The following is a 55,546-nucleotide window of genomic DNA, read 5'->3' on the forward strand; positions in this document are numbered from 1 at the left end:
ATGTGTGGAACGGGGGGATGCCCACGCTCTATCTACTCGATGCAGAAGGTGAGGTTAAACATAGCTTTCGCTCGCGTCATATGGCGTTAGGCATTCTCGAGCAGCAAACTTTGGATGCAAATTGTGAAGTGATTCGTGTGCAATCAGGGTGTTGTTTAGTCGGTTATAGTGATGGTGTCACCGAGCAAACCGGTGCGCGCGGAGAACCCTTTGGGGACACACGCTTACTGCAAACATTAAGGCATCCACCGGCTCTAGACTTGCTCGGTGATCCTGAGGGGCCGGCTGAAATCCTGACAGAGGGTGTCCTCTATACCCTGCAACAGCACGCCAGTAGCCGCCAGTTTGATGATGATGTGTCGCTCTTTGTTCTCGAGTTTGCGGCCTTGTTACCACGCCTTTTGTCCTATCATGATGCGTCCGGCTTTGCCGACTTAAAGCATTTGGCACCTTTTCGCTGGTCGATGACGCTCTCCGGCCAACAAATCCAGCAACAAGAGCTAGCGGCGCAGTCGATCCAGTTGCTGCGCAGTATGGGTTTTTCCGAACATCAGTGTCAGCGTGTGTTTACCCTCTTAAGTGAGTTGATCAACAATGCCATTGATCATGGCATTCTTAAGCTGTCTTCATGCAACAAAGTTGATCAAGAAGGTTTTATGGATTTTTACCTGAAGCGAGAAGAGGCTCTGTGCCAATTGGCACCACAGGACCAGCTCACGCTGATTCTTGATTGGCAGCAGGGAGCGAAACCGACGCTCCAGGTGGAGGTGATCGACAGTGGCCAGGGGTTTGAGAATCTTCCATCACCTGTGACTGAGTCGCAGCACTGTGCCGGTCGGGGTTTAATGTTGGTGCGACAACTCTCACAATCCTTTACCTTGCTTCAAGGAGGAAGGCATGCCTGCGCCATCCTCCAATAAGCTGGGATTTGTTGATCCTCATCTGGCCTCTAACCATTATTATGATCGTCATTTTGCCACTGAAGCCGTCAAGGTTTTGCCGGGCGAGTATTTTGCGACTGAAGAGGAAACCATGATCGTGACGGTGCTGGGTTCCTGTGTTTCGGTCTGTCTGCGGGATCGTTTGACCGGTGTGGGTGGCATGAACCATTTTCTGTTACCCCATGATCGCTCAGGCGAAACCGGCCCTTTAGCGGCTTCAGGGCGTTATGGTCTGTATGCGATGGAATTGCTGGTCAACCACCTGTTAAAACTCGGCGCAAATCGGCAGCGTTTAGAAGCCAAGGTGTTTGGTGGAGGACAGGTGCTCAAGACCTTGCAGTTTAGTCAGGTCGGTGAGCGCAACGTGGCGTTCGTTTTTGAGCATCTGCGTAAAGAGTCGATTCCTGTTGTCGCGAAAGATGTGCTCGATCTTTATCCTCGAAAAGTGTATTTTTTCCCGCAAACCGGTCGAGTGCTCCTGAAGAAGATACGCTCCATGCACAACTCGACCATCATTGATCGTGAGAAGGCTTATCTGCAGCAGGTGGAAACTCGACCTGTGGCCGGAGCCGTCGATCTCTTCTAACCGACCCGTTTGCCATTTGGAGAAGAGTGGCCGATGCGGTATCAAGGAGCTTTCCATGTCCGATTCGAGTCAGACACCCTCCCTTGTAGGTTGGCGTGAGTGGATAGCGCTTCCTGATTTAGGGGTCGCTGCCCTGAAATGTAAAGTGGATACCGGAGCACGAACTTCGGCATTACATGCCTTTTCGGTAAAAGAGTTTAAGCGTGCAGGTCAGCGCTGGGTAAAATTTGGCTTACATCCCCATCAAGGATCCGATGAGGAGGTGTGGTGTGAAGCTTTAGTCAAGGATGTGCGTCAGGTCAGGGATTCCGGTGGGCATACCACTCGACGTTATTTTATAGAAACTCATGTGGTGATAGGCAAAATGCAGTACCTGATCGAACTCTCGTTAACGCGTCGAGATAATATGCGCTTTCGTATGCTGTTAGGGCGTGAGGCGTTAAAGGGTCGGTTTTATGTCGATCCGGCACGTTCTTATCTGATGGGAAAGGATCTGGCACCATGAAAATTGCCATCTTATCACGCAATAGCAAGCTGTATTCGACCCGTCGTTTGGTCGAAGCTGCCCAAGCGCGTGGGCATGAGGTCCGAGTGATTGATGCGTTACGTTGTTATATGAATATCACTTCGCATAATCCGCAGATCCATTATCGCGGTGAGGTGTTAGAGGGTTACGATGCGGTGATTCCCCGTATCGGCGCTTCCGTGACTTTTTATGGCACAGCGGTGCTGCGCCAATTTGAAATGATGAGCGTCTATCCGTTGAATGAGTCGGTGGCGATCACCCGTGCACGCGATAAACTGCGCAGCCTGCAACTCCTGTCGCGTAAAGGGATAGGTTTGCCCGTGACCGGCTTTGCCCACTCTCCAGATGATATCGATGACCTCTTGGATACGGTGGGCGGCGCACCTGTGGTGATTAAATTGCTGGAAGGTACCCAGGGAATCGGAGTGGTCTTGGCCGAAACCAAACAAGCGGCGGAAAGTGTGATTCAAGCCTTTATGGGGTTGAAACAGCAGATCCTAGTTCAAGAGTTTATCAAAGAGGCACGTGGAGCGGATATCCGTGCTTTTGTCATCGGCGGTAAAGTGGTGGCGGCGATGAAGCGCCAAGCGAAGGAGGGTGAATTTCGCTCCAATTTGCACCGTGGCGGTACCGCGACACTCTGCCGGATTACGCCTGAAGAGCGGGCCACGGCGTTGCGCGCGGCGAAAGTGATGGGATTAAATGTATGTGGAGTGGATCTGCTGCGCTCTAATCATGGTCCAGTCGTGATGGAGGTGAACTCATCGCCTGGATTAGAGGGCATTGAAGCGGCCTCAGGCAAGGATATTGCTGGTATGATCATCGACTTTATTGAACGCAACGCCAAGCCGAATCGGACACAAACCCGTGGGAGTGGTTAAGCGTCGAGCCAGGCAACGCCAGCGCGGACTTAAAGTCCGTGCTGACTGAAGGTTTGCATGACGTAGTGCACACGCTCTTCGGCGCTACGATGCGGTTTGCGGATCTTCTCGATATGGCGCAGTCGAGGTAACAAACCACGTCCATTGGCGACCTGAATGGAGAGTCCAGGGCGAGCATTGAGTTCTAACAACTGCGCCCCACGTGAACGATCTAAGACAATATCGGTTCCGATATAACCCAGATTACTCATCTCATAACAGCGTGACGCCAGCAGCAACATCGCTTCCCAGTCCGGGATGGAAAGATCTTTCAAAGGTTTTTTAGTGTCGGGATGCAACTCAATGGGGGTTGAAAACTGCACCGCTTTTAAACTCTGGCCTGTCGCGATATCTAAGCCCACCCCAACCGCCCCTTGATGCAGGTTTGCTTTACCGTCCGAGGCATGGGTGGCTAAACGTAACATCGCCATCACCGGATAACCGCGAAAAACGATGATGCGTATATCGGGAACCCCTTCGTGAGAGTAGCCCTTAAAGGTGTTATCAAATTCGATCAGGTCTTCAATAATGGCAACATCCGGGACGCCTCGTAATGAGTAGAGGCCCGCGAGGGTGTTGGTGAGATGACGCTTGATATCCTCTAGGCTGATCTCAGCTCCCGAGGCTTTCACAAACTTATCGCCATTGCGTCCGATGATGACGAGGATGCCTTTACCACCTGAACCTCGCGAAGGCTTAATCGCGAAGCCCTCCAGTGCTAATAAACGATCCTCAACATGGCTGATCTCATGTTGGGCACGTACCACAAAGCGTAGCTGTGGCGTGGCGACACCAAACTCCTCGGCTAGGAGTTTGGTTTTTAACTTATCATCCACCAATGGATAAAAGCGGCGCAGGTTGTAGCGGCCAATGAAGTCGACATTGCGGCAGTTCATGCCGAGGATGCCGGCTTTATGCAGTTGCCAGGGCAGTGCCCACTTCATTTCTGATTCTCCAACAGAGCACGGAAACGACGCAATTCAGAGAATTTGTAGCCGGTATACTGTCCCATCAACATGATCAGCGCCAGGATGACCAGGTTCAACTCCGGGAAGTTAAACGTCAGGTGTCCAGAGATCGGTAGTTGCATCAACAGATAAGCGAGTACGGCCACCAAGAGGCTGCCGCCCCCCTGTGTTAGGACCTCGCGTGGGCCTTCTTCTTCCCAGAGAATCGACATACGTTCGATCGTCCAAGCGATGATGATCATCGGGAAGAAGGTGATGGTCATACCGGTACTGAAGCCGAGCTGATAACCGACCAAGCTCAGGAAAGAGACTAAGAACACGACCAGGATGACCAGGGTTGCGATACGCGAGACCAAGAGGAGGTTAAGTCGGGAGAGGTAGGTACGGATTACCAATCCCATGGCCACAATCGAAACAAAGCTGATCAACCCCAAACCCAGTGAGGTTTGTAAGAACGCCAAAGCGATCAAAATCGGCATAAAAGTTCCAGAGGTTTTTAAGCCAATAATAATGCGCATAAACACCACCACCATTGCCCCCAAAGGTAGCAAGAAGAGGAGCTTAAACATACTTTGCTCTTCGATGGGCAGAGTATGTACCCCTAACCAAGCAAAACCCTGACCGGCAAACTGTGTTTGCGCCAATTCCAGGGAGGGAAGGGTTTGTTCAATCATGGAGAAGCTCACCCGTGAGCGGCTGCCCCCCATCACATCCAACAGAGAATCGCCGCCACGCTGCCAAAGCAGCAGGTTTTCAGGTAGGCCCTGTTCCCCCGTTTCCGGATTAAAGACCAACCAGCGATCATCAACAAAAATTTCGATCATCGGGGTGGTGGCTTGACGCCGCCGCGCATCTTCCAGATATAAACCGATGGCAATACGGGCAGGGATACCCGCTTGATTTAAGAGTTTTTCTAAAGCGGCCACACGGCTGGAAGCACTCAAGAGGAGCGCTGTATTCTGGCCAGGTTCTGGGTTTTGGATGAGGCGAATCAGTTCGCGTGTCAGGCTTTCGGGAGTACTGGACTTACTTTGCGCGAGTTCTAAAACATAGGTAGCCGCTGTGGCTTCTGGTTCATCCCAGAATACCTCTTTAACGCGTGGACGACGTTCAACGCGGCTGATAGGTTTGTCGGGATCGGTAATAAATTGCGCTTTATAATAGAGTGTTTGTGCACCCGTCGCCGTGTTTTTTGACCACTCTCCCCGGCGTTGGCCATCGTTTTCGATAATCGAAAAACCATAGCCTGGTGAGGCTGCTTGTTCATTCAGAAGAGTAAAGCCAGGCGGGTTATCGGGCAGATCTAAACTGGCTAGGACGGCTGTGCCGCTGGCATTAAAGTCGACACGTGCTTCGATCAGCCAAACCTGTTTCTGCTCACCCGGGAGCCAGGGTATGCCCAGCTGTAAGTGGCGGGTTAAGGCACTGCCGAGGCCGACTAAGATCAACAATGCAATGATGGTGTAAAAAGGCGCACGAGAGATCATGGGTTAGCCTTGTTGCTAAAAATCAGAAATTAAGAACGATTATCCCGGGAGTTTGGCAGTTGAGGCGGTGCAATATTTTGTTTACCGACATCGACCACCATCATATCTTTCAGAATATTGCGCCCAATCAAAACGGGGAAATCCAGATGACTACGATCTGTCAGCGTAAATTCAGCCGATTGGCTGACATTACCCAAAGTGAAACGCAGTTCAACCACTGGGCGGCGTTCGTAATCTTCACTGATCGATTGACTGATACGGACGACCCGCACAACCGGACGCTCAACGTTGGTATCATCCCCAGTAGCTGGGTGAACAAAATCAAAACGTACCCAGCGGCGTCCATCGCGTTCAAAAAATTGGATGTTACGTGCATCTAGGGAAGAGGTGGTGGCGCCAGTATCGATACGTGCGGGCAAAGTCGCATCCAGGCCGGAGAGATGGACCTGTTCAATCTCACCGACCAGTTGTTTCTCCAATCCACCTAGAACCAGCGTACCGCTTTCGCCTTGAGGCGGGCAGACGAGTTTAGGTTCAGGTTTACATTCAGGGGGCTTAACACGTTCAAAAATCGTTTCTTGCAAGCGTGTGACCACACTTTCCTGTGCCTCTAAGATGGAGCTGAGGCTCTGGCTTTGCTGGGCTTGAATGCCCTGCAAATGCTCATTTTGCGTCTGAATGCGGTGATCAATCCCTTCCAGCACACCCTCTTCCACATACAGGTGTCCGGGAGCACAGGCGCTGAGGAGGCCGGCACAGGCTAGAACCGAAAGAGAACGCCAATAAAACATCTGTAAACCCCTGATTATCCGCAAGGTATAAATGGCGCTATCTTACGCGAATCCGGGGGCTTCTTGCCAGTGGAGTCCCCCGGATTTAAAGACTTAGATCTGCATACACAGATATTTCATCTCTAAGTATTCTTCTAGGCCGTGACGTGACCCTTCACGCCCCAGTCCAGACGATTTAATGCCGCCAAACGGAGCGACCTCTGTTGAGATCAATCCAGTGTTGATGCCAACCATGCCATATTCCAGTGCTTCGGCAACACGCCACACACGGCTTAGATCCCGCGCATAAAAATAGGCGGCTAAACCATATTCGGTAGCATTGGCCAAAGCAATGACCTCTTCTTCCTGCTCAAAACGGAACAGCGGGGCGAGAGGGCCAAAGGTTTCTTCACGCGCAAAGCGCATCGCGGCATGGGCTTCACTGATGACGGTAGGCTCAAAGAAAAGCCCACCTAAGGCATGGCGCTGACCCCCACAAAGCAGTTTGCCCCCCTTACTCAGGGCATCCTCCAGATGGGCTTCTACTTTGGCCAAGGCGGCGGTATTAATCAGAGGCCCTACTTGGGTGCCAGGCTCAGTTCCCGGGCCTACCTGCAGTTTTTGTACAGCAGCACTAAAGCGTTCGGCAAACGCATCATAAATCCCCGATTGCACATAGATACGATTGGCGCACACACAGGTTTGACCGGCATTGCGGTATTTGGAGAGAAGGGCGCCGGCCACAGCGGCATCCAGATCGGCATCGTCAAAAACAATAAAGGGTGCGTTGCCGCCCAGTTCTAAAGAGAGCTTTTTTAAGCTGGGTGCGCAGGCTTGCATGAGATGAATGCCGACAGATGTTGAGCCGGTAAATGAGAGTTTACGCACACTTGGGCTGCTGCAAAGAACCTCACCCACCTCTCGGCTCTTTTCGGCATCGGCCGTGACGATGTTCAACACTCCGGCTGGAATACCGGCTTCTTCAGCCAGTGCCGCGAGAGCCAGTGCCGAGAAGGGGGTTTGCGGAGCCGGTTTGAGCACTAGAGTACAACCGGCGGCTAGGGCAGGTGCAACTTTGCGTGTGATCATGGCAAGGGGAAAGTTCCAAGGCGTGATCGCCGCGACGACCCCAACCGCTTGGCGAATCACAACCAAGCGTTTGTCGGCTTGGTGTCCGGGCAGTGTTTCGCCATATACGCGTTTGGCTTCCTCTGCGAACCATTCCACAAAGGCCGCACCATAATTGACTTCACCCTCTGCTTCAGCCAGCGGTTTGCCCTGCTCGGCGGTCATAATCTGAGCCAAATCTGCCTGGTGTTGCAGAATTAACTGATGCCAGCGTTTTAAATAAGTGGCACGTTGTGCCGCCGTCAGATTACGCCAGCTCGGTAAAGCGGCTTCGGCGGCAGCGATGGCGCGTGCTGTTTCGTCCGCACCCATATTCGGAACTGAGCCGAGTTGGGCGGCATTGGCAGGGTTGTAAATGGGCGTAGAGGCACCGGAGTCGGCTTGGCACCACTGGCCTTGAATCCAGGCATCTTGGCGAAAAAGTGAAGCTTGCTTGAGTTGCATCATTCATCCCTTCTGTCTGCTGATAGCTGTCAGGCTAGTATATCTGCGATAATAGTCACTTACGTTGATGCAAGCCTACTCCAAGCAGGAGTGGGCTGCCACTTAAGGCAGCCAATCTGACGTATGCCCCAATACCGATAATAGATGGAGATAACAATGATTATTCAGGTGAATACCGACAGCAGTATCGAAAATGATGAAGGCTTAACCTCTCATGTAAAAGCGGCTGTTGAGAAAACCCTGGGCCGCTTCAGCGAGAAAGTGACGCGTGTTGAAGTGCATCTGCACGATGAAAACGCTCACAAACCCGGTGAGCATGATAAACGCTGTGTTCTGGAAGTGCGTGTAGCCGGTTTGCAGCCGCTCGCAGTGACTGAACATGCGGACAGCACAGGCAAAGCGGTTGCGGGTGCTTGTGAGAAAATGAAGAGTGCTCTGGACTCGGCTTTGGGTCGTTTGGCGAACCACTAAGTTTTTATTAGCCAGATGAACAGACAAACGGGGCCTAAGGCCCCGTTTGTGTTTGGATCGCGATCTAAGCCCTTTTAATATTCGGATATTTAAGCCTCTTCAACTCCCTTAGAGCCAGAAAGCGATGATCAAGGCATAGCTGATCAAGGTGACGACCAAGACGCCGCCCAGGTTGAGAGCAAAACCGGCTTTAATCATCGACTGAATTTTCATATGCCCCGTGGCAAACACAATCGCGTTCGGTGGTGTGGCGACCGGCATCATAAACGCACAGCTGGCCGCTATAGCCGCTGGAACAGTGAAGAGCAGAGGGGACATATCCTGTGCAACCGCTAAAGCGCCTAAAAGTGGCAAGAAAGCGGCGGCGGTTGCCGTATTGCTGGTCACTTCCGTTAGGAAAATAATCACCAGTACCACAATCCCGATCACCAACAGCAAAGGCAATGTACCAAAGACACTCAAGCCGGAGGCGATCCACTCAGCCAGACCTGAACTGGTAATCACACCGGCCAAGGCCAAACCACCCCCAAATAGCAGCAGAACGCCCCAGGGAATCGCGTCGGCTTTTTCCCAAGACATCAAAAATACGCGTTTTTTGATATCAACAGGAATCAAGAAGAGCGCAATCGCTGCAGCGATGGCAATACCGGTATCGGTTAACCAAGGCATCGCATCATTAAATAGTGGGCGGAAAATCCAGGCCAGTGCCGTCAGAACGAAGACGATAGCTACCAGTTTTTCACCACGGGACATGGTGCCCATCTTATCCAGTTCGGCTCTCAGCATCTCATTGCTGTTACCTTTGATATTGAAGTTTTTGCGGCTGAGCCACCACCAGGTAAACAGCATCATCACTAAGGTGACGGGTAAGCCGATGACCATCCACTCGCCGAACCCGAGCTGCATACCGTGGTTGTCCGCCAGATAGCCGGCCAGCAGTGCATTCGGGGGGGTCCCAATGAGCGTCGCGATCCCGCCGACACTGGCAGCGTAGGCGATGGCTAACAATAAGGCGGTCGCAAACCTTTCCAGCTCACCTTCATCATCGGACTCCATCAGGCTGATCACCGAAAGACCGATAGGGAGCATCATGATTGCGGTTGCAGTATTACTCACCCACATACTGATAAACCCCGTCGCCAGCATAAAACCGGCAATTTGCTTGGCTGGCTTATCACCCACCGCGAGAAGTGTAAGCAGAGCGATGCGACGATGAAGATTCCAACGTTGCATAGCCAGACCGAGCAAAAATCCCCCCAAGAATAAGAAAATAATCGGGTTGGCATAGGGAGCCGTGGCTTGGCCCAGCGTCCCGACGCCCAAGGCAGGCACCAGCAGAATGGGTAAAAGTGAGGTGATTGGAATGGGTATGGCTTCAGTTGACCACCAGGTGGCCATGAGTAGGGTTAAGCCGACAACGGCCCAAGCTGTTTCTGACATGCCCTCAGGGGGTGGCAGAATAAAGGTGAGCAGTAAGAAAAACGGCCCAAGAAAAAAGCCAATCCAAGCGGCCACAGACATGCTGTGGCGTGCTTCTTCGGTGTGGTGCGGTTGAGCGTGGCTCATACAACCTCCCCATTTAGAGTGTTACTAAAGTCTAAAGGGGGTGCTTTTTACAGGGATTAGACCTAAGTGTAATTTATACTTTAGTCTGAATTGGTCAGACCAAATAGCCAAATCCCTGATGAGATCGCTGCTTTAGCTTCCCAAAAGTTTTTCGACTGCAGCCTTAAATTCTGCAGAATCGGGTCGCGTTGTGCTTGGGAAACTGGCGATCACACGCCCTTCAGCATCAATTAAATACTTATAAAAATTCCAGCGTGGTGCAGAGCTTTGACGCGCGAGCTCCTGAAAAATAGGATGCGCTGAACGGCCTCGCACATCGATATGGGTGTACATGTCAAACGTCACACCAAAATTCTGAAAGCAGATGCGAGCCGTATCGGCTTCATCTTTAGATTCCTGCTTAAAACTGTTGGACGGAAAGCCGGCCATTTTTAAACCGCGATCCTTATAGGTCTGATGAGTTTTTTCCAGGGCTTCAAACTGCCCAGTAAACCCGCAATGACTGGCGGTGTTCACAAATAATACCGGGTGCCCAGCATAACGCTCTCTGAGATTGACGATTTCATTAGAGTGAAGACGTTTAAGCTCATGATCAAAAAGTGCCTGGGTGTTGGGAGTCATTTCTTTTGCCCAGCTTGAATTAATCAGTAACAACTGCGTAGACAACAATATTAACAAGGAGCGGACTCTACGTTTGAATGAAAGCATAGCAACACCTGCGCGTTAGAGGATGGAATGAGTATAGTACGCTTTCAGTTGAGAGATGGATCCCGAGTGCGTGCCTGTAAGAGTTCGGCCAGGCGACGAATACCTGGGCCGGGATGATTAGGTTGGCTGATCACCAAATATAAGGGCACCCAGCGCTCGGCCCCTGTGGCTAGGGGCAGGGGTTTGAGTAAACCCTGACTCAGCGCTTCTTGAATATGTGTGTGTGGATACCACGCAAACCCCAGACCTCGGCAGGCGGCTTCGATAGAGGTGCGCGCGCTGCTCAGTGTCCAGCGTTGATCCGCGCCTAACCAGCCGGCATCCAAGCGTCGTGTGCCTGAATCCTTGACGACTAATTGACGGTGCTGGCGCAGATCTCGGGTATCCAAAGGAGTGGGTAACTGATGCAAAGGATGTTCTGGATGTGCCACGGCAATAAAACGTACGGTACAAAGAGGATCCCCAACAAATCCAGGGGGAACCCGACCACTGATCACCAGATCCGCTTCGTGCTTGAGCAAGGCTTCATCTGTGCCACTGAGAACCGTTTCACTCAGTGTGATGCGTATTTGGGGTTGCTCTAAAGCAAAAGTGGCCAGCGCATCGAGCATCCACTGGGCTGGAAAAAGACTGTCCATTGCGATACGAATTTCGGCTTCCCAGCCGGCCGCGAATCCTTGTGCGAGCGTTTCAATTTGATCGGCTTGTTGTAGCAATTGCCGTGCTTGCCGTAGCAGGGCTTCACCTGCATCAGTGAGTACAGAGCGTCGTCCTTCGATACGAAAGACTTTCAGGTCTAGTTCCTGTTCCAACCGCTGAATGGAATAGGTAATGGCGGATTGGCTTTTGCGCAGAGTTTCAGCCGCTTGGGCATAACCACCCTGATCCACGATGGCGATAAACGCCTGCCATTGCTCAAGAGAGATACGCATTTTACATCAACTTTTTCGATCATTATGAGTGGTTTTTCTCTATTCATTATTAGTTTGGTTGATTTGATAATGCAATCCATGCCAAATAATTTTCCATCAGATGAGGAATCGATATGTCTAAGAAATCACTTTTAGTCGTTCAGAGCAGCATTTTAGCGGATAACGGCCAGTCCAATGTTTTGGCTCAGGCGTTGATCCAGCGTTGGCAAGAAACTCATGTTGATAGCGAAGTTAAGGTGCGTGATCTGGGCGCTGAACCGGTTGCGCATTTTGATGCGGCGACGCTGGCGGCACTCATGTCTGCCGAGGAAGAGCGTACGCCTGAACAGGCGGCCGTTTTGGCGCAGTCTTCACAATTGATTGCTGAGTTGCAGCGCGCCGATCACTTGGTGATCGCGGCACCTATGTACAACTTCGCGGTGCCCTCGCAACTGAAAGCTTGGATCGATCGTGTGGTGGCGAACGGTATCACCTTTAAATACACCGATCAGGGGCCCGTCGGGCTGTTGCAGAATAAACCTGTCACCCTGTTGGCGACTCGTGGTGGTATGTATAAAGACGCTGGTCAGGATTTCCAGATCCCTTGGTTAAAGCAGGTGTTGGCGTTTATCGGTCTGACTCAAGTTGAGGTGGTCTATGCTGAGGGCTTGAATATGGCGCAGCAGCGTGAAGCTTCTTTGGCTGCCGCTCAGGCTCAGATTGCCGCCTTAGACTTGTAATGAGTATTTAAGATAAATACGAGGAGGCTCTATGTCTGAACGCCCAGTTCGCCGAATGATTCCGGCCATCGATAGCCAGGATGGAGCAGGCGTGAAGCTCAAGCGTAGCTTGGGTCAGCGCCAATCCTTACGTATCGATCCTTTTTTAATGCTGGATCATTTTTCATCGGATGATCCAGATGATTATATTGCCGGTTTTCCACCCCACCCACACCGTGGCTTTGAAACCGTGACCTACATGCTCGATGGTCAGATGCTGCATCGTGATCATTTAGGGAATGAAGGTTTGTTGCGCAGTGGCGGGGTGCAGTGGATGACCGCCGGTCGAGGTGTGATCCATGAGGAGCGTCCACAGCAGGAAGCGGGGCTCATGCGTGGCTTCCAACTCTGGGTGAACCTGCCGGCACAAGAGAAGATGAAACCCGCAGCCTATCAAAATCTGGAACCGGAAAGTATTCCCGAATATCGAGATGAGCAGGTGAGTTTACGCTTGGTGGCCGGGCAATTGTCCTGGCAGGGGCAGACTCTCACCGGGCCGATCACGGGGATCTCTACCGCACCTCTGTTTGTAGATATTCAGCTTCAACCTCATGCACACTGTGTGATCCCCGTTGCTGAGGATCTGGCGGCATTCACTTATGTGTTTGAAGGCAGTCTGTTCATCGAACACACTGCCTTGCCCCAGCATGCTGCTGTCGAGTTGGGTGCGGGGGATAGGTTAGTCTTAAGCGCGGGTGCAGAGGGCGGGCGTTGCTTGCTTTTAGCGGCACGCCCGATCGGTGAGCCGATCGTACAGTATGGTCCTTTTGTGATGAATACGCTGGAAGAGATCGATCAGGCTTTGCAAGACTATCGTGCTGGGGTGCTCACCGACCCAGCTTGAAGATATTTGACTTCCTGCATCCAATGATCGAGGGTGCGTAGAAGCAGTGGCAGCTCCAAGGGTTTCTTCAGGTGTCCCTGAAAACCCTTGCGTAGCCACTGTACCGCTTCGTCATCGTCCAGTGCGCTCAAAGCAATCATCGCCGTCCCAGGTTGCAGGTGTTGACGCAACTGCTGTTGTAAGTCTGAAATCTCTATGCCAGGCAGGTTAAGATCCACCAAGATGAGGTGGGGTTGATAAGTGGCCGCCAACTCCAAGGCTTCTTCAACGCTGGGTGTAGAGTAGAGTTTTACATCCTGATTGCGTTCAAGTAATAAACGCACCAGTTGGCGATTGGCGCTGTTCTCTTCCACATACAAAATTCTGAACCAAGGATATTGAGCGTTATCACTGGCCAGTTCGGTGCTGATCGGGTTGGAGCTTGAACTCGAGGGTGGCGCTTTAGGCGATACAAGATGCTGACGGGGTTCGCTCGTGTTGTAGAGTTGCGAAGAAAGATGGTGTGCGGCATCGGACCAGAGCTGGCGGCTGTGTTGTTCATCTTGATCTGCAATCGGTGTAATTAACCCCAGGACTTCTTGGCAAGCATTCAGAATACGCTGCGCACACTGGGTTTGGCTCTCGCTTAAGCCGCCTTCCATCTCCAAGAGCTGTGCGGCACTTAAAATCGAGGTCAGAGGTGTGCGTATATCGTGGTTGATTTTGCGCAACAGGTTCGCTCGTGCCAGACTGGAGCTTTCGGCTTGGCGTTGTGCCTGTTGAGCCAAGTCTCGTGCTTCGCGCAGATCTTCTTCAATCTGTTTGATGTGAGAGATGTCCGTGCGCATCGAGATAAATTGATAAATCTCACCTCGTTGATTCAAAAAAGGCACAATCGTGGTGCGTACCCAGTGCAAACTGCCATTTTTGCGACGATTGCAAATGTCACCTTGCCAGACCTGGCCTGCCTTTAAGTCTGCCCACATGCTGCGATAAAAACTATCGGGATGAACGCCGGATTTCAGTAAACTGTGAGTCTGGCCGATCAGCTCCCCACGGGAGAAGCCGCTGATTTCGCAAAACAGATCATTGGCATGAGTGATACGTCCTTGATGATCCGCATAGGTGACCAAGGAGTGATGATCCAGCGCTAAATGTTCGCGTTCACGTTCATAGACGAGCTGCCAAATGGGTGTAAACTGAGTTGAAGAGCGTCCGTGATCTTCAGAGGTTTCACCCGAATGTTCAGGAGAGAGAACAGAATCCTGTTCGGATGATTCAGAAGAGTTCATTGTGCTTTGGAGGCTTCTTATAAATTTGGATTAATGATTAAGACTAGCTTCAAACTTAGAAAAGTACAAATACAAAAAGTAGGTATATTTTTGTCAGCTCGCAGGCAGTGAGTGCCTGTCGTAAAAAGGATTAGGAGAATGCCATGCTGGATCTGGATCGTTATTTAAAGCTTATGGTAGACAAACAAGCCTCCGATCTGTTCCTCAGTAGTCATGCTCTGGTGCAGATGAAAGTGCAGGGTGTCATGCGCCCTTTAGGTGAGAAGCAGTTGTCGCCGAGTTTAGTTAAAGAGGTGGCTTACGGATTGATGAACCCTGGGCAGATCGCTGATTTTGAAAAAGAATGGGAAATGAACTTTGCCCATGAAGTGGAAGGTGTTGGGCGATTTCGTGTGAATATCTATCGCCAGCGGGGTGATGTGGCCTTAGTCATCCGCCATATTCGCAGTGAGATCCCCTCAATTTCAGAACTCAATCTACCCTCCAGTTTGCAAGATTTGGTGATGGAGCGAAATGGCCTGATTCTCATAGTCGGGGCGACAGGGTCGGGTAAATCAACCACCCTAGCCGCTATGTTGGAGCATCGTAATCTTTCCACGAGTGGCCATATTCTGACCATAGAAGATCCCATCGAGTATTTGCACAGCAGTAAATTGTCTCTGATCAATCAGCGTGAGGTGGGCATCGATACCCACTCTTTTAGTAATGCGCTGAAAAATGCCATGCGTGAGGCGCCGGATGTGATCATGATTGGTGAGATCCGTGATCGTGAGACGATGGAGCAAGCCATCCGCTACTCAGAAACCGGACATCTCTGTCTATCGACACTGCATGCCAACAACTCCAATCAGGCTCTAGAGCATATTCTGAACTTTTTCCATGAAACGGAAAGTCGCAAACTGACGATGGATCTGTCGCTTAACCTGAAAGCGGTGGTTTCGCTGCGCTTGGTGCGTGGGCTGAATGATCAGTTTATTCCGGTGACAGAAGTGTTGGTCAACACACCTTATGTATCTGAACTGGTGGCACGGGGGGATTTCACTCGACTGCGTGATGTGGTGGAAAATGCGGGCGATGGGGTGATGCACAGCTTTGATCAGAGTCTATTAAAGCTTTATCAGCAGGGGCGGATCAGTGAAGCGGAAGCCTTACATAATGCGGACTCCCGCAACAATATGTCATTGAAAATTCGACTTATGGCTAACTCTGTAGGCTAAAAGCAGCTGAACTCTGGGCTTCAGGGGCATGTGACTGGGGCGCAGTTGGCTGTGGAGCAGTCGCTTGCACTTCAATCTCATGCATCCAGCCTTGGAGTTGAATGAGTTGTGCGTCTAGTAAACCCTGCGGATTGAGTTTTTTAAGCTGCATGAGAGCGGTGCGCAGATGATGGATGGCGACTTTCGGACCGCTTTGCTGTAAAGCCAAGTGTGCTTCATGCAGGAGGAGATCACATTGGCAGCGTTGATAGGCGAGTTTTAACTCTGCAAGCAAAGCCTGCATTTGTGTCTGCGCAAAACCTTGCTGGCTCATTAAAGACACCAGCTCAACCATCTCTCTGACTAGAGCGCGTGCCCGCAGGGCGGCATTGCGTTCTGCAAACAGGCTGGGACCTTGGTTTTCTGGGAAATAGGGGGAGGGCAGAGGAGCTTCTTCAATTTGTGCCAGGGCTTCCATCTGGTGATTCAATTCAGAATTGCGTTGAATTTGATGCATGCGCTTGAGCAATAGCCGCATGAAGTTGAGCAAGGCTGAGCGCAAAGGAGCGGTCATGAATTCGGTCGGGAAGTTATTCAGTAGGTGCTCGCAACGACGGTACTGATCCCTTAGAGCCAGTAATTGAAAGTGGCGTTCTTGGCGTAGGTTCTCTGCACTCTGAAACGCTATGGCCACCATCATCATCACAAAGACAGCCATTAAAATGATAATCGCAGTTTCACTGGGTGACATGAGGTCTAGGGTTCCATCAGGGGTTTTGGCGAATATTGCCTTTATGTTAGCCGATCCTCTTGTGGCTTACACGCCAGCTGAGGTTGTTAAGTGTGTTGGAATTGATCAGTCTCAGCGCTTAACTTAAAAAATTTAAATTTTTTTAATTCAGAGTGTTGACGCGCAAAAAGCCTATACGTATTATTTGCGCCTCTTCAGGAAGCAACCTGACAGACACTCAAACTGACTCAAGTTAAGTTTGTTTAAGTCGGTCAAGCAGAGCGAAGAAGCTTGAGAAGTACCGGTCACGTCCCATTCGTCTAGTGGCCTAGGACACCGCCCTTTCACGGCGGTAACAGGGGTTCGAACCCCCTATGGGACGCCAACTTCTAAGATGCTTGTGTATCTTGGAAAGTTAAGCGGGAATAGCTCAGTTGGTAGAGCACGACCTTGCCAAGGTCGGGGTCGCGAGTTCGAGTCTCGTTTCCCGCTCCAAAACTTCTCAAACACGGTCACGTCCCATTCGTCTAGTGGCCTAGGACACCGCCCTTTCACGGCGGTAACAGGGGTTCGAACCCCCTATGGGACGCCAACTTCTAAGATGCTTATGTATCTTGGAAAGTTAAGCGGGAATAGCTCAGTTGGTAGAGCACGACCTTGCCAAGGTCGGGGTCGCGAGTTCGAGTCTCGTTTCCCGCTCCAAGCTTTATGTACAATTTATATGTCACGTCCCATTCGTCTAGTGGCCTAGGACACCGCCCTTTCACGGCGGTAACAGGGGTTCGAACCCCCTATGGGACGCCATCTCTTGCAGTGCCTGCGCTGCCTCGCTCTAAATAATTCATAGATCACATACGATTAATCAATACCTTGAATCGCGTTCGCTGCGTTTCAGAAGCCATCTATTATGCTTCTCTATTTAACATTCATCTGCGTATTGAAAATCCTCAGGTTTGCCCCCAGCTATTAAGATCGGTTTTGACAGGACTCGTTCATGACACAGGCATTACAGATAGATAATTTGCGTAAAACCTATGCCAATGGCTTTGAAGCCTTGAAAGGGATCTCTTTGCGGGTTGAGCAGGGTGATTTTTTTGCATTGCTCGGGCCGAATGGTGCCGGTAAATCGACAACCTTAGGCATAGTCTCGTCCTTGGTGAATCCGACGGCAGGCGAAGTCAAAATCTTTGGTTATGATCTGGCTCAACAGGTGACAGAAGCTAAGTTGCAACTGGGTGTTGTGCCCCAGGAGTTTAACTTTAATGCCTTTGAAAAAGTGGAAGATATTCTGATCACTCAGGCGGGTTATTACGGCTTAAAGCGTGCTGAAGCCAAGGCACGTAGTGAGGTCTATTTGAAAAAATTGGGCCTGTGGGATAAGCGTGAGCAACCGGCTCGGCGTTTATCCGGCGGTATGAAGCGCCGCTTAATGATTGCTCGTGCCTTAGTGCATCAGCCTAAGCTTTTGATTCTGGATGAGCCGACAGCGGGGGTTGATATTGAACTGCGTCGCTCGATGTGGGAGTTCCTATGTGAGTTGAATGCGCAGGGTACCACGATCATTCTGACCACCCACTATCTGGAAGAGGCGGAGTCTCTGTGTCGTAATATTGCGATTATTGATCAGGGTGAAATTATTGAAAATACCAGCATGAAGCGCCTTCTGGCGCAGCTGAATACCGAAACCTTTTTACTCGATCTGAATCAGGAACTGACGCAGTTGCCTAATCTGCCGGATTATCGTGCCAGCTTAATAGATCCACATTGTTTACAAGTTGAAGTGGCCAAGCAGCAGGGCTTAAATGAGTTGTTTGCTCAGCTTTCGCAGCAAGGTGTACAAGTGGTGAGTATGCGCAATAAAGCGAATCGTCTGGAGGAGTTGTTTGTGTCCTTGGTTGAGAAAAATCTGCAGTCCGGAGGGCGTGTCGCATGAACACATCGTTAATTTGGACAGCCTTCACTACCATACTGGTCAAAGAAATTCGTCGTTTTACCCGTATCTGGGTACAAACCCTGCTTCCGCCTGCGATCACCATGACACTGTATTTTATCATCTTTGGAAATCTCATCGGTTCGCGTATCGGTGAGATGGGTGGTTTTGGTTATATGGAATACATCGCACCGGGTCTGATTATGATGTCGGTGATTACCAACTCCTACGGTAATGTTGTTTCCTCATTTTTTGGCACTAAGTTTCAACACCACATAGAAGAGTTGCTGGTGGCACCTGTCCCAAATTGGGTGATTCTTGCCGGTTTTGTGGCCGGTGGGGTGGCGCGTGGTTTGGCTGTGGGCTTGATTGTCACACTCTTGTCCCTGTTTTTTACCAGCCTGCAGGTGCAGCATCTTGGTATTACCGTCACCACGGTATTGCTCACTGCGATCCTGTTTTCACTCGGTGGTTTTATTAATGCCATCTATGCAAATAGCTTTGACGATATCTCGATCGTGCCGACTTTTATTTTGACGCCCTTAACCTATTTGGGCGGAGTCTTTTACTCCATCAGCCTATTACCTGGTTTTTGGCACTTGGTCTCACAATTTAACCCGATTCTTTATATGGTCAACAGCTTCCGTTATGGCTTGCTGGGAGTCAGTGATATTCATATCGGCTTTGCCTTTGCTATGATTCTCGGATGCATTGTGATCTTGGCAAGCTATGCCTTGCACCTTCTTAAAATCGGCAAAGGAATTCGTAACTGATGAACGAGCATGAGGTGATTCAGCGGTCGCCCTTAGGTCAAGAGACAGATTATGTGAACCAGTATGATCCCTCATTGCTGTATCCGATTGCACGAGAGATTAACTGGCAAGCACGAGGGATTCAGCGTGGATCCTTGCCTTTTAAAGGGGTTGATATCTGGAATGCGTATGAGGTGTCTTGGCTGAACCCCAAGGGTAAGCCTGTGGTGCGTTTGGCGGAGTTTCGTATTGCAGCCGATTCAACACACATTATCGAATCTAAATCCTTTAAGCTCTATCTGAACTCTTTTAATCTCAGCTGTTTTGCCAATGAAGCGGAAGTACTCAAGCGTTTAGAGTCGGATCTGGCGCAAGCAGCGGGCGGACGTGTTCAGGTCTTTTTGCGTAAGCTGGATGCTCCCTTGCAGCTTGAACGCTTACAGGGAGAGTGTCTGGATGAACTCGATATTGAGGTCAAGCATTATCAGCCGGAGCCCAAGCTTTTACGCACCACTGATCGGGTGGTGGAAGAGACACTGGTCAGTCATCTACTGAAATCCAACTGTCCGGTCACAGGGCAACCGGATTGGGCCAGTGTACAGATACATTATAAAGGCCCAAGTATTGATCGTGCTGGGCTCTTGGCCTATTTAATCTCTTACCGTGAACATGGTGATTTCCATGAGCAGTGTGTAGAAACCATTTTTATGGATATTTGGAATCAATGTCGTCCACAGAAGCTAACGGTGTATGCGCGTTATGTGCGTCGCGGTGGATTGGATATTAATCCTTACCGTTCCAGCCTGGCTGCAGAGCCGGCCAATCCACGCTTGGCTCGTCAGTAAGGAGAAAAGATGGACGCTTTAGAGTTATTGTTAAATCGTGTGTCTTGCCCGGTGTTAGAGGGCCCGGCACCAAATCCCGAGCAATTGGATCTCATCTATCGGGCGGCTTTGCGAGCACCGGATCATGGTGGGTTAAAGCCCTATCGTTTTTTGCAGATAGAAGACTCAGGGCGAGAGCGCTTAGGGGCTTTATTTATCGAGGCCGCACGCATAGAAAATCCCAATGCGACGCAAGCCGAGTTAAATAAACTCGGTCAGAATCCTTTGCGTGCGCCGATGATTATCGTGGCGATAGCCTCTTTGTCTGAGCATCCTAAGGTTCCCAAAAGTGAGCAGAGATTGACCGCCGGTTGTGCAGCGCATGGGCTCTTGCTGGCCGCTTATGCGCAGGGTTTGGATGCGATTTGGCGCTCGGGTCCCATGGCCTTTAATCCTCAAGTGATGCAAGGCTTAGGTTTGGATGCGCATGAAGAAATCATTGGCTTCATTTATTTAGGTCAGAGTAAAAAGCGTCGACTAGCCAGCTGCCCAGCAGTCGGTGAGTTTGTACGCTTATGGGGAAAAGCATGAAATCAGATGCTGAATTTATGCAGCAGCTGTTTCAAGAGATCCCCTTGGTACAGGCCATGCAGTTGCAATCCTTACAGTTTGATGGCCAGTTCTTGGAGCTGAAAGTGCCTTTGGCGCCCAATCTCAATGATAAGGGCACCGCTTTTGGTGGTTCCTTAGCGGCACTTGCCACGCTTGCCGGTTGGTGTTTAACCACGCGTTATTTACACAAGCAAGGCTGGGAAGCTGAGGTGGTGGTCGTGAAAAGTGAGATTCAATATTTAGCACCGGTGACTCGGGCTTTTACCGCTCAGGCAAAACTGCCAAATGAGGCGTTGGTGCAGGCGTTCACTCAGTCGTTCTCCGAGCGAGGGCGGGCACGCTGGACACTTGAAGTGCTTGTGGAAGAAGCCGGACAGAGGGCTTTCGTTCTGACCGGCGAGTATTTAGCACGCGTGCGCCCAAGGCTGGAGGCAGCGTGAGTGCATGTCGCGGCTGAAGCCGTGAGCTATGTAGTATGAGCCTGAACGATCTTACTCGAACTTCTCCTCATCCCTGTCTGGATCTGCCTTCTCCTGAGTTTTGGCTAGCTCTAAGCGCTGCGCGCTGAGAATGATCACAGCCTGTTCAGGCACATCACGATGCGGGCCGACCCGAGTGGTACGGCCTTGAGCGATGGCGTCCACCTTATCCATGCCCTCAATCACCTGTCCAAACACAGCATAACCAGGGCGACCGGGTTGTGCATCTAGACTTGCGTTGTTCACCAGATTAATAAAAAACTGACTGCTCGCACTATGTGGATCGTTGGTACGTGCCATCGATAGGGTACCGCGCTGATTTTTTAGGCCGTTATCGGATTCGTTACGCACGCGTGCTAGTGGAGTCTTTTGTTCCAAACGTGCATTGAATCCACCACCTTGAATAACAAAACCGGGGATCACGCGGTGGAAAATGATGCCTTCATAAAAACCGGCATCCACATGGCGTAAGAAGTTTTCCACGGTTAAAGGTGCTTCTTTGGCAAAGAGTTCAATATCAATCTGTCCTAGGCTGGTTTCAAAGCGTACCTTGGGATTGTCTGCCCAAGCGGGAGACAGCAGTAAACTCACTAAAAGAATGAGGATCAAGCTGAGGTTGCGGGGCAAAGTCACGTTCATCTCCTGTAAAAAGTTCACACACAAATGTGTCCATGCACATCTTAACGGATCTCAAAGATCCCTGCAGCGCTGAAGTGGCTGATGTAGCGGCAGTGCCGCTGATCCTTGTCCACGTTAGATGCGTACCTTTAAGTGCGTTGTGCAAACAAAGAGCAATAAGCAGGAGAAAAGCATGCTGGCAAAGATCGTTAAAGTCGTGTTGGGTATAGGCTGCCTGATGATTCCGCTGGCTTGGGCGGAACCAACACTGCATCGAGCGGGTTTGAGCATGACAGCAGAAGAGGCCCTGGCTTTATATGGTCAAGAGCAGAACTTTGAGGTGTGGCGCAATGGTCGTGCAATCGGGACTCACCAGCTGCGCTTTAGTGAAGAAAATGGCCTGCTCAGAGTGGATGCACACATGCGCTTGCACATACGCGCTCTAGCGGTATTTAACTACCACTATGAATATCGGGCTACGGAGTGGTGGCAAGAGGGGCGCTTACAGCGTCTGAGCGTAGAAGTGAATGATGATGGCAAGCGCGAATCTATCCAGGCACAAGCCGAGGATCAAGGCTTGCGTGTGCAGAAGGCACAGCAGCAACGCTGGCTGTCTCAGGATCTACTCACCACCAATCACTGGAATCCAGGCATCCTCGAAGCACAAGAGGTGCTGAATACACTCACGGGCGAAGCCAGCCAATTAGCGGTTGAACGCTTGGGGATGAAACGTTTGCAGTCTACCCAAGGCGAGTTAGAGGTGCAGAAATACCGTTTAGGGGCTGAATTAGAGGACACGGACACCTGGTATGATGCCCAAGGGCGTTGGTGGGGAATGGAGTTCTCTGCCCGCGATAAGTCGCGTATTCGTGTTCTGCCCAAAGGCGTGGAGGCGGACAATGGTTAAGGCTAAATGGGTGTGGATTACAGGAGGGAGCAGTGGAATCGGTTTAGCGACAGCACGAGAATGCCTCGATCGAGGTGACTATGTGATTCTTTCCGCACGCGATGCACAGAAATTGCAGCAGGTTTGTACGGAGTTAAATGCTCAGTTACCCAGCCCGCAAGCTTTCGCTTATGCCTTGGATGTCACCGATGTGCAGGCTTTGCAGGAGGCTTGGGAATTCATTTGTGGGCACTTTGCGCTACCTGATTGGATTATTTTTAATGCGGGTACACATACTCCCACCTCAATCGATTCGTTGCAGCCCAGCGTTTTTCGGCAACTGATGGAGGTTAACTACTTTGCGGTGCTGCAAGGGATTCATACGGTTCTGCCGCGTTTACGCGCGCAGCGACGCGGCACCATCGCGGTTGTGGCGTCTGTTGCCGGTTATCGTGGTTTACCCACGGCAGCGGCTTATGGTGCCAGTAAGGCGGCGATGATTCATGCCTGCGAAGCCTTTTATACTGAACTGCAAGGTTCCGGGGTTAAATTAAAATTGATTAATCCGGGTTTTGTGCGGACGCCACTGACCGATCGAAATGCGTTTGCTATGCCCTGTTTGATGGAGCCTGAAGCGGCCGCCAAAGCCCTCGTGCAAGGGTTGGAGTCGCCGGGCTTTGAAGTCGTCTTTCCTCGGCGTTTTGCCTATTTCCTCAAATTCTTGCGCTGTTTACCTTATGCTATCTACTTTAAGTTAGTACAACGGTTAAACGGTTAGTCTTCATTTTTTGCAGGATTTTCTATGTCCCCATCTGTAAAGGTTCAAGCAGAGCTTTATGCTCAGGCCTTCACTCATTTAACCCCTGAAAATTTAGAGCACTTGCTCTCTTTAGTCACGGTCAATGTGCATTTTCGTGATCCCTTCAACGATGTGCACTCCGCTGAAGGGATGCGCCGTATTTTGCTAGACATGTTTACACAGACGAAGTCACCTAAGTTCACGGTTACAGAAGTGGTGGCTGGGGCGGAGAGTGCTTGGATTGCTTGGATTTTTAACGCCGGTTTGCCGGTGATAGGAGAAATCGAAGTAGAAGGGGCCACACGTCTAAGTTTTGATGCACAAGGACGCGTGACCGAGCATCTAGATTACTGGGACAGCGCGCCGCTTTATTTTCGTTTACCCCTACTGGGATGGTGTTTACGCAAAATACATCAGCGTTTAGGCGGGCATTGATGGTAAGCCTTATTGACAATTAAGGCTTACCATCAAGATCAGTGAATCAAAAGCGGAGTGTATAATCCTTGGGGTTAATTAGAGTCTGAGTGTGGATGCGAAGCTTTTAAAGCAAAAGGTGCTTCTTTTAATTGATCACCACGCGTAAAGAAGAGGGTGACACTACCCAACTCCACACCCCATTTACTCACCTTAGCACGGTTAACCATTACCCCTCCAGGTTGTAAATACATCCAGTCATCAAAGTGAACACGCCAACTACCATCACCCACTTTGAGGTCCATTTTATATTGCCAATTTAATGCGTTGCCACGAACCTCACCGCTGGCATAGCCGATAATATCTGCGGCAGAACCTTGGTAACGCTGACCATCTAAAGGTGTAATGGTCCAGACACGACGATCACGTTCACCATCTGAGTAGAGAAAGTATTCATCGAGAACGAGCGTTTCACCATTCCATTCACCGAGGATCTCGACTTGGAACTCACGACGCAGCTTGCCAAAACGATCCTCAAAAATACCCCAAGCATACACACTGCCCTGAAAATACTCTTCTAGCACCAGTGTGGGTTGTTTGGATTCAAAATCCTCAATACTCATTTTGCTGCACCCAGATAAAGTCAGAGAAAGGATGGCAATCAATAACAGTTGTCGCATGAATTAACTCCGTTCAGACCTTTGTGATAAACAGCGAGCAATACGCTGCTGATGTCGGTTTTGGAGCGGAAAGCGCAACAGCAAAGTGATGGCTATGGCTTTCATTACGCAGGGGAGTAGGGCATAGATCAGCAAAATGGGGGTAGCGGATTGACTTTCACCCACCTCAAATCCGCTTAGGGCTAAGAGTCCTAAGGCGATCCCTGCCGCCAGGGCTAAAGCCAGTTTGGTGGCGCTGTTCCAGATGGCAAATAATAATCCCGTTTGGCGACGGCGATAGCGAAATTGATCCCAGTCGGCGACATCGGCTTGTAACGCGTGAGGCAGCGCCAGATCCGCACCCAGTGCGGCGCCGGTCAGAATACAGATCAGATAAAAAGCCAGCTGATCCCCTTCGCCCAGAAATAAAGCCGGAATAAAGCCGGCGATGGCCAACAGCATTGCACACTGCCAGAGATGCGTCTTTTCCACGCGCTGACTGAGTTTGAGCCAGATCGGTAGAGCTAAACAGGCCGATAAAAAATATAAGAGAATAAAACCTGGGCGATCCGCTTCACTGCCGCCCAGAACGCTGGTGATATAAAGAGGGAAGAGCACGGCGGGGATGCCATTAGCGATACCATTCACTAACCAAGTGAGAATTAAGCGTTTAGCCAACTGGTTTTGAAACACTTCACGCCAAGTGCCAAGCGGTGAGGTAACCCATTCAGGCGCAGGCAGTTGCCATAACAGCTGTGCCAGAAGCAGTCCACCTACACCCAGCGTCAGGAGTGCAATGAAGGTTAGGGCGGCGGCAGTGCTGAGTCCAAATGTCAGGGCCAGTACGGGTAACGACGCTGAAAAAACCAGTCCAAGGAGTGCGCAGGCTTCGCGATAGGAGGCAATCCGCGTGCGTTGATAACTATAGCGACTTAAGCTCCTGAGCCAAGTTAAATAGGGTACCTGGACGCAGGTCCAGCCTAGATATAAAAATATCGAAGCGAAGAATAGGGTACCGGCTACAAACTCTTGAGGCGGATTGACCAGCAGAAGTAATGAGGGGATGCAAATCAGTCCCCCAAGCATCATGATGAGTTTAAAGCGACGAGGCGAGGCGTGATCTAACCAGCGACCAATTAAGGGATCGGTCAGCACATCACTGAGTCGAGCCAGCATCAAAATTAAACCGGTCAGTGCCAGACCTAATCCAAGATGTTCGATATAAAAAGTCGGTAGCAGAACAAAGACCGCAACCGTTGGCACAGCCAGCGGCAGTGCCGGCAGACTGTAAATCCAGATCTGCCGCCGCGTCAGTTCGTCCTTCACAAGCTTTCCAACTGATAAAAGCCGACGTCGATGGAGCCGGCATCAAAACCACCTTCGCAATAGGCTAAATAATACAACCACATACGTTTAAAGCGCTCATCAAAGCCTTGGGCTTGAATGCGTGGCCACTGCTCCAAGAAGCTGTGGCGCCAGAGTTTTAGGGTGTGGGCATAGTCCTTGCCAAAAGTGTGTGTGGCACTGAGGTGGAATCCAGCTTGGCGAACTTCATGCGTTAAGCGCTCAGGACTGGGCAACATACCGCCTGGGAAGATATAACGCTGGATAAAGTCTGGGTCGCGGCGATAGCTTTCAAAGCGTTTATTTTCGATGCTGATGATCTGTAAAACAGCCTTGCCACCGGGTTTGAGTACGCGTTTTAGGGTATTAAAGTAAGTTGGCCAGTTTTCTTCACCGACCGCTTCAAACATTTCGATGGACACGATGTGGTCGTAACTTTGCTTAAGATCACGATAATCGGTGAGACTGAATTGACACAAATCAGTGAGTCCGGCCTGTTGAATGCGTGCTTGAGCATAAGCAAGTTGCTCCTTAGACAGCGTGATGCCGAAAACACGCACACCAAACTCGCGTGCCGCCAATTCAGCAAAGCCGCCCCAGCCACAACCGACTTCGAGTACCTGCTGTCCTGGTTTCAGATCCAGCATCTGAGCAATACGTCGATATTTCGCCTGTTGTGCTTCAAACAAACTTTGTTCGGGATGGGTGAAGAGTGCAGAAGAGTAGGTCATGCTCGGATCTAACCAGAGCTGGTAAAAATCGTTACCCAGATCATAGTGATAAGCGATATTACGACGACTACCACGCCGAGTGTTGGCACGTTTTAAATGCTGCAGCTTGTTGAAAAGTCGTGTCCAGAAGGTAGAGTTCTGACTAATCAGGCTGAGTTGAGCTTCATTGCCCAATGCCCATTGAATCAATGAAACCAGATCAGGGCTGTCCCACTCACCGGCCATGTAGCCTTCGGCCCAGCCCAGCAAACCATCACTGATTAAGCGTCGGATCGCTTTCATGGAATGCAAACGCAGTTCTGCGCGCGGCTCTCCTTCATGTGCCTGACCAAACTGCAGTGTTTGGCCATTGGGCAGTTCTAAATCGAGCGTGCCATAGGCTAAATCCGGCAGGTGGCGCAAAATCAGATCAAAACAGAAACGGCTCAGCCAGCCATGCTCGGGCAAAAGATCACGCGCAGAGAGGGCGTTGGTATCAGTGGGTTTCATTTTAGGGTCACTCCTTAACGGTAATAAAGGATACGCGCTCAGTTGGCGCTGCAGGTTGCGGCTGAATGCGCAGCCCTTTGCGCCAGAGTTGCAGGGCTTCCCAATGGATGCCCACAATGACCTTGAGTGTCATCAAGGGGTGGCGCAGAAACGCGCGTACTAGAGATCTATTGCTCAGGGTTTGCCGCTTGCCGGTAAAGGTGGCATCGAGCAGGGGGCCGTCTGCTTGACTTTGGCGGATCAGAACCGCGACCTGCTCAGCCGGAGGCGTCATCCGAAAATGATAACGGCTGGCCATGGGCATAAAGGGCGAAACATAAAAACCCTTGTCACAGGCTTGCCGAACCGTGCGAGAATCTTGAGCGTCTACAGGAATCAAATAGCTGTGGCGCTGTTTAAAGGTGTTACTGACTTCATAAAGAATGGCGCAGAGGTTTTCGTCAGGGTCATAACAATAAAAGACACTGAGAGGGTTAAACACATAACCGAGCATCCGTGGATAACAGAGAAGGCGTATCGGCCCATCCTGCGTATCCAGGCCTTTGCTTTTCAGAAGGTCAAGGATTTGCTGTTTGAGCGGGCGATCAGAGCCGTCACCATAGTCACGTTCATAAATCGAGTAGAGATTAAAACGATTATGAGAAAAGAGTTTGAGTGATTGATGCAGTCGCGGTAGCTCGTCCAGATCAATTAACCAGGAGGTCACACGATAGACAAAACGGTGGCGTTTAGGGGCGAGGCGATGATGCATCACCTCACCTTGGTAGAGGCAGGATTTTAAAGCCTCATTCATGCCACCGCCTCCTGTTTGGTCAGAGCGGGGCGCTTCGGTGGGTGTACATGAATACGAGAGTTGGGTTGTTCCAGCGACCAAGGGCGCTGACACCCTCCAAGCGCTTCGGCGACCGCTAAACCGGATTGCAAACCATCTTCATGGAAGCCATAGCCAAACCAGGCGCCACAGAACCAAGTGTTGCGAACGCCTTGTAATGACCAGAGCTGGCGCTGAGCTTCAACCGATTCCAAGGTGAAGACCGGGTGATCATACAAAAAACTACGATGAATGCTGCCCGCTTCCGGCTCTCGGCTCGGATTCAGAGTGACAAACAGCGGCGTAGAGTCGGGCAGATGCTGCAGACTGTTCATCCAATAACTCACGCTGATCTCATCGGTTTGTGCACCCTGAGATTGAGCTAAATAGTTCCAGCTGGCCCAGGCCGCACGACGTTTCGGCATCAGGCTGGCATCGCTGTGAAGAATCGCTCGGTTACGCTGGTAAGGGAAGTGGCGCAACAGATCGGCTTCAGCCGCAGTAGGTTCGGCCAATAGGTCTAGTGCTTGATCGGAGTGACAAGCTAAGACGACATGGTCAAAGGTTTCGCGACGTCCGTGCAGATCTTCCAGTATCACTTGACCGCCTTGGCGATGAATGCGGTGAATGTGGCTGTTCAGACGAATGCGCCCCTCAAGGGCATCTGCGATCTTATTCACATAAACACGGCTGCCGCCCACAACGGTGCGCCACTGCGGACGATCCTTGAGCTGCACCAAACCGTGATTCTGGCAAAAACGTAGGAAGGTTAAAGCGGGATAGTCCAGCATCTTGTCCGCCGGAGTTGACCAGATCGCTGCACCCATCGGAATCAGATGATCCTGCACAAAGGCGCGACCATAGCCTTTTTTCTCTAAAAGCTGTCCGAGTGACAAGTGGGCCACCTCTGGATCCTGAGCGAGGGATTCTGAATCCCGATAAAATTTCAGCAAGTCACGGATCAGGCCCCAGAAGGTTGGGCTAAAAAGATTGCGTCTTTGCGCAAATAAGCCATTGAGGTCAGTGCCGCTGTATTCCAAGCGACCTTGATCCATGCTCACGGCAAAAGACATCTCTGTTTCTTGGGTGGGAACTTCAAGATGCTTAAAAAACTCAACGAGATTGGGATAGTTCACCGGATTAAACACAATAAAACCGGTATCCACCGGAATTTTGAATCCCTCAGCACAGTCAACTTCGACCGTATTCGAGTGACCACCCAGGCGATCATCTTTTTCGAAAAGGGTGACCTGATGTTGTTGATTGAGTAACCAAGCACAGGATAATCCAGAAATCCCTGAGCCAATCACAGCAATTTTCAAAGGGCGAATGACTTTAATGTTCATGTATCAAGCCTCATGGCGGAAGCGGAAAAATTTCTTGCACTCTCTACGCTCAGACATAGAGGGATAGATCATAGGGTTTTTCGCTTTGTTCAGCGCGCACTCTTTCAAAAATCGTGGCTTAGGTGTAAAAGACTTGATCCATTGCACAGGTGAACTTCGTAGGAGGCAATAATGCAAGAAGATGAGCCCACAGGAGGCACCGTGAACGCAGTTGCCCAATTAGCGGAAGAGAGGAAAAAACAGGTGCGTGATGAATGGTCTGCACGCCTGACTTCTCTGGCCGAAACTCGCGATAAAGCCGTGTTTAGTCAGCTCTTTGTGTATTTTGCTCCGCGTGTGAAAGCCTACATTGTACGTTTAGGCATGCCTCTCGCGACAGCCGAAGAGGTCACCCAAGAAGCAATGCTGTCGGTGTGGCGTAAAGCGCATATGTTTAATTCAACCAAAGCGAGCGCCAGTACCTGGATTTTTACTTTGGCACGAAATCTTTGTATTGATCGTTTGCGCCGGGAAAAAGCTGTGGAATATGAGTTGCCGGAAGAAGAGCCTGATCCTGATCAGCGTGATATGGCAGAACATTCCGTGATTGAAGAACGTATGAATCTAGCCATCGCTCAGTTGCCCGAAAACCAGGCTCAGGTGCTGCATTTATCTTACTACGAGGGCAAATCTCATTCCGAGATTGCTGAACAACTGGGGATTCCCCTGGGCAGTGTAAAATCCAGATTGCGTTTAGCCTTTAGCAAGCTGAAAGCGCACTGGGGGGAGGACGCGTGAATATTTCTCATCATTTTGACGATGCAACCCTAATGGCCTATGCCAGCGGTAGTTTACCGCAAGGAATGGCCCTTTTGGTGGCTTGCCACTTGCATTGGTGCTCCGAGTGCCGCCAACGAGTACAAGAAGCTGAAGCTATAGGCGGAAGCTTGTTAACGCAAATCGCCCCTTTGCCCCTGGATTCCCAAGCATTGGATCAGGTGTTAGCACGTCTGGATTTGAATGATCAGGATGTTTTAGGTGATGCCATGGCGGAAGAAGTTTCCGCGCAGATCTTAAAGCCCCAGGTGCAGATCCCCGGTGATATACCTCCCCCCCTCTATCACTATTTACAAAAACCTTTGGATCAACTGCCTTGGAAACGTCTCGGTTATGGTGCCCATCAGTTGGATCTACATTTAGGGGGGCCTGGTGCAACCCGTTTGTTACGCTTGGCGCCTGGCGTTTCTGTTCCACATCACAGCCACTCGGGTAGTGAGTTGACCCTGGTACTGCGTGGTTCCTACACCGATGAGTTTGGTCGCTTTGCGGCCGGTGATGTAGCAGATCTAGATGGTGAAGCACATCACCAGCCTATCGTGGATACTGATCAAGATTGCATCTGTTTGATCGCCACCGATGCACCGCTTAAGTTTAGTGGCTTGATGGGACGTTTAGTACAACCTTTAATTGGATTGTAATATTTAACTATGAACCTGGTTTGGTTACGTAATGATCTGCGCCGGATGGATAATCCGGCGCTTTTTTATGCTTGTGAACACACCGGCCCAGTGGTGGCGCTGGTGACGCTCACCCCTGAACAATGGCGTAGGCATGATGAGTCGCCTTGGCGTATGGCGCTTTGGCTGCAACAGCTCGCCGCCCTAAGCACCCGTCTAGAGGCCTTGAACATTCCCTTGAGGCTGTTGGAAGTGCCAACCTTTGCTGAAGTGCCGGATGCCTTGGCTTTGTTATGCCAGGATCTAGGGGTGGAAAATCTCTGGTTCAATTATGAATACCCCTTAAACGAGCGCCATCGAGATGCTAAGGTTTGTGCACTTCTAGAGCGGCAGGGAGTTCAGTGTCGGGGGTTTCATGCGGAGTTAATCATTCCACCCGGCCAGATACGTAATGGCCAGGGCACACCCTTTAAAGTCTTTACTCCCTACAGTCGGCGTTGGCGTCAGGTGTTGCAGCAGCTCTATTTGCAGGCCCCTTTGCCGCTACCGGCTCGACAAGCACAGGCTGCTTGTGCCAGTGATTCGGTGCCTGCGGCTGAAACTTGGCTCGCCACGCGGTTTGCTGACGCCATTGCGCCGGATTCAACACGCATGCATTCGCTCTGGCCTGTTGGTGAGGAGGTGGTACATCAGCGCTTATTGGAGTTTGTGCAGCAGCGGGAACGCCAATATGCGCAGCAGCGCGATTTTCCATTTCGTGATCAAACCTCGCGTATCTCGCCTTATCTGACTCTAGGTGCTGTGTCACCACGTCAGTGTTTGTTTGCGCTCATGCAGCAGTATCAGGATGATAGGTGGCTCGATAGCACCTGGTTAACCGAGTTGATTTGGCGTGAGTTTTATCGCCATTTATTGGTCGATTTTCCAGAACAAAGTCGTTGGCAGCCTTTCCGACCCGAGGTGGAAGCTCGTATCCATTGGCAAGAAGATGAGCGTTTGTTTCAAGCCTGGTGTCAGGGGGAGACAGGTTATCCGATCGTGGATGCGGCCATGAAACAACTCTTAGCCACGGGCTGGATGCATAATCGTTTGCGTATGATCGTCGGTTCCTTTTTGACCAAGCTTTTACGTCAAGATTGGCGTAAAGGGGCGGCATTTTTTATGCAGCATCTGATCGATGGTGACTTTGCGTCTAACTTAGGTGGCTGGCAATGGTGCGCCTCGGTCGGTGCCGATGCCGCACCTTATTTCCGTATTTTTAATCCACAGTTACAAAGTGAGAAGTTTGATCCGTCAGGTGAGTTTCTCGCGCAGTGGTTACCCGAGTTGCGCCAAGTCTCTGCTAAAGCACGCCATTTGCCAGGCGCTGGGCAGGCTTTGGGTCGCCCAGCACCTATTGTGGATTATCGAGCGGCACGTGCAGCGGCCTTAGCCGATTATCAGCAGGCTTCTTGATCGATTCCCATTACAGGACCGCGAGCGCTGCGTCATAGTCCGGCTCTTGCGCGGTTTCTTTCACCTGCTCGGCATGGATGACCTGTCCCTGTTCGTTTAAGACGAGCACGGCACGAGACATGAGTCCCCGCAGCGGTCCTTCAATAAACACAACACCCAGCTGTGAGCCAGCATCACTGCGGAAGGTGGAGGCCATTTTGACCTTTTCTAACCCTTCAGCACCGCAAAAACGGCTTTGCGCAAAGGGTAGATCGGCTGAAATACAGAGCACCTGAGTATTCTCCAGGCTGGCGGCCGCTTCATTAAAACGTCGTACAGACAGTGCACAGGTCGGGGTGTCGATACTGGGAAAAATGTTCAGAACTAAGCGCTGTCCTTGAAAGTCGCTGATTTTAAAGTCGCTCAGATCATTCGCAGTAAAGTCCACATCTGGGCAAGGCTCACCGAGAGCAGGCAGTTCACCCTGAGTTTGAAAAGGGGTACCGCGCAGAAGAACTTGGGCCATAAACACCTCATTTGAAAAATAAAAGTTGTTTTTATGAGTTTAACAGCCTCCACAATATAGTCGGCGATGAGGAAGTTGTCTCGGTTTTTCAGCTAGACCCTCGTAAGAAGAGATCCTGCTGGCGGTGTCGAAGTTCGGCACTTGCAATTTTCTACTCAGTCGGCAAACTGATTTAAATTTCAATTGCATAGGTATTGGGCATGTCTCAGGCTGTCATGGATTGGTCGCGCTTGTTAAGCAGTAAGCGCTATGGCCATGAGTCTATTCCGCCACAAGAGATCGGTCGTAGTCATTTTCATAAAGACCATGATCGCATCATCTTTTCGAGTGCGTTTCGGCGTTTAGGCCGCAAGACCCAAGTACATCCCTTAGCCCTGAATGACCACATTCATACGCGTCTTACCCACTCGATTGAAGTGGGTAGCCTCGGTCGTAGCTTAGGGATCCGGGTCGGTGAGTTGATCGCCGACCAACTACCGGACTGGGCCAGCGCACATGACTTGGGCATGATCGTACAATCCGCTTGTTTGGCGCATGATATAGGCAATCCACCGTTTGGACATGCCGGTGAATTTGCCATACGTGACTGGTTTCGCCGCCATGAAGATGATCCACGCTTTATTCCTATGAGTGATGCCGAGCGAATGGATTTGCAAACCTTTGAGGGCAATGCCCAAGGTTTTCGGGTGGTGACCCGTATCGAAAATAATCTATTCGACGGTGGTCTGCGTTTGACGTATCCAACCCTGGGCACGCTGTTGAAATACCCCTGGACGGTAGAGCATGCGGGACCTAAAGGTAAGTTCAGCGTTTTTCACACCGAGGAGGATATCCTGCAAGGCTTGGGCGAGGCGCTGGGGTTGATTCCTTTGGCGCCTAATCGCTGGGCACGCCATCCTCTGACTTGGTTAATGGAAGCGGCGGATGATATCTGTTATGCCATTCTTGATTTAGAAGATGCGATTGAACTGCAGATTCTGACCTTTGATGAGGTTAAACCCATCTTGTTGCAGCTCTGCGGAGATTTGGACTTTGATGATGCTATCTTCAATAGCCAGGCTTCGGCACGCCGTAAAATCTCAGCCCTGCGCGGTAAGGCGATGGAGAATATGGTGAATTCTGCGATATCAGCCTTTTCACAACACTATGATGAAATTATGCAGGGACGTTATCAGGGCGAGCTTCTCCAAGATGGTGAAGCGCTGGTGCGCGAAGGGCTGCAAACCGCAAAGCGTGTGGCGCGGGAAAGAGTCTTTCCAAACAACCGTAAAGCGGAATTAGAGGTGGGCGCCTACACCACACTGGGTGTGTTATTGGATGCTTTCACCGCCGCTGTCTATGAGTTGCATCAGCAACAGGGACAGAATCTTGGCTACCGCACGGAAAAAATTCTCAATCTGATGGGGATTCATGCGCCTAAATCGGAGTGGAGCTTATATCAGAGCTACATGCGTGCGCTCGATTTCATTGGAGGGATGACCGATAATTACTGCCAGTATTTGGCAAAACAGTTTGGAGTGGGTGCCTGTTAAACAGAAACCTAAACACTTTAATCCGCTGAGTGAGCAGTGAACAGCATGGCATCCTTGCAAGATCAGTTACGTGGTTTAGTCTATTCAACCGAAACGGGGCAGCAGTGTCCGGATTGTCGTTGCCCCATCGCGGAATGTGAGTGTGCCCAGCGCGCGGAAGCCGAGCGTTTGGCGAGTCTAGATGGCGTGGTGCGGATTCGCCGCGAAGTGGCGGGGCGTAAAGGTAAAGGGGTCACCACGTTGAGCGGCATTCCTCTACCCGAAGTTGAGTTGAAGCAGTTGGCCAAACGTTTAAAGGCCCGTTGCGGGACAGGCGGCAGTCTGAAAGAAGGTGTCATCGAGATTCAGGGTGATCATCGCACTTTACTCAAAACCTTGCTTGAAGAGGAAGGTTTTAAGGTTAAGCTGGCAGGAGGTTAGTTATGTGGCGGCTTGGCTTGGCGATAGGTTTGATAGGGCTGAGCGGATCTCTAGCGGCGCAGGTTTACCATTATGTCGATCAGGATGGACGTAAAGTGTATCTGGATCGTTTAAGCCAGGTGCCAGCCGAGTACCGTGATCAGCTCAAAGAACTGTTTCCGGCACCGGCCATCCCAACGCGTGACTTACAGATACAATCCTCAAACAGCTCAGCCACCGCCAGTGAGCGGCAGCGTTTACAAGCGCAAATTGCAGAACTGGAACAGCCCATCCGCTTACAACAAAACAGTGTGCGGCTACCGGTGGTTTTACGCCAACAAGGGCGCGAGATCACGCTGAATTTAATTTTAGATACCGGAGCATCCATGACGGTGATTCACAGCCGTGCCTTGCACAGCGTGAATCTGCCGACGCAACCTTCAGGTTTTGCACAGGTGGCAGGAGGGCAGCGTATCGCAACGCGGCGTGCCCAGCCAGAATTATTGCAGGTGGGCCCCTATCCTCTGCACCAGCCTTGGATCCAAATTATCGACTTCATCGGCCCGGCAGAACATGATGGACTTCTGGGCATGGATTTTTTACAGCAGGCGGAGTATCAGTTGGATCTACCCGGTCAGCGCCTGATCTGGAAACCTCAGGAGCATCAGCGCTTGCAACAAGCACTGGAGCAGTTGCCCGATGAGGCGATGGATTAGCGGTCGTTATGGCCAAGAGAGCGCTCAGGATCGATCAGGTCACGCACTCGCTGCTTCAGAATTTTCGCCTCAGGAAAACCTTCATCGCGTTTGCGTTCCCAAATCAAAACACCGTCGCATTCAATCTCAAACACCCCGCCACGGCCTGGGATTAAACTCACCTCAGCTAGATCATCGGCAAAGGTGGAGAGCAGCTCTTGAGCTAACCAGGCTGAGCGTAACAACCATTGGCACTGGCAGCAGTAGGTGATGCGAATAACGGGTTTGTGCGCAGTAGCATTCATGAGATTTCCTCGTGAGGCGAGCACTTAAAGTGGATCGAGTTCCAGAGAGCGCTCGGCTAAGGTTAATTCCAGCGTCGCTTTCAGCAGTCGGTAGAGGTGGATGGCCGCATCGATCTCTTCTTTGCGATTGGTCAGGCTTTCAATATTCAATCCCCAGGCAAGATTGAGTCCGGCACAGGCCTCTAAAATCTGTTCCAGGTTGTCTTGGCAGATACGGATGGACTCTGTCAGCGGTTGTTCTGCCTGCAAAATACGTGCTTGTGTCGCGTCTGGAATCGAGATGCCCAGCCATTGCATAAACTCTAGGGTTTTTGCACTGCCACAGGGGGTGAAGGTCATGATGATACGTTTCGGGGTTTCACCTGTCTCTTCACAGAGTTGGGCGTAACTCTGTAAAAGGTCGATGGTGGCTTCGGCGTTATACACGGCCTGTGAGACAAAAAAATCACAACCCTGCTGCGCTTTTTGTTGTAAGCGTAGGTGTTCGTTGCCCTTACTAGCATGGCGCTCAGCGATGGTGACTCCACCCAGATGATAGTCCTGCGGGTGCTGTGCCAAGACCTCATAAGCTTGGTTCAAGTTTAAGCGTATCTCGCCCTCAGAGGAAGGACTGCCGACGAGCACAATATGCTGCAAGCCAAAATCACGCTGAGTTTCGTCTAACCAAGCTGAAAACTCCTTGGCATCACGTTGCGCAACACTTTTATAGGTCAGAGTTTCATGGCCGGAGCGTTGTGATAGCAAACGCGAGTATTCACGTGGGTCACGCGTTTCCATGAAAGGAAAGGGACGCGGAGTATCGATACGGCTGCTTTCATCCTGAATGTCGTAAACTATCAAACCATCGTATTCCAGGCTGTCTAAACGTGCTAACAGCTTGTCGGCAATCTCAAGCATCTGTGCATCATCGGTGCTGCGTTTCGGAGGGGTGGTGCCAATAAAATACACCCCTTGTTGCGGGTCACTGAATTTGGTGCGGAGTGTTTGAGTCATCTGCGATGGATTCCGTAGTTCGAATAAATGGCGGTTATTGTAGCAATGATGCTCGATCAGTGCTGCGACTTCAGAAGTGAAATCTTTGCTAGGAAAATTGAGGAGGGCTCATGTTGCCAGTGACAAGCTGCTTCATCAACCCGTTTTCTCGGATGCTGATGGCACGTTCTTCAAAGGAAAAAGAAAAAGTAGGTGAGCCCGCTTTGTACGCGTCACTCAGTGACCTTTACCTTATCGGATCTGGTCTGGATCATCTACTAATTATATGAAAATTAGTAGATGGACTGGGGATCTGGGTGTACACTCATCTTAGAAAAGTTAGTACGTGAGGCGAATTGCATGAAAATCCCAGTGTCACCTCCGGCACAAGAGAGGCTCCTCGATATTATCAAAAGCGGTGACGTTGACAAGATCGCGCAGCTTTTCAATAGGTCGATCGGGCCTTGTGATTTTAAAGGGCGTTATTTGCACTGGGATAAGCTCAGACATCTGACTATGCCAGAGGGGTATGATACCGAATTGTACTGGCTTGTAATGAGGGACTCTCGGTCGAGGATTTCGAAAGAACTTCCTTTTCGTGATAAGAGAGGAAATTCGTTTCAGTTTTGTATTCCAGATACTGTGATGAGAGACATACTTTGGATCAGTGAAAATGCCACGGGAGCGATACAGGCCGATAGTAAAATCTCAGATCCAAAAACCAAGCAAACCTATCTTATTAATTCGCTCATAGAAGAAGCTATTAATTCCAGCCAATTAGAGGGCGCGTCTACTACCCGTAGAGTGGCTAAGGAGATGCTTAGAACAGGTAGATCTCCGACAGATCATTCAGAAAAAATGATCCGCAACAACTATAATGCTATGAACTTCATTAGGGAATATAAAGATGAACTGCTCACAAAATCAATGATTTTAGAGCTGCATAGTCTTGTGACTGAGGGTACCCTTGCAGGGGAGGATTCTGAGAAGTCAGGTGTATTTCGTGGTAAGAATGATGATATTGGAGTCTACTCTCATGATGATAAATTGCTCCATACTCCGCCATCGCCAGATGAGCTTGACGATCGGATTCAGATGATATGTGATTTTGTAAATGCTGACTGTGATAAAGAAAGTCAGTTTATACCCCCCGTCATAAAAGCAATTGTTGTGCATTTTATGATAGGTTATGACCATCCTTTTGTTGATGGAAATGGTAGAACCGCTCGTGCACTTTTTTATTGGATTATGGCGAGGGAGGGATACTGGTTGATGGAGTATATTTCCATTTCCAGGGTGATAAAAATGGCACCCGCTCAGTATATGTACGCATATCTTCATACCGAAACGGATGGTAATGATGTTACATATTTTATTATTCATCAGCTTGAAGTTATAAAAAAAGCTATAAGAGATCTTCATAGTTATCTTGCGAATAAAACCGAAGAATATAGATTGGCTGCTAGTTTATTGGAGAAATCAAAGCTAAGTGGTGTTTTAAATCATAGACAGCTTGGTTTGCTGAAAAATGCACTCGATAACCCAGGGCAAGAGTACACGATTAAGTCTCATCAAAATTCGCACGGGGTAGCATATCAAACAGCGCGGACAGACTTGCTTGCTCTGTCTGACGACTTCAAACTATTGAGAAAGTATAAGGTCGCTAAGACAGATGTTTTTGTTGCGCCGCCAAATTTGATTGAAATAATTAAGAACGGATAGGCTCCTCTCCAAGAGGTGTTTCTGTGGGTAAGGGATGCTGGCAGATTGCACTGAATTAATCACAGTGAGCATCTTCTGTTCAAGAGTTCGGCGCTCCAGCCGCTATACTTAAAATCAAATGACCCTTCATGCCCATTTTGTTTTATGGGGTAGTCTGTCAAACACGAGGGGAATGCCGTTCAATCCTGTAGAGGAGTCGTGCTGTGATTAGTATCAAACCACCCTTGGCCACCCAACCAAAACCGGTGGAGACTCAAAGTCATGCGCCGGGTCAAAAAATGACGAATGCCTATGGGCGTGAGCTGACGACTCTGGAAACGCGCATTTTGGAAACCGTGGCAAAACAGATACCGGGCATGTCAGTCGAAGGCTTGCGTAAGCTGGATGCAAACGAGTACACGCCTGAAAAAGTCGCGGATCGCATCAGTGGATTTGTGGCGCAGGGGTTAGAGTTAGCGCGTGCCCGCGGAGAATCAGAAGAGAAGATTCAACAGCTCTATGAGCGTGCGATGAAAGGGGTTGAGCAGGGCTTCAAAGAAGCTAAAGAGATCCTGTCCGGCCTGGGTGTGTTGAATGGCAGAATCGCTGAGGATGTGGAAAGAACAGAACGCTTGACCTTTGATGCTTTGGCACAACTGGATCCTCGTCAGCAGCAAGTCAAGGCTCTAGAGTCTATGGCCGTCGCACAGCGTTATGAGCGGGCTGAGAGTTTTGAGTTAAATCTCACCACGCGTGAAGGGGATCAAGTCAAAATCCGTTTCGCCAGCCAGCAAGCCTTTCAAGCCAGTGCAGCGATGGTGCGTGATGGCCAGGGCAACCAGGCGACGGTTTTAGATATCAGTCGATCCGAGCGTTCCGGTTTTATGTTCAGCGTAGAAGGGAATTTAAATGCGGATGAGCTGGACGCGATTCAAACCCTGGTCAGAGATATCAGCCAGTTGGCGGATGAGTTTTTTAACGGTGATGTACAAAAAGCTTTTGAGCAGGCGCAGGATCTGCGTATGGATGGCAGCCAGCTCGCGTCTATGAATCTGACGATGACTCGCAGTGAAAGCTTCTCCAAAGTCCAAGCCTATCAAACAACGGAACAGCAAACTCAGGCAGAGGATAAACCGGGTCGCCGCCTTGGTCAGCTGATGCAAGCCTTGGCCGCAGAGTTGAATCAATCGATGCTTGATTTTATCCGCGAGCCTAAAGCCTTGGGTCGAGATCTTATGCAAGCTTTGGTAGAGCAAGACACTCGCTTTAAACTCAGCGGCACTGAAGAGCAAACCCGTCTGCGTGAAAACCTAGGACGCTTATTGCAAACCTTGGATCAGCCTCGGGCCAACCCGGAGTGAAAATTGGCTCAGTTGAGCAAGCATAAAACAGAAAAAGGGATCATAACGATCCCTTTTTGATATAACCCAGGCGGCCACAGAAGCAGATACGAGGGGTTTAATCCTTCACAACGTCAACAAAATACGCATCCTGGCCATTCACCTTCTCACGGACAAGTCCATGCACATCGGTTTCAAAACCTGGGAAGAGCGCATTAAAGTCGCGTGCAAATTTCAGGTAACGCACGATGGTGCTGTTGAAGCGCTCACCCGGTACCAGCAGCGGAATGCCGGGCGGGTAGGGCGTAACGAGCATCGCGGTGACCCGTCCTTCCAGTTCATCGATTGAAACACGCTCAACATCACGATGCGCCATGCGTGCCCAGGCATCAGCAGGTGTCATCGCCGGTTCGATGTTGGAGAGATACATCTCAGTGGTCACACGCGCGACATCATATTCTTTATAGACGTTGTGAATCTGATTACACAGATCACGTAGACCGATGCGCTCATATGCCGGATGTTTCTTGGCAAACTCTGGCATCACACGCCACATCGGCTGGTTATGATCGTAATCATCCTTAAACTGCTGCAGCTCGGTCACCATCGAGTTCCAGCGGCCTTTGGTGATGCCGATGGTAAACATAATAAAGAAGGAATAGAGCCCAGTTTTTTCGATGATGATGCCATGTTCAGCCAGATATTTGCTGACGATGGCCGCAGGAATCCCCTGCTCATCAAACTCACCGGCTAGGTTCAAACCTGGGGTGATGATGGTGGCTTTAATCGGATCAAGCATGTTGAAGCCCGATTCAATCTGGCCAAATCCATGCCATTTGTCCTCTGCGTGAATCACCCAATCATCACGATCACCGATACCCTCGTCGGTCAGATAATCCGGCCCCCACACACGGAACCACCAATCACTACCAAACTCTTCATCCACCTTGCGCATGGCACGACGGAAATCCAAGGCTTCGAGAATAGACTCTTCAACCAGGGCATGGCCTCCAGGTGGCTCCATCATCGCGGCCGCGACATCACAGGAGGCAATAATCGCGTACTGTGGGCTGGTAGAGGAGTGCATTAAGTAGGACTCATTAAAGCGATGCGTGTCGAGTTTACGCGAATTGGCATCCTGCACCAGAATCTGAGAAGCCTGAGACAAGCCCGCCAAAAGCTTATGTGTGGACTGGGTCGCAAAAACCAGGGTGTTTTCAGAGCGTGGACGGTTGGCGCCGATCGCGTGCATATTGTGATAAAACTCATGGAAAGAGGCGTGTGGCAGCCAAGCTTCATCAAAATGCAGGGTGTCGATTTCATCACCGAGCATCTCTTTAATCGTTTCCACGTTATAGAGAACGCCATCATAGGTGCTCTGAGTGATGGTCAGAATACGCGGTTTCTTGTTTTTCGCTTCACGCGCGAAGGGGTTTTGCTCGATCTTACGGCGAATGGTTTCTGGATCAAACTCACTCTTAGGAATCGGTCCAATAATGCCGTAATGGTTGCGAGTCGGCATTAAAAAGACGGGAATGGCGCCGGTCATGATGATTGAGTGGAGAACGGATTTATGACAGTTGCGATCCACTACGACGATATCGCCCGGTGCGACCGTAGAGTGCCAGACCACCTTGTTGGAGGTTGAGGTACCATTGGTGACAAAAAACAGATGATCAGCATTAAAAATACGTGCCGCGTTATCTTCACTGGCGGATACCGGGCCGGTATGGTCCAGCAGCTGACCCAGTTCATCCACTGCGTTACAAACATCGGCACGCAGCATGTTTTCACCAAAGAACTGGTGGAACATCTGGCCGACTGGGCTCTTCAAAAAAGCCACCCCGCCTGAGTGTCCAGGGCAGTGCCAGGAGTAGGAGCTGTCACTGGCATAATCCATCAAAGCTTGAAAAAAAGGAGGAGCCAGGCTGTCGAGGTACTTACGCGCTTCACGAATGATGTGGCGTGCGACAAACTCAGGCGTATCTTCAAACATATGAATGAAGCCGTGGAGCTCACGCAGAATGTCATTGGGGATATGACGTGAGGTGCGCGTTTCACCATACAAGAAAATGGGAATATCCGCGTTACGCTTGCGGACTTCATGGATAAAGTCACGTACAGCTGACAGTGCCGTATTGATCTCTACATCTGTGATGGCATCAAACTCTTCATCATCGATGGAAAGAATAAAACAGGATGCGCGGCTGGCTTGTTGAGCAAAGGAGGTTAAGTCCCCATAGCTGGTAAAGCCCACGATCTCCATCCCTTCGTTACGGATGGCTTCGGCCAGGTCACGAATACCGGAACCTGAGATGTTTTCAGAACGGAAATCTTCGTCGATGATGACGACTGGAAAACGAAATTTCATCAATACAGCCTGTCGTTGGGGGGTTAGCGTTACATTGTCTGACGCAAAGATGACAATTGTATTTCTGCTTCAGGTTCTGATACCGCAAAAGTATCTGAGTGCTTAAACAGAGTTTTCTATTGTAGGGGATCGTTGTCAGGGCAGCTAGCCGCTGGGCCAAAACTTATCAGGCTTTAAATTGATGAACCCAGAAACTGATGGATCTATGGGCTTAATGCGTGTTGGGATTGCATAAAGTCCGTATTTTGCGTATAAACAGAAATTTCAGAAAAAGGTAAAGTAAAGCGATGCGATTCTTATTTAGTGGTCTCCCTCTTCCTTGGCGTCGTCTAGGATGGGTCGCCTGTTTATTGGCGGTGAGTTTCAGCACCCATGCACAGGAGCTGCCTCAACCAGAAGGCTCGGTGATCTTGACGGTGTCAGGCTTGATTGAGCGTAGCAATACTCCAAGCGGTGAAGCGGAGTTTGATCGAGCCATGCTCGAGTCTTTGGCTCAAGTGGCTACCCAGACCCAAACCCCCTGGGCAGAAGGGGTGAATCTGTATGAAGGGCCCCTTATTCGTGCTGTGGCGGACGCGGTTGGAGCCAACGGTCAAACGCTGGTGATTACGGCATTAAACGACTACAGCGCCGAAATGCCTGTGTCAGATCTGTATGAGTTTGATGTGATTTTGGCGTTAAAAATGAACCAAGCCTACATGCGTGTGCGCGACAAAGGCCCCTTATTTGTGATCTATCCATTTGATCAGAATCCAGTATTGAAATCGGAGCTGTACTACAATCGTTCTGTCTGGCAGATTAAAGCCATTGAGTTTAAATAACCTCGGAGAAGTTGAGGTCTGTGGACAGCACGTCGAATTCTAAGCTTCCATCCTATCGATTGAGCAGCATTTGGATCTTGCCCTTATTAGCAGGGCTTTTTTTGAGTGTTGCTCTATTACTTTTGTTCGCTTTGCATGATCGTCAACAGCAAGTTCAGGATGCGGCGCGTGATGATGCTTTGTGGGCGGCTTATCAGCTGGATCGTGAAAATCTCAAGTTGTATGGGCATCTGAGCCAGTATGCCTTAAATCCAGAGAGCATGGATTGGGATCAGGTCGTTCTGCGCTTCGAGATCTTGCACAGTCGTCTTAATATCTTGCGCAAAGGTCAAATTGCGCTGTTGTTTGAAGACTTAGAAGATGCCAATGTCCTTTCACAAGCGGCGATCGGTGTCATCGAGCGCATGGATGAGTATTTTCTCGATGCGGAAGGTTTAAGTCTCAGTGAAGTTCAATCTCTACTGCGTTTATCTCAATCTCTACAGGGGATATCGGAACGTATGGTGACGGGGATGAAGGGCGTGAGTGCACGGCATATTACCCAAGCTCGCGCCTCACAAATGCAGCTTTACAGCTACCTAGGCATGATGGTAGTGCTGTTAACCCTCACCATGAGCATGATCATTTTATTGTTGATTCGTAAAATGCGTGATGTGCATCGTGCGCATCGGCAGTCGGAACGTCTAACAACACAATTGCAATTGGCGGTGGCTCGGGCGGAGGCGGCCAGTCGTTCTAAGTCTGAGTTCTTGGCGACCATGAGCCATGAGATTCGTACCCCCATGAACGGGGTATTGGGTATGACGGATCTGTTGCTGGCCACACCCTTGACCCAGGAGCAGGAACATTACGCACACACCTTGCATCACAGTGCCAGTGCATTATTAACCCTGTTAAACGACATTCTGGATATCTCTAAGCTCGAAGCGGGGCGCTTTCAATTAGAAGAGGTGGCCTTTCCTTTGGCGCCCCTAGTCAAGCAGGTCGCCGATCTTTTTGCTTCGCGACTGACGTCTCAAGCGGTGGACTTTAAATTGGAGTTGTCGGATCAGTTGGCACCCATATATCAGGGTGATCCCGGTCGTTTGCGCCAGATCCTATTGAACCTTGTCGGGAATGCCGTGAAATTTACCGAATCGGGTTACATTCGTTTATCGGTTGCACCCTATGCGGATGAACAAAGCCAGGGCATCTATTTCGAAATTGAAGACACGGGCGTAGGCATTCCTTATGAAGCACAAGCACGTCTGTTTAGTACCTTTACTCAGGCGGATGCCTCGACCTCTCGCCGCTATGGTGGTTCAGGCTTAGGTTTGGCCATCTGTAAGCGCATTGTTGAGCAGATGCGAGGCGAGATAGGATTCTTCAGTACGCCAGAGGTGGGTAGCCGCTTCTTTTTTAAATTGCCATTGGAAGCCGTCTTGGCGGCTGAACCTGAGTCGTCATTCAGCACGCCTCTAGCGGCGCAAACGCCGATGACTGAACACAAGATCGCAGAAGCGTTTAGCTTAAGCGAACCAGAAACTCCTGAAGCTCGTGTCTTACGTATTCTTGTGGTGGAGGACAATCGGGTTAATCAACAGGTTGCCCTTGGTCTATTGCGTAAACTGGGTCATGAGGCTGACGTCGCCAACGATGGTCTAGAGGGGCTGGAGAAGCTCAAGAGCCAAACCTATGATCTGGTGCTGATGGATATGCAGATGCCGAATATGGATGGTCTAGAGGCCACTCGTGCCTTACGGAAATTGCCGGGCAATATCGCGCAGATTCCGGTCATCGCCCTTACCGCAAATGCCATGGCGGAAGATCGTGAAGCCTGTTTGGCGGCAGGTATGAATGACTTCTTAGCCAAACCTGTGCGGAAGGAGGCATTAGAAGCATCGCTCTCCAAGTACCTTTAAATCTGAAAGTGGTGCTAAGCATCTAGATTAAAGCGGCTGGCAAGAAAAAGGAGGCCGAAGCCTCCCTGAATTAAATTTAATGCTTAGGATTTAAGCTTAACGTCCAAAGCGCTGTAAAGCAGCGATGCGGTCATCCAGCGGCGGGTGAGTGGAGAACAACTCCATCAAACCCTGTTTCAGATGGCTGTTAATACCAAAAGCCATCAGCTGATCGGGCATCTGATCAGGAATGCCTTGCTCAGCTTTCAGTCGCTGCAGGGCGGCGATCATCGCTGCAGGGCTGGCCAGAAGCGCACCGGCTTCATCGGCACGGTATTCACGCTTGCGTGAGAACCAAGACACGATGATCGAGGCCAGGATGCCAAAGATAATCTCAAATACAAAGACTGTGATGAAGTAGCCGATGCCGTGTCCGCCTTGGCTTTCGCCGCGTTTCAGGAAGCTATCCACGGCATAAGCGGCGATGCGCGCGAAGAACATCACAAAAGTGTTCACCACACCCTGAATCAGCGCCAGGGTGACCATGTCACCGTTGGCAACATGGCCGATTTCATGCGCCAGAACCGCTTTAATCTCTTCTGGACGAAAACGCTGCATCAAGCCTGCGCTGACGGCGACTAAGGCATCGTTTTTGTTCCATCCAGTGGCAAAAGCATTCGATTGCTGGGCAGGGAAGATGCCGACTTCCGGCATCTTGATGCCAGCCTTCTGCGACAGTTCCGCAACTGTTTCCAATAACCAACGTTCTTCAGCGGTACGTGGCTGTTGAATGATCTGGGTTTTGGTGGCCATCTTTGCCATAAATTTCGACATAAAGAGCGAAATAAAAGAGCCGGCAAAACCGAACACCGCACAGAAGATCAGCAGGGACTGTAGATTAAGTCCGGTGCCAGACAGGTAGTGATCAACGCCTAGAACACTCAGGGTGATACTGGCAATCAGAATCACCGCCAAGTTGGTGGCGAGAAAGAGCAATATTCTCATGATGATGGGTCTTCTCTGGTTAAGTTTAAAAGGTTAAAAATTTTGTACCCTTAGATTAGGGCGCATCCAGAAAGTTTCAAGACCCATCGTGCAGTTAGGTAGCAGGGAAAGTGAGCGGATCAGAGGTTTGCAACCTGAGACTCGATCACACTGCGCAGCTCCTGATAGGGTTCTACATTCTCTGGACGGAAGAACAGCTTGTAATACTGGCGCTCGGCCATGCGCCCCTTGCGGCCATTCTTATCTTCGGTGTAGAGCGCGTAGAGATAGCTCATCTGCAGATGTACGACCGCTGTATGCATTGGCAGCTCAAGGGTATGGCCTTCAAGGTCGATCTGCTTTTTAGTTTCTTTGAGCGTGTAAAAAGAAGCCTCAGCGACTTGATCGAGATTGATGAGGAAGTTGGAGGTCACGGGCACGATGTGGCGTTTATCAACGCCATTGTGCTGCATGTAGATGCCTTGGTTTTTCTTGATTTTGATGAACATGATACTAAGTCCCGAGATTAAGGCTGGTGGACTTTAGTATAAGGCAGATGCATGACATCTGCCTTACATCCAACACAATTATTGTTCGTAAGTGCGTAAAAAAGTAGCAATACGATCAATAGCTTCAGCCAGCATATCGGTGGCAGGCAGGAAAACAAGACGGAAGTGTTGAGTGTCCATCATGTTAAAGCCTGTGCCCTGCACAACCAGTACCTTCTGTTGTTGCAAAAGGTCGAGTGCAAAGCGCTCATCGTTGTGGATCGGATAACGCTCAGGATCGAGTTTCGGGAAGAGATAGAGTGCTCCCTGCGGTGGCACACAGCTGACTCCAGGGATTGCGTTGAGCATATCACACGCCATTTTAGCTTGATCGTACAAGCGACCACCCGGAACGATCAGTTCATTGATACTCTGATATCCGCCCAAGGCGGTTTGAATTGCATGCTGAGCCGGCACGTTGGCACATAAACGCATGCTCGCCAGCATGTCCAGGCCCTCGATGTAGTCGCGTGCCCGATGTTTCGGACCGCTGACAATCATCCAGCCAGAACGAAAGCCTGCAGCACGATAGGCTTTAGATAGGCCGTTAAAGGTCAGGCAGAGCACATCATCCGCTAGGGAGGCGAGCGAAACGTGTTCGATTTCACCGTACAAGATCTTGTCATAGATCTCATCGGCAAACACGATCAGAGAATGCTCACGTGCCAGTTCGATAATCTGCTTGAGCAACGCCTCTGGATAGACTGCGCCGGTCGGGTTATTAGGGTTAATCACCACGATCCCGCGGGTATGCTCGGTGATTTTGCTACGAATATCTTCGATATCTGGAAACCAGTTGTTTTCTTCATCGCAGCGATAATGCACCGGTGTGCCGCCAGATAGGCTCACGGCAGCCGTCCACAGTGGATAATCGGGCGAGGGGATCAGCATCTCATCGTTGTCATTCAGCAGTCCCTGCATCGCCATCACGATCAGTTCAGAGACGCCGTTGCCGATATAGATATCTTCAATCGTGACATTACGAATCGACTTGCGTTGGCACTCTTGCATGACTGCCTTGCGTGCCGAGAAAACGCCTTTAGAATCACAATAGCCTTGAGATTCAGGGAGATTATAAATTACGTCCTGAACGATCTCTTCGGGCGCATTAAATCCCCAGGGTGCGGGGTTGCCGATATTGAGTTTGAGAATGCGATGGCCTTCATCCTCAAGTCGTTTGGCTTCCTGCATAACAGGGCCACGAATGTCGTAACAGACGTTAATCAATTTGTTCGATTTGCGGATTACGGGCATGATTCAGATCCTAGGCTCCGACAAGCCAAAGCAAGCGTAAATTAGGGGCAATATCATACGCTTTGACAGGTTAAATTCAATGACTCTAGGCGGCTGTTACCGCTGAAGTGAATGAAATCAGATTGAAAACAGAGTGAGGGGTAAGATGCGTAGCAAAATTCAACGATCCGATCAGGAGTGGCAAGCGCTCCTCAGCCCAGAAGCCTTTTATGTTTGCCGTTTGAAAGGCACCGAACGTCCATTTTCGGGTGAATTTGAACAGCATTGGCAAGAGGGGATCTATCACTGTGTGGCCTGTGAAACCCCCTTGTTCAGTTCGCTCACAAAGTTTGATGCCGGTTGTGGTTGGCCGAGTTTTTATGCACCTATCGCGGAAGAGGTGATCGAAGAGTATTTAGATCGTTCACATGGCATGGTGCGAACGGAAGTGACTTGTGCCGTCTGTGATGCGCATTTAGGGCATGTATTTCCAGATGGACCAGAACCAACCGGTTTACGTTACTGCATCAACTCAGTCTCTTTGAGTTTTACGCCTAAATCTGCCTAATTAGCGTATTGAGATGCAAAAAGGCCTGCTCGATTTCAAAGCAGGCCTTGCACAACACACTCAGGCTCAACAAGTCTGTGGAGGTTAAAGCGCCCCTTCGATCAAAAAGCGGGTGAAGTTAGGATCGTTGAACGCTTGTGTGAGTACATCGGAAGCCAGCTCATTCATAAACTCACGGCTCTTCTGTTCAGAAGGCGTGCGTAATACCTCTTCGCGTTTTTCCGCTTCAAAGGTGCCGTTGTACTGGCGACGACCATCACTCGCTTGCATGCGAATCTTCATCACCCCAATCAACTCGCGACGTATGCCGTCACTGCGATGGTTATAGTGAATCTGTTCCAGTGTCAGGGTTAAGCGTGTTGGAGCCATGTTGTCTGAAGCGTTCACGCCCATACGATTCAAGGTGTTGATCGCGGCACGACGTATCTCACCACTGATATTATCCGTCACTGAAACCATGGTTTCGTTACCGACCCGATCGGCAATGGTGCCGATCTTCAGTTGGCGATGAGGATACTGCACTTCAACATTCAGCGGTACGGATTTAGGTAAGCGCGGAACGGAAGTGACTTCAGGCTGTAAAGTGACCCGCTGCGGCAGAGGCCCCGCACAACCAGACAGCATCCAGCTGAGGGAGATCAGTAGAGAGATGAGCAATAAACGGGAAGTGCGCACGCAGTGTTCCTCCATACTTAGGCTTGAAACCCAGGCTCCCCTTAAAGGGCCAGGGGGGTTAAATCTCGAATAAAGTCAGCTAAAGAGTCGGCCAGTCGATAGTGGGGCGCTTTGCCGGGTTTTTCTAGCCAGATGCTGCCGTCGTCATTGTTCAGGCTGATCACCAGGTCATCGTCTGGTTGTGCGATGGCCACAAACCAAGTCAATGGCAAACGGCGTCGTTGTTTGTCTAAGGCATGACCGATCAAGTTCCCACGCAGGCGTTCCAGATCTTCTTCATTCCAGACCTGCAGCAAGAGCAGTTCACCATCTGGCGCTTGCGCTGGCAAGGGATCTGACCAATAGCGTGAATAAAAAGTGATTAAATCGGGATGCAGCTCCACTTCAAGTGCTTGCGCTAAACGTGCAAACATGTCCTCACCGGGTCTGCGCTCCTCATCCTGACGCACAGGTTGCCAAGTTAAGAGATCACCCGGCTGTCCCGTTTGTCGATAGCAGGGGCTAGGCCATGCGCTTTCAAATTCGGCAGAGGGGAAGCCCTGTTCCTGACAAAGCGTTAAGAAATCAGTGACAAAGTCATCTAAAGCCTGGGTCAGTAAGTGTGCCATCGTCTAGGATAGATCCTTTCAGCGAAGCTAGGTGAACAGCTCAATGATTCGTTTAAAGAGGCGCTACTCTAACGAGAGTGAAGGGTGGCCTCAAGATGAACTCAACGTGCTTGATCATAAATTAATCGATTTAAAAAAAGTTTAAATTTTTTTTGGTTAAGGGTTTGACACGGATCTAAATATCATTAGAATGCGCACCTCGTTGAGACACACTTTTACAGCGCGACTCAACGGGGACACTTGGAGCGGTAGTTCAGTTGGTTAGAATACCTGCCTGTCACGCAGGGGGTCGCGGGTTCGAGTCCCGTCCGTTCCGCCAAGTGTTGCAAAGCGTTACGTTATGGGCGAATAGCTCAGTTGGGAGAGCGTCTGCCTTACAAGCAGAGGGTCGGGGGTTCGAACCCCTCTTCGCCCACCATAACGGAGTGGTAGTTCAGTTGGTTAGAATACCTGCCTGTCACGCAGGGGGTCGCGGGTTCGAGTCCCGTCCATTCCGCCACGCTTTGAAACGCACAGCTTAAGTGTACTGGCCATAGGCCAAGTTTTGTTAGATTATGGGCGAATAGCTCAGTTGGGAGAGCGTCTGCCTTACAAGCAGAGGGTCGGGGGTTCGAACCCCTCTTCGCCCACCATAATCTGACGACCTTTCGGAGCGGTAGTTCAGTTGGTTAGAATACCTGCCTGTCACGCAGGGGGTCGCGGGTTCGAGTCCCGTCCGTTCCGCCATTAATATCCTCGTTTTATCTCATCAGTCAGATCCAATCCCTAGCTTATCTGTCTTCGGCATTCTCTATGCAATCTGATTCCGTCTATCTACAGCGACTTTCCTGGCCTGTTTGGCAAAAGCATGGAATTACAGTCGATGTCTTGCGTTTGGATCGATTGGATGAACTGATCAGTGGCAATAAAGCATTTAAACTACAGCCTTGGTCGCCCCCGAATACCCCTCAGCGTCCGCTCCTAAGCTTTGGTGGCGCTTGGTCGAATCATTTGCATGCCTTAGCTGCAGCCGGTCAGCGCTGGGGGGTATCCACTTGGGGCATTGTCCGTGGCGAACCGCCTGCTACAGCGCACGCAGCCATCCAAGATCTAGAGCGGATGGGCATGCAACTCATGTTCATCGATCGTGAAACCTACCGTCGCCGTGAAGAGCCTGCTTTTCGATTGAGTTTACAGGCTCAGATTGGGGAGTTTGAGTTAATTCCTGAAGGGGGAAATTGCCCCGCCTCAATTCTGGCTTGTCAGCAGATCTGGTCATTCATCCCAGATCAAGAAAAATGGGATGTGTTAGTGTGTGCGATGGGCACCGGTGCTACCTTGGCAGGCTTAATCTCAGGAAGAGGATCGCGTAAGACCCAGCTTCTGGGGATCTCCAGTCTAAAAATATCCACACCTGAGCTGGAAGTGATGGTTCGCCTAGCCCTCGCACGCGCGGGTCAGTCGGATCCAGGCGGTTGGCAGGTGCAGCCTTCGACTCTGCGTTATGGTGCCTTGAACGGACATCTTGCCTCTCTGTTTCAGCGCAGTGAAGCCTTAGGTTTACCTCTTGACCCCATCTATACCCTGAGAGCGCTTGATGGCTTGTTGCATCGCGTGCTCGCGGGTGAGCTACCTGTCGGTTCGAAAGTCTTGTTGTTGCATACGGGTGGCCTACAAGGCGTTCGTGGTCAGCGTGCACGAATCGAGTGTTTAAGTCCTGCCTTTCAAGGCCCTATGCCTTTATAATGCCTGCGGACTCTAACAAGATGGTAGCGCTATGGATCACTTTCGCAATATCGGTCTGATTGGTCGTTTAGGCAGCAAAGCGGTAATTGATACCCTGAAGCAGTTAATGAAGTTCCTCGATGATCGTGGATTAAATGTGATCCTAGATCAGAAAATTGCCGAGGTGATGCCCGGTCATGGCCGGCAAACCTGCAAGCAGAAAATGATGGGTGAGATCTGTGATCTAGCGATAGTGGTCGGTGGAGATGGCAGCTTGCTCGGTGCCGCCCGCTCATTGGCCATGAGTAACATCCCTGTCCTAGGGGTGAATCGTGGCAACTTAGGTTTCCTCACCGATATCTCTCCTCAGGATATCGAAGAGCGTGTCGGCGAAGTGCTGGATGGCCAATACAGCGTTGATACCCGCTTTTTACTGGATGTCAGTATTCGTCGCAAAGGCGAGTCTGTGGGTGAGTTGGTCGCGCTGAACGACTGTGTGCTCCATCCCGGTAAAGCCACCCGTATGATTCAATTTGAGCTGTATATCGAAGGGCAGTTTGTTTACACCCAGCGTTCAGATGGTTTGATTGTGTCGACGCCCACGGGCTCAACGGCTTACGCTTTATCAGCGGGTGGGCCGATCATGCATCCGAAGCTGGATGCCTTGGTTTTGGTGCCGATGTTCCCGCACACCCTGTCCAGTCGCCCGATTGTCGTGAATGGCAACAGTGAGTTGAAGTTAGTGATTAGCGAGGAAAACTCCACCTATCCCACCATCTCTTGTGATGGTCAAACCGATTTCAGTCTCACGCCGGGTGATGTGATTACCATACGTAAGAAATCGCACAAACTGCGCTTACTCCACCCAAGAGACTACAATTTCTATGAAACCTGCCGCGAGAAACTGGGCTGGAGTTCGAAACCGGGGCAATAGGAGAGAGTTGTGACAGAGCGAGTGGTATCCGGTTACGACTTGATCGGGGATGTACATGGCTGTGCCCTCAGCCTCAAGATTCTTTTAAGTCGGCTGGGTTATGTGCAAAAAAACGGGATTTATCAACACCCCGAACGCCAAGCAATTTTTATCGGTGATCTGGTCGACCGCGGGCCGCATATTCGTGAAGCCCTGCATCTTGTGCACGATATGGTGAGTGCAGGGCATGCGCAAATTGTGATGGGCAATCACGAATATAATTACCTTTGTTATCAAACCCCGGCCCCCAGTGGTTTTGCCCAGCCTTATCTACGCAGCCATACCCCAAGACATCGACGTATTCTGGAAGAGACGCTACAGCAGCTTGCTAACTATCCAGATGATCAGCGTGATTTCCTCAATTGGTTCCAAGAGATGCCGCTCTATTTAGAGTTAGAGCATTTTCGTGCGGTGCATGCCTGCTGGCATCAGGAATATATCGATCGTTTTACCGAATTAAATGGCGGCAATCGTATGACGCGCGGTTTCCTCTTCCGCTCAGCGGTTGAAGACTCCTTGGAGTGGACGATCATGGATCGCCTTCTGCGCGGCACCCATCTGCGCTTACCCAATAACGAAGTGATGATCAGTCGCGACGGTTTTGAGCGCCACTATTTTCGCACTAAATTCTGGGTAAGAGATCCCTATTATCTGGTGGATGTGGTGTTTCAGCCCGATCCTTTGCCGCCACATCTGGCACGTTTGCCGCTGACCCGTGAGCAAAGAGCCGATCTGATCTGTTACCGTGAGGATCAAAAACCTTTGTTTATCGGTCACTACTGGTGCCAAGGTGAACCTGAACCCTTAGCGGCGAATATTGCCTGTCTGGATTACAGTGCCGTGAAATATGGCAAGCTGGTGGCTTATCGAATGGATCAGGAAACCCGGATTCAAAAAGATAAATTTGTTTGGGTCGATGTCGCGCGTGAAGTGATTTTTTCAGATTAAGCGGAGCGGTGCATGCGCTGGCAAACACACTGGTTAAGTCTGTCTCTCATTCTCAGCGGGTTGTTCGTCAGCCTTTTAATTGGCTGGGGTGATCAGCGTGAAATGATGGCGCAGCTGTCCTTCACCGAATTTCAACAGGAAGGGCAACGTTTACTCTATCGCTCAGCCAGCAGCCTTTGGGAGCAGCATCAGTACTGGCGCTTATTAACCCCTACCTTTATGCACTTTAGCGAGATGCATCTGGTGTTTAATGCGCTGTGGATCTGGGTACTGGGTTCACGTATCGAGCTGAAACAGGGCACTTGGGTTTTTTTTAGCTTATTTTTGTTCAGCGCGATTAGCTCCAACTGGGCGCAGTTCAGCGTCAGTGGTCCACTTTTTGGTGGCTTATCAGGGGTAGTCTATGCCCTTCTAGGCTACACCTGGTTATGGGATAAATTGCAAAAGCGTGCCGTCTTTGATTTACCTCCAGCGCTGATGGGATTTATGCTGATCTGGTTGGCGCTGGGGTACACCGATCTACTGCAGACGATAGGTTTGGGCGCGGTGGCGAATACCGCACACCTGATCGGCTTGATCGCAGGATTGATTTTTGCGTTTCTCGGGCATCGGATCCTCCGTCTCTTTGCGTAATGACGACGTGATGGCAAATTTGGAATTAAGAGGACTCAAACATGACTTTTGAAGAGATGATCGATTCCATGACTTATGAGGTCTATGAATCGATGAAGCGTGCAATTGAATTGGGCAAGTGGGCGAATGGCCAGAAATTAACCCCCGCCCAGCGTGAACAGAGCATGCAGGCGGTGATCGCTTTTGAGCATCGCCGTAATGTGCCGGAAGCGCAGCGGGTAGGGTTTATTGATCGTACGCGTCCCGATGGTGAGCAGCACGGTTGTGATCCTCTACAACCACAGGTCTTAAAAATTCTGAACAGTTAATCGAGACAAGGCGCGGGGAAAGCGGATTTATGTCACAAAAACCGGTGATCTACTTAAAAGACTATCAGGCTCCGGCCTACCAGATACTGACCACAGATCTACGTTTTGAACTGAACACTGAAGAGACTCTGGTGACCAGTCATTTAAGGATTGTCCGCGCAGAAGGGGCCGATACCCAAGCACCTCTGCAGTTGCATGGCCATGAATCGGTCGAACTTATCTCCTTAACGCTGGATGGCCAACCGCTTGCGGCGCAGCAGTGGCAGCGTGAAGGGGAGTTGCTGAGCCTACAAGCGCTGCCGGCGGAATTTGAACTCATTTGTGTGACACGCATTCATCCTGCGCAAAACACCGCTCTTGAGGGGCTCTATCTATCGGACGGTATCTACGCCACTCAGTGTGAAGCAGAAGGGTTTCGGCGTATTACCTTCTTCCCGGATCGTCCTGATGTCATGTCGGTCTTTACCACCACCTTGATTGCCGATCAGAGCCAATACCCCATTCTACTCAGCAACGGTAATCCGATTGCTCAGGGTGAGTTGGAAGGCGGACGGCACTGGGTCACTTGGCAAGATCCGCATCCTAAACCCGCCTATCTGTTTGCCCTAGTGGCGGGTAACCTAAGTAAATTTGAAGATCATTTCACCACCGTCTCCGGGCGTAAGGTGTTATTGCAGATTTATGCAGAGGCCAAGGATCTCGATAAACTGGCATACGCCATGGATTCGCTCAAGCGTGCAATGCAGTGGGATGAAGAGGTCTATGGTCGCGAATACGATCTCGATATCTACATGATCGTCGCGGTTGACTTCTTTAACATGGGCGCAATGGAAAACAAAGGCTTGAATATCTTCAACACAGCCTGTGTCCTGGCACATCCACGTACCACGACCGATGCGGCTTTCCAGCGCGTCGAATCTGTCGTGGCCCATGAATATTTTCATAACTGGTCCGGCAATCGAGTCACCTGCCGCGATTGGTTCCAGCTAAGTTTAAAAGAGGGCTTTACGGTTTTCCGCGATCAGTGCTTCTCGGCGGATATGCATTCCGAAACCCTCAAACGTGTCGAAGAGGTGAGCATGCTGCGTACCGCGCAGTTTGCGGAGGATGCTGGGCCGATGGCGCATCCAGTTCGCCCTGAATCCTTCATCGAAATTTCTAACTTCTACACGCTCACCGTCTATGAAAAAGGTGCCGAGGTCGTGCGTATGCTGCACACCTTGCTCGGACCTGAACTCTTCCGTCAGGGCACCGATCTCTATTTTGCACGCCATGATGGTCAAGCCGTCACCACCGATGATTTTGTGCAGGCCATGGCCGATGTGTCCGGTCGTGATCTGAGCCAGTTCAAACGCTGGTACAGCCAAGCCGGGACACCGCGTCTGCAGGTGCGTGATGAGTATGATGCCGCGCAACAGATCTACCGTTTGCGGCTCAAACAGAGCTGCCCTGCGACACCGGAAGCGGCTGAAAAATTGCCTTTCCATATGCCGGTGAAAATCAGTCTGTTGGATGACGAAGGTGCTTTAATTCCCGGTACTCAGCAGGTGTTAGAGCTGACGGCTGCCGAGCAGGTGTTTGAGTTCACCCAGATTCAAGCGCAGCCTTTGCCATCCCTGCTGCAAGGTTTCTCCGCCCCGGTGAAGCTGGATTATCCCTATACCGATGCGCAACTGGCCTTCTTATCCAAGCATGACAACGATGGCTTCAACCGTTGGGAGGCCGGACAGCAGTTGGCTGTGCGCTTGTTGCAACGGCTGATTGCCGATTATCAAGCCGGCAAGCCGTTCAGCCTAGAGGCACGTTTAGTTGAGGTCTGGTCGAGTATCCTTGAGGATGAACAGATAGATCCGGCGATGAAATCTCTGTTGCTCACGCTCCCTAGCGAAGCCTATCTGAGCGAACTGGCTGAGGTCATTGACCCGGATGCGATTCACCAAGCGCGCCGTTTCCTGCGTCAGGCTCTGGCGCAGGCGCTGGAAGCGCAATGGTTGAATCTCTGGACAGCGATG

At 50.5% G+C, this 55,546-nt stretch carries 57 protein-coding genes and 10 tRNA genes (2 of these 67 only partly in view); 43 read left to right on the plus strand and 24 right to left on the minus strand.

Annotated elements, in window-relative coordinates; all coding sequences use genetic code 11:
• The 4 genes in view from E1H14_RS02955 to rimK are tightly spaced (at most 55 nt apart) and all read left to right on the plus strand, a layout consistent with a single transcriptional unit that may run on beyond the window.
• A protein-coding gene (locus E1H14_RS02955; RefSeq protein ID WP_149389977.1) for an ATP-binding SpoIIE family protein phosphatase crosses the window boundary here: on the plus strand, positions 1-920 show its 3' portion. The gene continues 826 nt to the left of window position 1, outside the view; the window shows 920 of its 1,746 coding nt (coding positions 827-1,746); its start codon lies off the left edge, out of view; its stop codon occupies positions 918-920.
• Positions 898-1,527, plus strand: coding sequence for a chemoreceptor glutamine deamidase CheD (cheD, locus tag E1H14_RS02960; RefSeq protein ID WP_149389978.1), 630 nt, complete (start codon positions 898-900; stop codon positions 1,525-1,527). Before E1H14_RS02955 ends, cheD begins: the two co-directional genes overlap by 23 nt.
• Positions 1,528-1,582: 55 nt before the next feature.
• Positions 1,583-2,032: an ATP-dependent zinc protease family protein gene (locus tag E1H14_RS02965; RefSeq protein WP_149389979.1), complete on the plus strand. Its 450-nt coding sequence runs from the start codon at positions 1,583-1,585 to the stop codon at positions 2,030-2,032.
• On the plus strand, positions 2,029-2,934 hold the full coding sequence (rimK, locus tag E1H14_RS02970) for a 30S ribosomal protein S6--L-glutamate ligase (protein WP_149389980.1): 906 nt from the start codon (positions 2,029-2,031) through the stop codon (positions 2,932-2,934). Before E1H14_RS02965 ends, rimK begins: the two co-directional genes overlap by 4 nt.
• Before the next feature lie 29 nt (positions 2,935-2,963).
• Here the strand turns inward: rimK and E1H14_RS02975 are convergent, their stop codons facing one another.
• The 4 genes from E1H14_RS02975 to E1H14_RS02990 form a co-directional block, all read right to left on the minus strand.
• Positions 2,964-3,917: an alpha-L-glutamate ligase-like protein gene (locus E1H14_RS02975; protein ID WP_149389981.1), complete on the minus strand. Its 954-nt coding sequence runs from the start codon at positions 3,915-3,917 to the stop codon at positions 2,964-2,966.
• Positions 3,914-5,428 (minus strand): inactive transglutaminase family protein, encoded by a 1,515-nt coding sequence (locus E1H14_RS02980; protein WP_149389982.1) that lies wholly within the window; start codon positions 5,426-5,428, stop codon positions 3,914-3,916. The genes E1H14_RS02975 and E1H14_RS02980 overlap by 4 nt, the downstream gene beginning before the upstream one ends.
• 29 nt (positions 5,429-5,457) lie before the next feature.
• Positions 5,458-6,219 (minus strand): ATP-dependent zinc protease family protein, encoded by a 762-nt coding sequence (locus E1H14_RS02985; RefSeq protein WP_149389983.1) that lies wholly within the window; start codon positions 6,217-6,219, stop codon positions 5,458-5,460.
• Between the two features lie 93 nt (positions 6,220-6,312).
• Positions 6,313-7,770, minus strand: coding sequence for an NAD-dependent succinate-semialdehyde dehydrogenase (locus E1H14_RS02990; protein ID WP_149390239.1), 1,458 nt, complete (start codon positions 7,768-7,770; stop codon positions 6,313-6,315).
• A gap of 156 nt (positions 7,771-7,926) precedes the next feature.
• On the opposite strand from E1H14_RS02990, the gene E1H14_RS02995 reads away from it, so the two are divergent.
• Positions 7,927-8,241, plus strand: a complete 315-nt coding sequence (locus E1H14_RS02995; protein WP_149389984.1) for an HPF/RaiA family ribosome-associated protein — start codon at positions 7,927-7,929, stop codon at positions 8,239-8,241.
• Positions 8,242-8,349: 108 nt separating this feature from the next.
• Here E1H14_RS02995 and E1H14_RS03000 read toward each other — a convergent pair whose 3' ends face one another.
• The 3 genes from E1H14_RS03000 to E1H14_RS03010 all read right to left on the minus strand — a co-directional run bounded on the left by E1H14_RS03000 (position 8,350) and on the right by E1H14_RS03010 (position 11,447).
• A complete protein-coding gene (locus tag E1H14_RS03000) occupies positions 8,350-9,807 on the minus strand; it encodes an SLC13 family permease (protein WP_149389985.1) in 1,458 nt (485 codons plus the stop codon).
• 132 nt (positions 9,808-9,939) lie between these two features.
• A complete protein-coding gene (locus E1H14_RS03005; RefSeq protein ID WP_149389986.1) occupies positions 9,940-10,428 on the minus strand; it encodes a glutathione peroxidase in 489 nt (162 codons plus the stop codon).
• 131 nt (positions 10,429-10,559) lie between these two features.
• Positions 10,560-11,447, minus strand: a complete 888-nt coding sequence (locus E1H14_RS03010) for a LysR family transcriptional regulator (RefSeq protein ID WP_149389987.1) — start codon at positions 11,445-11,447, stop codon at positions 10,560-10,562.
• Between the two features lie 113 nt (positions 11,448-11,560).
• Here E1H14_RS03010 and E1H14_RS03015 point away from each other — a divergent pair, with 113 nt between their 5' ends.
• Complete coding sequence (locus tag E1H14_RS03015; RefSeq protein WP_149389988.1) at positions 11,561-12,166, plus strand: FMN-dependent NADH-azoreductase; 606 nt, start codon at positions 11,561-11,563, stop codon at positions 12,164-12,166.
• 31 nt (positions 12,167-12,197) lie between these two features.
• Entirely contained in the window at positions 12,198-13,049 is an 852-nt protein-coding gene (locus E1H14_RS03020) for a pirin family protein (protein WP_149389989.1), read from the plus strand.
• Here E1H14_RS03020 and E1H14_RS03025 read toward each other — a convergent pair.
• Complete coding sequence (locus E1H14_RS03025; protein WP_149389990.1) at positions 13,016-14,320, minus strand: PAS domain S-box protein; 1,305 nt, start codon at positions 14,318-14,320, stop codon at positions 13,016-13,018. The genes E1H14_RS03020 and E1H14_RS03025 overlap by 34 nt on opposite strands.
• A gap of 143 nt (positions 14,321-14,463) precedes the next feature.
• Between E1H14_RS03025 and E1H14_RS03030 the strand changes: the two genes are divergently transcribed.
• Complete coding sequence (locus E1H14_RS03030) at positions 14,464-15,537, plus strand: PilT/PilU family type 4a pilus ATPase (protein WP_149389991.1); 1,074 nt, start codon at positions 14,464-14,466, stop codon at positions 15,535-15,537.
• Here E1H14_RS03030 and E1H14_RS03035 read toward each other — a convergent pair.
• Positions 15,521-16,267 carry a hypothetical protein gene (locus E1H14_RS03035; RefSeq protein ID WP_149389992.1) on the minus strand — a complete coding sequence of 249 codons (747 nt, stop codon included), beginning with the start codon at positions 16,265-16,267 and terminating at the stop codon, positions 15,521-15,523. The two genes, E1H14_RS03030 and E1H14_RS03035, sit on opposite strands and share 17 nt — an antisense overlap.
• A gap of 288 nt (positions 16,268-16,555) precedes the next feature.
• Between E1H14_RS03035 and E1H14_RS03040 the strand changes: the two genes are divergently transcribed.
• The 10 genes from E1H14_RS03040 (at position 16,556) to E1H14_RS03085 (ending at position 20,804) form a co-directional block, all read left to right on the plus strand.
• Positions 16,556-16,631 (plus strand) — tRNA-Glu (locus tag E1H14_RS03040).
• Positions 16,632-16,665: 34 nt separating this feature from the next.
• Positions 16,666-16,741, plus strand: a tRNA-Gly gene (locus E1H14_RS03045).
• Between the two features lie 21 nt (positions 16,742-16,762).
• A tRNA-Glu gene (locus E1H14_RS03050) sits at positions 16,763-16,838 on the plus strand.
• Positions 16,839-16,872: 34 nt separating this feature from the next.
• A tRNA-Gly gene (locus tag E1H14_RS03055) sits at positions 16,873-16,948 on the plus strand.
• Positions 16,949-16,974: 26 nt separating this feature from the next.
• Positions 16,975-17,050 (plus strand) — tRNA-Glu (locus E1H14_RS03060).
• A gap of 190 nt (positions 17,051-17,240) precedes the next feature.
• Positions 17,241-18,179 (plus strand): ABC transporter ATP-binding protein, encoded by a 939-nt coding sequence (locus E1H14_RS03065; protein WP_149389993.1) that lies wholly within the window; start codon positions 17,241-17,243, stop codon positions 18,177-18,179.
• Complete coding sequence (locus tag E1H14_RS03070) at positions 18,176-18,949, plus strand: ABC transporter permease (RefSeq protein WP_149389994.1); 774 nt, start codon at positions 18,176-18,178, stop codon at positions 18,947-18,949. The genes E1H14_RS03065 and E1H14_RS03070 overlap by 4 nt, the downstream gene beginning before the upstream one ends.
• Positions 18,949-19,773, plus strand: a complete 825-nt coding sequence (gene queF / locus E1H14_RS03075) for an NADPH-dependent 7-cyano-7-deazaguanine reductase QueF (protein ID WP_149389995.1) — start codon at positions 18,949-18,951, stop codon at positions 19,771-19,773. Before E1H14_RS03070 ends, queF begins: the two co-directional genes overlap by 1 nt.
• Positions 19,774-19,782: 9 nt before the next feature.
• A complete protein-coding gene (locus tag E1H14_RS03080) occupies positions 19,783-20,343 on the plus strand; it encodes a nitroreductase family protein (protein ID WP_149389996.1) in 561 nt (186 codons plus the stop codon).
• Complete coding sequence (locus tag E1H14_RS03085; protein ID WP_160142008.1) at positions 20,340-20,804, plus strand: YiiD C-terminal domain-containing protein; 465 nt, start codon at positions 20,340-20,342, stop codon at positions 20,802-20,804. The genes E1H14_RS03080 and E1H14_RS03085 overlap by 4 nt, the downstream gene beginning before the upstream one ends.
• 51 nt (positions 20,805-20,855) lie before the next feature.
• Here the strand turns inward: E1H14_RS03085 and E1H14_RS03090 are convergent, their stop codons facing one another.
• On the minus strand, positions 20,856-21,476 hold the full coding sequence (locus tag E1H14_RS03090; RefSeq protein WP_407670229.1) for a peptidylprolyl isomerase: 621 nt from the start codon (positions 21,474-21,476) through the stop codon (positions 20,856-20,858).
• 178 nt (positions 21,477-21,654) lie between these two features.
• On the opposite strand from E1H14_RS03090, the gene E1H14_RS03095 reads away from it, so the two are divergent.
• Genes E1H14_RS03095 through E1H14_RS03105 form a run of 3 tightly spaced genes read left to right on the plus strand, consistent with a single transcriptional unit; the run spans position 21,655 to position 23,581 of the window.
• Positions 21,655-22,368 carry a DUF6134 family protein gene (locus tag E1H14_RS03095; RefSeq protein ID WP_149389998.1) on the plus strand — a complete coding sequence of 238 codons (714 nt, stop codon included), beginning with the start codon at positions 21,655-21,657 and terminating at the stop codon, positions 22,366-22,368.
• Positions 22,361-23,125: an SDR family NAD(P)-dependent oxidoreductase gene (locus E1H14_RS03100; protein WP_149389999.1), complete on the plus strand. Its 765-nt coding sequence runs from the start codon at positions 22,361-22,363 to the stop codon at positions 23,123-23,125. Before E1H14_RS03095 ends, E1H14_RS03100 begins: the two co-directional genes overlap by 8 nt.
• Before the next feature lie 24 nt (positions 23,126-23,149).
• Entirely contained in the window at positions 23,150-23,581 is a 432-nt protein-coding gene (locus E1H14_RS03105; protein ID WP_149390000.1) for a nuclear transport factor 2 family protein, read from the plus strand.
• 74 nt (positions 23,582-23,655) lie between these two features.
• Here E1H14_RS03105 and E1H14_RS03110 read toward each other — a convergent pair whose 3' ends face one another.
• Genes E1H14_RS03110 through E1H14_RS03130 form a run of 5 tightly spaced genes read right to left on the minus strand, consistent with a single transcriptional unit; the run spans position 23,656 to position 28,940 of the window.
• A complete protein-coding gene (locus tag E1H14_RS03110; protein ID WP_149390001.1) occupies positions 23,656-24,240 on the minus strand; it encodes a DUF3833 domain-containing protein in 585 nt (194 codons plus the stop codon).
• A gap of 3 nt (positions 24,241-24,243) precedes the next feature.
• Positions 24,244-25,545, minus strand: coding sequence for an MFS transporter (locus E1H14_RS03115; protein WP_149390002.1), 1,302 nt, complete (start codon positions 25,543-25,545; stop codon positions 24,244-24,246).
• Positions 25,542-26,783: an SAM-dependent methyltransferase gene (locus E1H14_RS03120; RefSeq protein ID WP_149390003.1), complete on the minus strand. Its 1,242-nt coding sequence runs from the start codon at positions 26,781-26,783 to the stop codon at positions 25,542-25,544. The genes E1H14_RS03115 and E1H14_RS03120 overlap by 4 nt, the downstream gene beginning before the upstream one ends.
• 7 nt (positions 26,784-26,790) lie before the next feature.
• Positions 26,791-27,576, minus strand: a complete 786-nt coding sequence (locus E1H14_RS03125; protein ID WP_149390004.1) for a DUF1365 domain-containing protein — start codon at positions 27,574-27,576, stop codon at positions 26,791-26,793.
• The gene (locus E1H14_RS03130; RefSeq protein ID WP_149390005.1) at positions 27,573-28,940 is read right to left on the minus strand and encodes an NAD(P)/FAD-dependent oxidoreductase; all 1,368 of its coding nucleotides are present in this window, start codon (positions 28,938-28,940) and stop codon (positions 27,573-27,575) included. The genes E1H14_RS03125 and E1H14_RS03130 overlap by 4 nt, the downstream gene beginning before the upstream one ends.
• A 171-nt stretch (positions 28,941-29,111) precedes the next feature.
• Between E1H14_RS03130 and E1H14_RS03135 the strand changes: the two genes are divergently transcribed.
• The 3 genes from E1H14_RS03135 to E1H14_RS03145 are packed head-to-tail and all read left to right on the plus strand — an operon-like array spanning position 29,112 to position 31,831.
• Entirely contained in the window at positions 29,112-29,717 is a 606-nt protein-coding gene (locus E1H14_RS03135; RefSeq protein WP_149390006.1) for a sigma-70 family RNA polymerase sigma factor, read from the plus strand.
• Positions 29,714-30,397 carry a ChrR family anti-sigma-E factor gene (locus E1H14_RS03140; RefSeq protein ID WP_149390007.1) on the plus strand — a complete coding sequence of 228 codons (684 nt, stop codon included), beginning with the start codon at positions 29,714-29,716 and terminating at the stop codon, positions 30,395-30,397. Before E1H14_RS03135 ends, E1H14_RS03140 begins: the two co-directional genes overlap by 4 nt.
• A 9-nt stretch (positions 30,398-30,406) precedes the next feature.
• Positions 30,407-31,831 carry a cryptochrome/photolyase family protein gene (locus tag E1H14_RS03145; RefSeq protein ID WP_149390008.1) on the plus strand — a complete coding sequence of 475 codons (1,425 nt, stop codon included), beginning with the start codon at positions 30,407-30,409 and terminating at the stop codon, positions 31,829-31,831.
• Between the two features lie 10 nt (positions 31,832-31,841).
• On the opposite strand, the gene tpx is transcribed toward E1H14_RS03145, so the two are convergent.
• Positions 31,842-32,336 (minus strand): thiol peroxidase, encoded by a 495-nt coding sequence (gene tpx, locus E1H14_RS03150; protein WP_149390009.1) that lies wholly within the window; start codon positions 32,334-32,336, stop codon positions 31,842-31,844.
• A gap of 200 nt (positions 32,337-32,536) precedes the next feature.
• Between tpx and E1H14_RS03155 the strand changes: the two genes are divergently transcribed.
• Genes E1H14_RS03155 through E1H14_RS03165 form a run of 3 tightly spaced genes read left to right on the plus strand, consistent with a single transcriptional unit; the run spans position 32,537 to position 34,983 of the window.
• Positions 32,537-33,868, plus strand: a complete 1,332-nt coding sequence (locus E1H14_RS03155) for a deoxyguanosinetriphosphate triphosphohydrolase (RefSeq protein WP_149390010.1) — start codon at positions 32,537-32,539, stop codon at positions 33,866-33,868.
• Positions 33,869-33,913: 45 nt separating this feature from the next.
• Positions 33,914-34,288 (plus strand): translation initiation factor Sui1, encoded by a 375-nt coding sequence (locus E1H14_RS03160; protein WP_149390011.1) that lies wholly within the window; start codon positions 33,914-33,916, stop codon positions 34,286-34,288.
• A 2-nt stretch (positions 34,289-34,290) separates the two neighbouring features.
• Entirely contained in the window at positions 34,291-34,983 is a 693-nt protein-coding gene (locus tag E1H14_RS03165; protein WP_149390012.1) for a retropepsin-like aspartic protease, read from the plus strand.
• Here the strand turns inward: E1H14_RS03165 and E1H14_RS03170 are convergent.
• Together E1H14_RS03170 and E1H14_RS03175 are read right to left on the minus strand one after the other, a co-directional pair.
• Positions 34,980-35,267: a SelT/SelW/SelH family protein gene (locus E1H14_RS03170; protein WP_149390013.1), complete on the minus strand. Its 288-nt coding sequence runs from the start codon at positions 35,265-35,267 to the stop codon at positions 34,980-34,982. The two genes, E1H14_RS03165 and E1H14_RS03170, sit on opposite strands and share 4 nt — an antisense overlap.
• 24 nt (positions 35,268-35,291) lie before the next feature.
• Entirely contained in the window at positions 35,292-36,260 is a 969-nt protein-coding gene (locus tag E1H14_RS03175; RefSeq protein WP_149390014.1) for a methylenetetrahydrofolate reductase, read from the minus strand.
• A gap of 339 nt (positions 36,261-36,599) precedes the next feature.
• On the opposite strand from E1H14_RS03175, the gene E1H14_RS03180 reads away from it, so the two are divergent.
• Both E1H14_RS03180 and E1H14_RS03185 read left to right on the plus strand, forming a co-directional pair.
• Positions 36,600-37,961 carry a Fic family protein gene (locus E1H14_RS03180; RefSeq protein WP_149390015.1) on the plus strand — a complete coding sequence of 454 codons (1,362 nt, stop codon included), beginning with the start codon at positions 36,600-36,602 and terminating at the stop codon, positions 37,959-37,961.
• A gap of 203 nt (positions 37,962-38,164) precedes the next feature.
• The gene (locus E1H14_RS03185; protein WP_200834016.1) at positions 38,165-39,301 is read left to right on the plus strand and encodes a DUF5610 domain-containing protein; all 1,137 of its coding nucleotides are present in this window, start codon (positions 38,165-38,167) and stop codon (positions 39,299-39,301) included.
• A 97-nt stretch (positions 39,302-39,398) separates the two neighbouring features.
• Here the strand turns inward: E1H14_RS03185 and E1H14_RS03190 are convergent, their stop codons facing one another.
• Positions 39,399-41,651: an arginine/lysine/ornithine decarboxylase gene (locus tag E1H14_RS03190; RefSeq protein WP_149390016.1), complete on the minus strand. Its 2,253-nt coding sequence runs from the start codon at positions 41,649-41,651 to the stop codon at positions 39,399-39,401.
• 287 nt (positions 41,652-41,938) lie between these two features.
• Between E1H14_RS03190 and E1H14_RS03195 the strand changes: the two genes are divergently transcribed.
• Together E1H14_RS03195 and E1H14_RS03200 are read left to right on the plus strand one after the other, a co-directional pair.
• A complete protein-coding gene (locus E1H14_RS03195) occupies positions 41,939-42,472 on the plus strand; it encodes a hypothetical protein (protein WP_149390017.1) in 534 nt (177 codons plus the stop codon).
• A 101-nt stretch (positions 42,473-42,573) separates the two neighbouring features.
• Complete coding sequence (locus tag E1H14_RS03200) at positions 42,574-44,373, plus strand: response regulator (protein WP_149390018.1); 1,800 nt, start codon at positions 42,574-42,576, stop codon at positions 44,371-44,373.
• Positions 44,374-44,469: 96 nt separating this feature from the next.
• On the opposite strand, the gene htpX is transcribed toward E1H14_RS03200, so the two are convergent.
• The 3 genes from htpX to E1H14_RS03215 form a co-directional block, all read right to left on the minus strand.
• A complete protein-coding gene (htpX, locus tag E1H14_RS03205) occupies positions 44,470-45,360 on the minus strand; it encodes a protease HtpX (RefSeq protein ID WP_149390019.1) in 891 nt (296 codons plus the stop codon).
• A 116-nt stretch (positions 45,361-45,476) separates the two neighbouring features.
• Positions 45,477-45,845 (minus strand): hypothetical protein, encoded by a 369-nt coding sequence (locus tag E1H14_RS03210; RefSeq protein WP_149390020.1) that lies wholly within the window; start codon positions 45,843-45,845, stop codon positions 45,477-45,479.
• A gap of 78 nt (positions 45,846-45,923) precedes the next feature.
• Positions 45,924-47,138 (minus strand): pyridoxal phosphate-dependent aminotransferase, encoded by a 1,215-nt coding sequence (locus tag E1H14_RS03215; RefSeq protein ID WP_149390021.1) that lies wholly within the window; start codon positions 47,136-47,138, stop codon positions 45,924-45,926.
• Positions 47,139-47,283: 145 nt separating this feature from the next.
• Here E1H14_RS03215 and msrB point away from each other — a divergent pair, with 145 nt between their 5' ends.
• Entirely contained in the window at positions 47,284-47,685 is a 402-nt protein-coding gene (gene msrB, locus E1H14_RS03220) for a peptide-methionine (R)-S-oxide reductase MsrB (RefSeq protein ID WP_149390022.1), read from the plus strand.
• Positions 47,686-47,769: 84 nt separating this feature from the next.
• Here the strand turns inward: msrB and E1H14_RS03225 are convergent, their stop codons facing one another.
• Positions 47,770-48,360, minus strand: coding sequence for a YajG family lipoprotein (locus tag E1H14_RS03225; protein WP_160142009.1), 591 nt, complete (start codon positions 48,358-48,360; stop codon positions 47,770-47,772).
• Positions 48,361-48,401: 41 nt separating this feature from the next.
• Entirely contained in the window at positions 48,402-48,968 is a 567-nt protein-coding gene (gene syd, locus E1H14_RS03230; protein WP_149390024.1) for a SecY-interacting protein, read from the minus strand.
• Between the two features lie 242 nt (positions 48,969-49,210).
• Here syd and E1H14_RS03235 point away from each other — a divergent pair.
• From E1H14_RS03235 to pepN, 11 genes are all read left to right on the plus strand, one after another.
• Positions 49,211-49,287, plus strand: a tRNA-Asp gene (locus tag E1H14_RS03235).
• A 23-nt stretch (positions 49,288-49,310) separates the two neighbouring features.
• A tRNA-Val gene (locus E1H14_RS03240) sits at positions 49,311-49,386 on the plus strand.
• Between the two features lie 4 nt (positions 49,387-49,390).
• Positions 49,391-49,467, plus strand: a tRNA-Asp gene (locus E1H14_RS03245).
• A gap of 57 nt (positions 49,468-49,524) precedes the next feature.
• Positions 49,525-49,600, plus strand: a tRNA-Val gene (locus E1H14_RS03250).
• Positions 49,601-49,617: 17 nt separating this feature from the next.
• Positions 49,618-49,694, plus strand: a tRNA-Asp gene (locus E1H14_RS03255).
• A 66-nt stretch (positions 49,695-49,760) separates the two neighbouring features.
• The gene (locus tag E1H14_RS03260; RefSeq protein ID WP_149390025.1) at positions 49,761-50,693 is read left to right on the plus strand and encodes a 1-aminocyclopropane-1-carboxylate deaminase/D-cysteine desulfhydrase; all 933 of its coding nucleotides are present in this window, start codon (positions 49,761-49,763) and stop codon (positions 50,691-50,693) included.
• 31 nt (positions 50,694-50,724) lie between these two features.
• Complete coding sequence (locus tag E1H14_RS03265; protein ID WP_149390026.1) at positions 50,725-51,606, plus strand: NAD(+) kinase; 882 nt, start codon at positions 50,725-50,727, stop codon at positions 51,604-51,606.
• Between the two features lie 9 nt (positions 51,607-51,615).
• The gene (locus tag E1H14_RS03270; protein WP_149390027.1) at positions 51,616-52,593 is read left to right on the plus strand and encodes a metallophosphoesterase; all 978 of its coding nucleotides are present in this window, start codon (positions 51,616-51,618) and stop codon (positions 52,591-52,593) included.
• Positions 52,594-52,605: 12 nt separating this feature from the next.
• Positions 52,606-53,226 carry a rhomboid family intramembrane serine protease gene (locus E1H14_RS03275; protein WP_149390028.1) on the plus strand — a complete coding sequence of 207 codons (621 nt, stop codon included), beginning with the start codon at positions 52,606-52,608 and terminating at the stop codon, positions 53,224-53,226.
• Positions 53,227-53,267: 41 nt separating this feature from the next.
• Positions 53,268-53,534, plus strand: coding sequence for a YeaC family protein (locus E1H14_RS03280; RefSeq protein WP_149390029.1), 267 nt, complete (start codon positions 53,268-53,270; stop codon positions 53,532-53,534).
• Positions 53,535-53,563: 29 nt separating this feature from the next.
• Positions 53,564-55,546, plus strand: partial view of an aminopeptidase N gene (gene pepN, locus E1H14_RS03285; protein ID WP_149390030.1) — the 5' portion only. The gene runs 627 nt beyond the window's last position; only the first 1,983 of its 2,610 coding nucleotides appear in the window; the start codon lies at positions 53,564-53,566; the stop codon falls past the right edge of the window.

The sequence above is a fragment of the Nitrincola tapanii genome (assembly GCF_008368715.1).
Lineage (GTDB): Bacteria > Pseudomonadota > Gammaproteobacteria > Pseudomonadales > Balneatricaceae > Nitrincola > Nitrincola tapanii.

Coding starts and splice junctions, on each gene's coding strand:
- E1H14_RS03155 (WP_149390010.1), top strand. CDS start 32,537: ATGTCTCAGGCTGTCATGGATTGGTCGCGCTTGTTAAGCAGTAAGCGC.
- E1H14_RS03030 (WP_149389991.1), top strand. CDS start 14,464: ATGCTGGATCTGGATCGTTATTTAAAGCTTATGGTAGACAAACAAGCC.
- E1H14_RS03145 (WP_149390008.1), top strand. CDS start 30,407: ATGAACCTGGTTTGGTTACGTAATGATCTGCGCCGGATGGATAATCCG.
- queF (WP_149389995.1), top strand. CDS start 18,949: ATGAACGAGCATGAGGTGATTCAGCGGTCGCCCTTAGGTCAAGAGACA.
- E1H14_RS03015 (WP_149389988.1), top strand. CDS start 11,561: ATGTCTAAGAAATCACTTTTAGTCGTTCAGAGCAGCATTTTAGCGGAT.
- E1H14_RS03265 (WP_149390026.1), top strand. CDS start 50,725: ATGGATCACTTTCGCAATATCGGTCTGATTGGTCGTTTAGGCAGCAAA.
- E1H14_RS03130 (WP_149390005.1), bottom strand. CDS start 28,940: ATGAACATTAAAGTCATTCGCCCTTTGAAAATTGCTGTGATTGGCTCA.
- E1H14_RS03065 (WP_149389993.1), top strand. CDS start 17,241: ATGACACAGGCATTACAGATAGATAATTTGCGTAAAACCTATGCCAAT.
- E1H14_RS03020 (WP_149389989.1), top strand. CDS start 12,198: ATGTCTGAACGCCCAGTTCGCCGAATGATTCCGGCCATCGATAGCCAG.
- E1H14_RS03010 (WP_149389987.1), bottom strand. CDS start 11,447: ATGCGTATCTCTCTTGAGCAATGGCAGGCGTTTATCGCCATCGTGGAT.
- E1H14_RS02985 (WP_149389983.1), bottom strand. CDS start 6,219: ATGTTTTATTGGCGTTCTCTTTCGGTTCTAGCCTGTGCCGGCCTCCTC.
- E1H14_RS03105 (WP_149390000.1), top strand. CDS start 23,150: ATGTCCCCATCTGTAAAGGTTCAAGCAGAGCTTTATGCTCAGGCCTTC.
- E1H14_RS03070 (WP_149389994.1), top strand. CDS start 18,176: ATGAACACATCGTTAATTTGGACAGCCTTCACTACCATACTGGTCAAA.
- E1H14_RS03100 (WP_149389999.1), top strand. CDS start 22,361: ATGGTTAAGGCTAAATGGGTGTGGATTACAGGAGGGAGCAGTGGAATC.
- E1H14_RS02975 (WP_149389981.1), bottom strand. CDS start 3,917: ATGAAGTGGGCACTGCCCTGGCAACTGCATAAAGCCGGCATCCTCGGC.
- E1H14_RS03120 (WP_149390003.1), bottom strand. CDS start 26,783: ATGAAACCCACTGATACCAACGCCCTCTCTGCGCGTGATCTTTTGCCC.
- E1H14_RS02995 (WP_149389984.1), top strand. CDS start 7,927: ATGATTATTCAGGTGAATACCGACAGCAGTATCGAAAATGATGAAGGC.
- E1H14_RS03005 (WP_149389986.1), bottom strand. CDS start 10,428: ATGACTCCCAACACCCAGGCACTTTTTGATCATGAGCTTAAACGTCTT.
- E1H14_RS03275 (WP_149390028.1), top strand. CDS start 52,606: ATGCGCTGGCAAACACACTGGTTAAGTCTGTCTCTCATTCTCAGCGGG.
- cheD (WP_149389978.1), top strand. CDS start 898: ATGCCTGCGCCATCCTCCAATAAGCTGGGATTTGTTGATCCTCATCTG.
- E1H14_RS03180 (WP_149390015.1), top strand. CDS start 36,600: ATGAAAATCCCAGTGTCACCTCCGGCACAAGAGAGGCTCCTCGATATT.
- E1H14_RS03035 (WP_149389992.1), bottom strand. CDS start 16,267: ATGTCACCCAGTGAAACTGCGATTATCATTTTAATGGCTGTCTTTGTG.
- tpx (WP_149390009.1), bottom strand. CDS start 32,336: ATGGCCCAAGTTCTTCTGCGCGGTACCCCTTTTCAAACTCAGGGTGAA.
- E1H14_RS03165 (WP_149390012.1), top strand. CDS start 34,291: ATGTGGCGGCTTGGCTTGGCGATAGGTTTGATAGGGCTGAGCGGATCT.
- E1H14_RS03170 (WP_149390013.1), bottom strand. CDS start 35,267: ATGAATGCTACTGCGCACAAACCCGTTATTCGCATCACCTACTGCTGC.
- E1H14_RS02990 (WP_149390239.1), bottom strand. CDS start 7,770: ATGCAACTCAAGCAAGCTTCACTTTTTCGCCAAGATGCCTGGATTCAA.
- E1H14_RS03110 (WP_149390001.1), bottom strand. CDS start 24,240: ATGCGACAACTGTTATTGATTGCCATCCTTTCTCTGACTTTATCTGGG.
- syd (WP_149390024.1), bottom strand. CDS start 48,968: ATGGCACACTTACTGACCCAGGCTTTAGATGACTTTGTCACTGATTTC.
- E1H14_RS03210 (WP_149390020.1), bottom strand. CDS start 45,845: ATGTTCATCAAAATCAAGAAAAACCAAGGCATCTACATGCAGCACAAT.
- E1H14_RS03260 (WP_149390025.1), top strand. CDS start 49,761: ATGCAATCTGATTCCGTCTATCTACAGCGACTTTCCTGGCCTGTTTGG.
- E1H14_RS03175 (WP_149390014.1), bottom strand. CDS start 36,260: ATGACTCAAACACTCCGCACCAAATTCAGTGACCCGCAACAAGGGGTG.
- E1H14_RS03085 (WP_160142008.1), top strand. CDS start 20,340: ATGAAATCAGATGCTGAATTTATGCAGCAGCTGTTTCAAGAGATCCCC.
- msrB (WP_149390022.1), top strand. CDS start 47,284: ATGCGTAGCAAAATTCAACGATCCGATCAGGAGTGGCAAGCGCTCCTC.
- E1H14_RS03125 (WP_149390004.1), bottom strand. CDS start 27,576: ATGAATGAGGCTTTAAAATCCTGCCTCTACCAAGGTGAGGTGATGCAT.
- E1H14_RS03280 (WP_149390029.1), top strand. CDS start 53,268: ATGACTTTTGAAGAGATGATCGATTCCATGACTTATGAGGTCTATGAA.
- E1H14_RS03080 (WP_149389996.1), top strand. CDS start 19,783: ATGGACGCTTTAGAGTTATTGTTAAATCGTGTGTCTTGCCCGGTGTTA.
- E1H14_RS03190 (WP_149390016.1), bottom strand. CDS start 41,651: ATGAAATTTCGTTTTCCAGTCGTCATCATCGACGAAGATTTCCGTTCT.
- E1H14_RS02965 (WP_149389979.1), top strand. CDS start 1,583: ATGTCCGATTCGAGTCAGACACCCTCCCTTGTAGGTTGGCGTGAGTGG.
- E1H14_RS03160 (WP_149390011.1), top strand. CDS start 33,914: ATGGCATCCTTGCAAGATCAGTTACGTGGTTTAGTCTATTCAACCGAA.
- E1H14_RS03135 (WP_149390006.1), top strand. CDS start 29,112: ATGCAAGAAGATGAGCCCACAGGAGGCACCGTGAACGCAGTTGCCCAA.
- E1H14_RS03025 (WP_149389990.1), bottom strand. CDS start 14,320: ATGAACTCTTCTGAATCATCCGAACAGGATTCTGTTCTCTCTCCTGAA.
- E1H14_RS03095 (WP_149389998.1), top strand. CDS start 21,655: ATGCTGGCAAAGATCGTTAAAGTCGTGTTGGGTATAGGCTGCCTGATG.
- E1H14_RS03195 (WP_149390017.1), top strand. CDS start 41,939: ATGCGATTCTTATTTAGTGGTCTCCCTCTTCCTTGGCGTCGTCTAGGA.
- E1H14_RS03215 (WP_149390021.1), bottom strand. CDS start 47,138: ATGCCCGTAATCCGCAAATCGAACAAATTGATTAACGTCTGTTACGAC.
- E1H14_RS03000 (WP_149389985.1), bottom strand. CDS start 9,807: ATGAGCCACGCTCAACCGCACCACACCGAAGAAGCACGCCACAGCATG.
- E1H14_RS02980 (WP_149389982.1), bottom strand. CDS start 5,428: ATGATCTCTCGTGCGCCTTTTTACACCATCATTGCATTGTTGATCTTA.
- rimK (WP_149389980.1), top strand. CDS start 2,029: ATGAAAATTGCCATCTTATCACGCAATAGCAAGCTGTATTCGACCCGT.